Annotated in this window: 23 protein-coding genes, 1 pseudogene and 1 riboswitch (1 of these 25 running past the window's edge); of the genes and pseudogenes, 15 read left to right on the forward strand and 9 right to left on the reverse strand. The window is 61.5% G+C overall.

Annotation, left to right across the window (positions count from 1 at the left end):
* Positions 1-117, forward strand: a pseudogene (locus tag FIV38_RS12740) (IS110 family transposase); the annotation flags it as partial.
* A 42-nt stretch (positions 118-159) separates the two neighbouring features.
* On the opposite strand, the gene cobF reads toward FIV38_RS12740, so the two are convergent.
* Positions 160-918: a precorrin-6A synthase (deacetylating) gene (cobF, locus tag FIV38_RS12745; protein WP_092235504.1), complete on the reverse strand. Its 759-nt coding sequence runs from the start codon at positions 916-918 to the stop codon at positions 160-162.
* A gap of 47 nt (positions 919-965) precedes the next feature.
* Positions 966-1,517: a histidine phosphatase family protein gene (locus FIV38_RS12750; RefSeq protein ID WP_092237389.1), complete on the reverse strand. Its 552-nt coding sequence runs from the start codon at positions 1,515-1,517 to the stop codon at positions 966-968.
* Positions 1,518-1,619: 102 nt separating this feature from the next.
* Positions 1,620-1,824: riboswitch (cobalamin riboswitch) on the forward strand.
* A gap of 92 nt (positions 1,825-1,916) precedes the next feature.
* Here FIV38_RS12750 and FIV38_RS12755 point away from each other — a divergent pair.
* The 4 genes from FIV38_RS12755 to dkgB all read left to right on the forward strand — a co-directional run bounded on the left by FIV38_RS12755 (position 1,917) and on the right by dkgB (position 6,241).
* Positions 1,917-3,857 carry a TonB-dependent receptor plug domain-containing protein gene (locus FIV38_RS12755; protein WP_092235501.1) on the forward strand — a complete coding sequence of 647 codons (1,941 nt, stop codon included), beginning with the start codon at positions 1,917-1,919 and terminating at the stop codon, positions 3,855-3,857.
* A complete protein-coding gene (locus tag FIV38_RS12760) occupies positions 3,857-4,216 on the forward strand; it encodes a (2Fe-2S) ferredoxin domain-containing protein (RefSeq protein WP_029293105.1) in 360 nt (119 codons plus the stop codon). The genes FIV38_RS12755 and FIV38_RS12760 overlap by 1 nt, the downstream gene beginning before the upstream one ends.
* Positions 4,213-5,127, forward strand: a complete 915-nt coding sequence (locus tag FIV38_RS12765) for an ABC transporter substrate-binding protein (protein WP_092235497.1) — start codon at positions 4,213-4,215, stop codon at positions 5,125-5,127. Before FIV38_RS12760 ends, FIV38_RS12765 begins: the two co-directional genes overlap by 4 nt.
* Before the next feature lie 310 nt (positions 5,128-5,437).
* Entirely contained in the window at positions 5,438-6,241 is an 804-nt protein-coding gene (gene dkgB, locus FIV38_RS12770) for a 2,5-didehydrogluconate reductase DkgB (RefSeq protein WP_029293109.1), read from the forward strand.
* A 1-nt stretch (position 6,242) separates the two neighbouring features.
* On the opposite strand, the gene FIV38_RS12775 is transcribed toward dkgB, so the two are convergent.
* The 5 genes from FIV38_RS12775 to FIV38_RS12795 form a co-directional block, all read right to left on the reverse strand.
* Positions 6,243-6,677, reverse strand: a complete 435-nt coding sequence (locus tag FIV38_RS12775) for an ANTAR domain-containing protein (RefSeq protein WP_092235494.1) — start codon at positions 6,675-6,677, stop codon at positions 6,243-6,245.
* A 115-nt stretch (positions 6,678-6,792) separates the two neighbouring features.
* A complete protein-coding gene (locus FIV38_RS12780; protein ID WP_092235491.1) occupies positions 6,793-10,437 on the reverse strand; it encodes a transporter substrate-binding domain-containing protein in 3,645 nt (1,214 codons plus the stop codon).
* A 1-nt stretch (position 10,438) separates the two neighbouring features.
* Positions 10,439-11,065, reverse strand: a complete 627-nt coding sequence (locus FIV38_RS12785) for a response regulator transcription factor (RefSeq protein ID WP_092235488.1) — start codon at positions 11,063-11,065, stop codon at positions 10,439-10,441.
* Between the two features lie 517 nt (positions 11,066-11,582).
* Entirely contained in the window at positions 11,583-12,299 is a 717-nt protein-coding gene (locus FIV38_RS12790; RefSeq protein ID WP_029293117.1) for an MgtC/SapB family protein, read from the reverse strand.
* 323 nt (positions 12,300-12,622) lie between these two features.
* Positions 12,623-13,960: a lysine N(6)-hydroxylase/L-ornithine N(5)-oxygenase family protein gene (locus tag FIV38_RS12795; protein WP_029293121.1), complete on the reverse strand. Its 1,338-nt coding sequence runs from the start codon at positions 13,958-13,960 to the stop codon at positions 12,623-12,625.
* Positions 13,961-14,346: 386 nt separating this feature from the next.
* Between FIV38_RS12795 and FIV38_RS12800 the strand changes: the two genes are divergently transcribed.
* From FIV38_RS12800 to FIV38_RS12810, 3 genes are read left to right on the forward strand one after another with little or no spacing between them, the layout of a single operon-like run.
* Entirely contained in the window at positions 14,347-15,519 is a 1,173-nt protein-coding gene (locus tag FIV38_RS12800; RefSeq protein ID WP_092235484.1) for an efflux RND transporter periplasmic adaptor subunit, read from the forward strand.
* The gene (locus tag FIV38_RS12805; protein WP_092235481.1) at positions 15,520-17,493 is read left to right on the forward strand and encodes a MacB family efflux pump subunit; all 1,974 of its coding nucleotides are present in this window, start codon (positions 15,520-15,522) and stop codon (positions 17,491-17,493) included.
* Positions 17,494-17,500: 7 nt separating this feature from the next.
* Positions 17,501-18,901, forward strand: coding sequence for an efflux transporter outer membrane subunit (locus tag FIV38_RS12810; protein WP_092235479.1), 1,401 nt, complete (start codon positions 17,501-17,503; stop codon positions 18,899-18,901).
* 263 nt (positions 18,902-19,164) lie between these two features.
* On the opposite strand, the gene pvdP is transcribed toward FIV38_RS12810, so the two are convergent.
* Positions 19,165-20,793 (reverse strand): pyoverdine maturation tyrosinase PvdP, encoded by a 1,629-nt coding sequence (gene pvdP / locus FIV38_RS12815; protein WP_092235476.1) that lies wholly within the window; start codon positions 20,791-20,793, stop codon positions 19,165-19,167.
* 194 nt (positions 20,794-20,987) lie between these two features.
* On the opposite strand from pvdP, the gene pvdM reads away from it, so the two are divergent.
* The 7 genes from pvdM (at position 20,988) to FIV38_RS12850 (ending at position 57,559) form a co-directional block, all read left to right on the forward strand.
* Positions 20,988-22,349, forward strand: a complete 1,362-nt coding sequence (gene pvdM / locus FIV38_RS12820) for a pyoverdine-tailoring dipeptidase-like protein PvdM (protein ID WP_092235473.1) — start codon at positions 20,988-20,990, stop codon at positions 22,347-22,349.
* Positions 22,346-23,605, forward strand: coding sequence for a pyoverdine-tailoring periplasmic protein PvdN (gene pvdN / locus FIV38_RS12825; protein ID WP_092235470.1), 1,260 nt, complete (start codon positions 22,346-22,348; stop codon positions 23,603-23,605). Before pvdM ends, pvdN begins: the two co-directional genes overlap by 4 nt.
* Before the next feature lie 28 nt (positions 23,606-23,633).
* Positions 23,634-24,512, forward strand: coding sequence for a dihydropyoverdine dehydrogenase (gene pvdO, locus FIV38_RS12830; RefSeq protein WP_092235467.1), 879 nt, complete (start codon positions 23,634-23,636; stop codon positions 24,510-24,512).
* A 138-nt stretch (positions 24,513-24,650) separates the two neighbouring features.
* Positions 24,651-26,300, forward strand: coding sequence for a cyclic peptide export ABC transporter (locus FIV38_RS12835; protein WP_070995218.1), 1,650 nt, complete (start codon positions 24,651-24,653; stop codon positions 26,298-26,300).
* 372 nt (positions 26,301-26,672) lie between these two features.
* Positions 26,673-39,002, forward strand: coding sequence for a non-ribosomal peptide synthetase (locus FIV38_RS12840; protein WP_092235464.1), 12,330 nt, complete (start codon positions 26,673-26,675; stop codon positions 39,000-39,002).
* Entirely contained in the window at positions 39,002-56,539 is a 17,538-nt protein-coding gene (locus tag FIV38_RS12845) for a non-ribosomal peptide synthetase (protein WP_092235462.1), read from the forward strand. The genes FIV38_RS12840 and FIV38_RS12845 overlap by 1 nt, the downstream gene beginning before the upstream one ends.
* A 57-nt stretch (positions 56,540-56,596) precedes the next feature.
* Positions 56,597-57,559, forward strand: a complete 963-nt coding sequence (locus FIV38_RS12850; protein WP_092235459.1) for an alpha/beta hydrolase — start codon at positions 56,597-56,599, stop codon at positions 57,557-57,559.
* 70 nt (positions 57,560-57,629) lie between these two features.
* Here FIV38_RS12850 and FIV38_RS12855 read toward each other — a convergent pair whose 3' ends face one another.
* Positions 57,630-57,671, reverse strand: the final stretch of a protein-coding gene (locus tag FIV38_RS12855; protein ID WP_092235455.1) for a TonB-dependent siderophore receptor. Its footprint extends 2,511 nt past the window's final position; 42 of the gene's 2,553 nt are visible here — the last part of the coding sequence; its start codon lies beyond the right edge, outside the window — the gene reads right to left on this strand; the stop codon is at positions 57,630-57,632.

The raw sequence follows: 57,671 nt of genomic DNA on the forward strand, positions 1-57,671 counted from the left end.
AAGACCCAAGCCCTGGTAATCCTCGCCCGCAAGCTCTGCCGGGTGGCATTCGCGCTGATGAAAAACCAGAGCGAATACCAACCGAACTTAAGGTTGCAGGGTTTACCTGCAACATAGAATCTCCCACATTTTTTGATTGCATTCCAACAGCCAGAACGCCTACGGCTTGCGCAGCAGGTAGGTATCCATGATCCAGCCATTGGCCTGGCGCGCCGCCTTGCGCACGCGCTCGATTTCGTCGGCCACTTCGGCCACCTTGCCGCTGATCAGGATTTCATCCGGGGTGCCCAGGTACGCGCCCCAGTAGATGTCCATCTGCTGATCCGCGACGCTACGGTAAGAGTCCTCGGCGTCCAGCATCACCACCAGCGTATCGGCATCACCGACCTGCCCCGCCGCAAGCCGGCGCCCGGTGGTGATCTCGATGGAGCGGCCGATGCGGTTCAGCGGCACTTTATGCTGGGCCGCCAGGGCCTGGACGCTGGTGATCCCGGGGATGACCTCGAACTCAAACGTACAGCTGCCACTGGCCAGAATCGCCTGCAGGATGCGGATGGTGCTGTCGTACAACGCCGGGTCGCCCCAGGCCAGGAAGGCCCCCACTTCGCCGTCGGCCATTTGTTCGTTGATCATCCGCTCGAAAGTCTGTTGCTTGTCGCGGTTCAGATCCTGCACAGCCGCGGTGTAGTCGATCTCGCCACGCACACGCTCGGGGCAGTCGGCTTCGACAAAGCGGTAGGCATGCCCGGCGTCGATGTAGGTCTGGCAGATCTCCCGGCGCAGGTCGATCAGTTTGTCCTTGCTCTGGCCCTTGTCCATCAGGAAAAACACGTCGGTACGGTTAAGCGCCTTCACCGCCTGCATCGTGATGTAGTCGGGGTTGCCGGCGCCAATGCCGATGATCAGGATCTTTTTCATGAAGGTGTTCTCAGTGCGGGGCCGGGATTTTGCCATGTTCGCGCCACTCAGGTCTCGTGCGTTTCCAGGCGCAGACGCCAGACGTTGTTGAAACGCAGCTCGGTAGAAGACAGCGGCTCCACATCAATCAGGTAAAACATAGCGATGGGTGCCTGCATGACATGAAGCAAAGCGGCACGAACCACCGCCGGATGCGTCACCGCCAGCACATGGCCGGGCTGCTCTGCGACGCGTTGCAGCCACTGGCTGACGCGCTCGCACAACTGCGTCACTGACTCACCACGGTGAGGCGCGCTGGTGCTGTCGGTCAGCCAGGTCGTCAGTTCGTCGCGGTCGATGTCATTGATATCCCGACCGCGCCAATGGCCCACGTCCATATCGCGCAACCCGTCATCAATCGTGGCGTGCTGACCGAACAGCGTCGCCGTTTGCCGGGCCCTGGTCTCAGGCCCGCATAACAGGCGTGGCGCTTTTTTGAAACGTGCGGCCAGCCTCAAGGGCGACGGCGGCGTTTCCAGGGCTTCATCAAGGGCGAAATGCCCACGCTTTTGCGCGCGGGTCGCACCATGGCAAATCAGCGTCAATCGGGTGCTCTGCATGGGCGTGCGGCTCTGGTGATCAAGCGAAGCAAACATATTACAACGATCCAGACCCACCGGTTCGACCACTGGATAAGTTGACCAACGGTCGCGGGAATGTTCAGATGCCGGCCTGTTTCAGGTGCCTCATGCCGCCGTGCATGGGGTGAAACGGGAAACCGGTACGCTCGATCGAGCAAGTCCGGTGCTGCCCCCGCAACGGTATACGCGTGACCCCTTCGACACACCACTGTGGCCAGAACGCCATGGGAAGGTGAAGGGTTCGATACGCGTGAGCCCGGAGACCGGCCTGGAATTTCTGTTTGGCAAAATCCTGCGGTGGGCGGGCATGGGCCGGTATTGGCGTGTGCTCGATACCTTCTCCTGCGTGCTTCTGCGAAGATACTTTTCGAGAAGACTATGATTTTTCAACGCGGCGTCACTTCTGGCCCAACCTTGCTGTTGGGTTGTCTGTTCAGTCCCCTGCTACTCGCTGACAATAGTGCCCTGGAACTCAAGGTACAGACCGTTTCCGCGCCGTCGGTGGAGTCCACCACCGTGGCCGACATGGCCCAGTACGGCAGCAAGGTCGAAATTGTCACCCGCCAACAGATCGAACGCGCCGGCCCCAGCGCAGATATCACGCGGGCGATGCAGATGTTCATCCCCGGTTTCTACGTCGCGCCAAAAAACGGCCCGTTCGACTACGGCACCTATTCCCTGTTGGGCGGGCGCAATGACGACACCCTGATCCTGCTCGACGGCGTACGCCTGAACAACCGCCTGTACGGTGGCCTGTACCTGGATACCTTGCCGGCCAACGCCGTGGAACGCATCGAAGTGCTCAAGGGCGGCCAGAGCCTGCTGTTCGGCACCCAGGCCGTGGCGGGGGTCATCAACATCGTCACCCGCAGCCCGCAGACCCGTGACGTATCCGGCGAAACCAACCTGGGCGTCGATACCTTTGGCGGCACCACCGGCGATGCCCGGGCCGAGCGGATTTTCAGCAATGGCCTGGGCGACCTGGGTTTGCTGGCCTATGTCAGCCATAACGTGTCCGAGGGCTACCAGCCCTTTCGTAACCGCGACATGAGCAACGTCACCGACAAGAAACGCTCCTACGAAGTCACCACACTCGGCGCCAAGGCCATCCAGTCTTTTGGCGATGACTCGCGCCTGGAGCTGTTTTACCAGTACACCGACGCCAACCTGGACTTCGCCGGCGCCACCAACAACCGCAAGACCACCAACGACCGGGTGCAGCAGATTGCCACGGCGACTTTCGAACAGAGCATCAACGAGCGGCTGAGCTACTTCGTCAAGGGCCATATCAACGACTGGGATACCCGCTACTCACGGATCAACAACACCGCCAACGGCGGCACCGTGGTGCGCAATCACAACGACTACTGGGGCTTTACCGACTGGGGCGTGCAGGCCGAAGGCAAGGCTGAGCTTGCGGGCGGCCATGTGCTGGTGTTCGGTTCCGACAACCAGTGGTTCAAGGGCCAGGACGACGTGCTGGTCATCGACAATAACAAGGCCGAAGCCCACGCCGTGTACACCCAGTTGCGCCCGCAGATCGACGCCCTGCCCGACTGGCATCCGAGCCTCGGCGTGCGCCACGAAACCATGAGCGGCGGCGACAGCGCCACGGTCGGCATGCTCACCTCGCTCTACGACCTCAACGCCAACTGGGCCCTGCGCGGCCAGTACGGTACGGCCTACAAGCTGCCGAATGCCGAGCAACTGTTCGTCAACGAACCCGGCGACGAGATCGGCAACCGCAACCTCAAGCCGGAGAAAAGCCGCAACGCCGAGCTGGGCCTGGACTACAAGGGCCTGCTGGCCGACCGCGAGTTCAGCGCCAGCGTGACCCTGTTCAAGCGCAAGATCACCGACCTGATCACCCTCGACGACATCCAGTGGGTCAACGGCCAGGGCCAGATCCAGGTGCGCGGCTTCGAAGCCGATGCCAAGTTGGCGCTCAACGATCAGTGGAGCCTGCAGGCGGACATGACCCGCAACCTGACCGAGTCGCGCACCGGGGTCACCATCAACGATGTGCCGAGCTTCTTCGCCCGCTCGCGGGTGGGGTTCGAATCGCAGAATCGCCTGTGGGGCGCCGGCGCGGCCATCCGCTATATCCACGATGTGACCAGCTCGAAAAGAGTCGAATACGGCCACTATTCGGTGGTGGACGCCGACGCCTATCGCTACCTCGACAATGCCCACCAGCACCGCGTGAGCCTGCTGGTAGAAAACCTGTTCGACCGCGACTACGTCACCAGCCGCTCCAGCAATGTCGACAACCTGGGCCGGCCATTCACCTCTGAGGTGCGTTACACGTATCGCTTCTGATGACTGAGATCACCCAAATCGACGGGGTGGACACCCACCCCGACTGGTCCCGCATCCCCGAGCATGCCCGCCATGTGCTGCTGTGCACCGGCCCGCGCTGCACCCAGCGGGGCGCCTTGCAACTATGGAAAACCCTGCGCCGGCGCCTCTTGGAACACCAGCGCATCGAAGTGCCCGGTGGTGTGCTGCTCACGCGGACCCATTGCCAGTTCCCGTGCAACCTGGGGCCGGTGCTCACGGTATACCCGGAGCGCTGCTGGTATGGGATACACAGCAAGGCCGACGCCGTGCGCCTGGTGGATATGCACCTGGTGGGCGGTGAAGTGGTCGAAGAGCTGTTGATCCGGGAGCGCCCATGAAGCGCCTGGGAGGGTTGGCCATCGCCCTGTTGTGCAGTGCGTCGGCCCTGGCGGACGGCTATCGCAATTGCCAGCAGGATTGGCAACTGCCCCATGCGCCGCCGTCGCGCATCGTCGCCCTGAACCAGCACGCCGCCGATATGCTGCTGGCCCTGGGCGCCGGCCCGGCGCTGGTAGGCGTGGCGTACCTGGATGACAACGGTGCCGCGCATAAACAGGGCAGGTACTTCGGTGTGCCGGTGATTGCCCCGCGCTATCCGGCCAGCGAGGTGTTATATGGGCAACGGCCGGACCTGGTGGTGGGCGGTTTTGCCACGGCCTTTGGCAACGGCATCACCTCGCGTACCGGGCTGGCAGGTAATGGCGTGGGCTCGTATCTGCTGGAGTCGGCGTGTGCCGGGCGCTCCCTGGATTACTTCGGCCACATTCGCACTGACCTGCAGACCCTGGGCAACCTGCTGCACAAACCGCAGCGGGCCCGCGACCTGATCGAGGCCCTGGACGCTGACCTGGCCAGCGCCCAGGCACTGGCCAAGCCGGCAAAACCCTTGTCGGTGTTTTATCTCGACAGTGAAGTCAACGGCCTGGACAGCGAGGGCCGGCAAGGTTTCGTCAGCGCCCTGCTGGCCGCGGCCGGGGCGCGCAACCTGTTGGCCGGAATCAATCAATACCGGGTCACGGTCAGCAGTGAGACGTTATTGATGAGCGACCCGGACGTGATTCTGCTGGCCGATGCCGTATGGTCCCCGGCCAGCCGTAAACGCCAGCTGCTGACCCGCGACCCGGTGCTGTCGCGCCTGCGGGCCGTGCGGGAAAACCGCATGATCGATATCCCGTTTACCCACCTGGTGCCCAATGTCGGCAGCGGCAAAGTGGTGCTGGACCTGGCCCGCCAACTCAAAGCTCTGTAGAAACCGACAGTTGTGGCGAGGGGGCTTGTGCCCCGCTGGGCTGCGCAGCAGCCCCAAAACCAGCCACCTCGGTGTATCTGGTAGAACGTGGTGAGGCTGTTGGGGCGGCTTTGCCGCCCAGCGCGGGGCAAGCCCGCTCGCCACAAGAAAGGCCAGTGGTGGGTAGCCCTCTGTCCCTGCAAGCTCGTCTTATCACCGCAATGGGACTCATGACTTCTGGTCAAGAGTGATTTGAACAATCGTGGGTGTTTGCGCTGGCGCGTGCGGCTGATACTCAACGCCATTGTTCATGCCACAACAGGAGTCACTCATGTCTATTCCCGCATTCGGTCTTGGCACTTTCCGCCTGCAAGGCCAGGTGGTCATCGATTCGGTCAGTACCGGCCTGGACTTGGGCTACCGGGCCATCGATACCGCACAGATCTATGAGAACGAGGCCGATGTCGGCCAAGCGATCGCCGACAAGGGTATCCCCCGCGATGAATTGTTCATTACCAGCAAGATCTGGATCGCCAATTTTGCCGAAGGCCAACTGATACCCAGCCTCAAGGAAAGCCTGCGCAAGCTCAAGACCGACTATCTGGACCTGACCCTGATCCATTGGCCATCACCGCAAAACCAGGTGCCCGTCGCCGAGTTCATGGGGCAGTTGCTGGAAGCCAAGCGCCTGGGCCTGACCCGGCAGATCGGTGTTTCCAACTTCACCGTGGCGCTGATGAAAGAAGCCATCGCCGCCGTCGGTGCCGAGAACATCGCCACCAACCAGATCGAACTGCACCCGTACTTGCAAAACCGCACCGTGGTGGATTTCGCCACGCGCCACGGTATCCAGATTACGTCGTACATGACCCTGGCCTACGGCGAAGTGCTCAAAGACCCGCTGATCCAGGCGATTGCCCAGCGCAACCAGGCCACGCCCGCACAGGTCACCCTGGCCTGGGCCATGCAGTCGGGGTATGCGGTGATTCCGTCCTCGACCCAACGCGCCAACCTGCAGAGCAACCTCAAGGCCGTGCAACTGACCTTGAGCGAAGCCGATATGGCGCAGATCAACGGCCTTGAGCGTGGCCATCGCCTGACCAGCCCCAAGGGCATTGCGCCGCAATGGGACTGAGCTAAACCGCCGGGCTGCGCGCCAGTTCCCGCAGCCATGGCAAGACCCGCAAGCCGCTGACCGGTGACGGCGGGTCGATGATGCCCATGAAGTGTTCCAGGGCGACACTGTCGAGCGCGCCTGGCAATCGCATCAGGACCAGGGGCGCAAGAGAGACCGCTGGCTCCAGGTCCTGGTCGGCATAGACCAGCACATGGCGCACCTGCGGATGTTGCTGGCGCAGCACCCACTCCCCGCCGGCGCTGGCGGCCAGGCCCGCATGGATGACCAGCACATCGAAGGGCTCGGCCGGGATGTCGGTGAGGATCAGTACTTCCTCGACAGTCTGCACCGGGACGATCCGGTAATAGCCCAACTGGTTAAGCATTTTTTCGATGTGCAGCCGTTGCAGGTGCTGTTCATCAGCGATCAGGATGGTCAGTGCTTTGGTGGGCATGGCAAGTCCCTGAGCAGGTCGCGCTCGTGGCCGGAAGGAGCGCGCTACTGTTCCAGACATAAATGGTCTACAAAATCAGCGGAGTTCCCCCAGAGCGTAGGATTTCTCCCAAATCCTACCTTTGAGCATGATCGCAGTAGTCCGTCAGGACCTGATGCAACTGGTCAATGGCTTGCTGCACGCCCGCCACCGCAGCGGCCAATGCCTGAGGGTCGCGCTGTTCACAGGCGGCTTCCAGCGCCTCACAGTGGCTGACCAATACCTGGGCCGAGACCAGGCGCGCCCCGCCCTTGGTGCGATGAGCCAGGTCATGCAACTGGGCATAGTCGTGTTTATTGGCCAACGCCTGCAGTAGCGTACGGTCGGTGGCAAGGCTGTCGAGCAGGGGGGCCAGCAACTCCTTGACGGCGTCCACGTCGGAGCCGGTCAACGCCAGCAACCGACTCAAGTCCATATCCGGCGTGACATCAGCCTGCACTTCGGCCTGGACCGACGGCTTGGCGGTACGTGACGCAAGCGCGGCATGCAAGTCCTCCAGCCCCGTGGGTTTGAACAGGCAACCATCCATCCCTGCCGCCAGGCAACGCTCGGTTTCTTCGGGCTGGGCGTTGGCGGTAAACCCCAGCAACAGGCAAGGCGCCAATCCCCGGGCTCGCTCATCGGCACGGATTTCCCGCGCCAGGTCATAGCCATTTTTCAGCGGCATATTGCAGTCCGTGATCACCCCGTCGAAACGCTCGGCCTGCCAGCGCTCCAGGCCTTGTACACCATCGTTGGCGGTGGTGATGCGGTGCCCCAGGAAGCTCAGTTGCCGGGTCAGCAATTGGCGGTTGGCGGGGTAATCATCCACCACCAGGATGTTCAACATGTGCGCTGGCGACGCGTCCAGTGCAACCGACTCATGCTCGGCGCTGGTGCTGGACGCCACCGCCAGGGACAGCGTGACTTCTACGCGGGTCCCCTGCCCCAGCCGGCTGCTCAATTTCAGTTGGCCGCCCATCATTTCACACAGGCTGCGGCTAATCACCAGGCCCAGGCCGGAGCCACTGCGCGCCGACTGGTCGGTGTTGCGCCCCTGGACAAACGGATTGAACAGCCGCGCCTGGTCCTCGACGCTGATACCCACCCCGCTGTCTTCCACCACCAGCCGCAGGCTCACGTAGCCATTGGCGACTGCCGGCGAGCCTCTGGCGCACAGATGCACATGGCCCTTGGCAGTAAACTTGATGGCATTGCTCAACAAATTGGAGACCACCTGCTTGAAGCGCAACGGGTCGATCATCACGTAACGGTCCACCAGCGGGTCCAAATCAACCTTGAGCATCAGGCCCTTGGTCCGTGCCAGCCCTTCGAAGATGCGGGCCACCGAGGCCAGCAGTTCGCGCGGGTTCGACGGTTCCAGGGTCAGGGACAAGTGGCCGGACTCGATCCGGGCAATGTCGAGAATGTCGCCGATCAACTCCAGCATGCCCCGCGAAGCATCGGAGGCCACCGCCAGGGCATCGTGGTCGATACGGCCCTGCTCGGCGTTTTTCAGCGCCAACTCGATCATGCCGATCACCGCATTCATCGGCGTGCGGATCTCGTGGCTCATGGTCGCCAAGAACGTGGTCTTGGCCCGATTGGCGGCGTCTGCCCCCTCCTTGGCCTCCTGCAGTTGCCCCAGCAAACGCTGGCGCTCACTGACGTCCACCCAGCCGGCAATCATGCCCACGACCTTTTCGTCACCGTCGCGGTAAGGCAGCATCCAGTGATAAATGGTCAGGGTCGCCCCGCCCGGCACCTTGAGCACACGGTCGTGGATCTGCGGCTCTCCGCGCTCCATCAGGCGCAAGTAGTCTTCGTGGTAGGACTGGGCCTGGGGGTGGTTGCCGGTGTCAGTCTCGACCACGGTCTTGCCGATCACATCTTCGAGCCGGAAGCCGAACACATTGAGGTAGGCACTGTTGCACGCCATCAACCGGCCCAGGCGATCACGCACATAAATCGGGTGCGGCGTGCCGTCGATCAGCACGCTCATGAAACGCATCTGGTCGCTCAGCGCGCGCTCGGCCTGGCCGCGCTTGCGAATCAGGCTGCGCAGGTAAATCGCCCAACCCAGGGTGATCGTCAACAGCAGCGCGGCCACTGCGAACCCCTGGATAATCGTGTTGCGGTGACGTAGCCAGTAACTGTCATCAATCACCACTTCGCTACGCCAATGATTGGTCAGCTCATCCATCTCCTGGGGCGTGATACTCAAGAGCGCCTTGTCCAGGATCGAGTACAACTCCAACTGGCCGCGCCCCACACCAAAGGCCACTCGCGCGGGCTGCGAGCCGACCGTGCTGGTGATGCGCAGGCGATCACGGTAGTGCTGGGCGATGATGTAGCGCGCAATGATCAGCGCGTTGACCGTCGCGTCCGCCGTGCCACTGACGACCAACTCCATGGCCTGCGCGGAATCCTCGGCGTCCACCAAGTGGATATCGGGATATTCGCGGCTGATGATCTCGCGCTGGACGCTGCCGCGGATGACCGCCAGGCGCTTGCCCGCCATGTCCTCGATGGTGATCGGACGGCTGCCATCGTCGCGCGAGATCAGCACAAACGGGTTGCTCAGGTACGGGCGAGTAAAGCGGATCAGGTCCTCACGGGCCATGCTCGGGGTGATGAACGCGATCATGTCCGCGCTGCCCTCGCTGACTTGGCTGACTTGACGGGGCAGTGAATCACCACGCACCACATCGAACTTCAGGCCGGTGCGCAAGCTGATCTGGGCCAGCACTTCGGCGCTCAAGCCTTGCAGTTGCCCGTGTTCATTGAAAAAAGACAACGGCTGGAACTTGTCGAGCGCCGTCACCTTGACCCGTGGGTGCTTGTCCAACCAACGCTGCTCACTGGCGCTCAGGCGCAGGCGCTCGCGGCCAACCACCCCCAGGTTGCCAGAGCTCCAGCGCCGCAGGATTTCCATCTGCTCACTGACCGGAATCATCTCCAGCGCCGCATTGACGATGCGCAGCAGACGCAGATTGTCGCCGTCGACCGCGAACGCGAAGGGGTTGACCTCCAGGCTGGAAAAATCAGCCATGCGCACGTTATTGAGATGGTTTTTGTTGATCAGATAATTGGTGCTGATGGCATCGCCCAGATAAACGTCCGCCTGGCCGAAGGCGACGGCACCAATGGCCTCGAAGGTCGAGGGGTAAAGCTGCAGGGAGGCGTTGGCGTAATAGGCGGCCACTACCTCAGGCTGCATGTAGTGATAGAGCATGGCCAGGCGCTTGCCCTCAAGCTCGGCGCTCAGGGCCTGGCTGTCACCGACACGCGTCACCAGGGTCGGCTGGTCGTTGGCGTACGAGCGCGAAAGCTTCAATTGCCGATCCGCCGCCTCGTAGCCATTGGCTGTGCCCAGGAAGTCCACCTCACCACGCTTGAGAGCCGCGATGACGTCGTCCCGCTGCTCGTAGCGCTGGACCTGGATGGTCACGTTCAACATCTGCGCGATCAATGCCGCGTAATCGGCGGTGATCCCCTCCAGTTCGTCGTTGTTGTTCGTCAGATCGAAAGGCGCATAGTCCGGGGCGGACACCCCCATGACCAGCGTGCGGCGCTCGCGCAGCCAACGCCAGTCCGGCTCTTTGAGGTGCACCTGCGGGGCGTCGAAACTCGAGTGCCCCAACAGGTGCAGTTGCTGTGGCGCGCCCAGCGCCACGTTGATAATGAGTGACAGGCTCGCCAGCCAGAGTACCGCGAGCCACTTGCCAAGAGACGTCGACATGTCAGATCAGGTGGTTACGCTGAGCGAACTTGGACAGATGAACCACCGAAGACATGCGCAACTTCTCCTTCAACCGTGTTTTGTAAGTGCTGATGGTCTTGTGGCTCAACAGCATGTCTTCGGCGATATCCTTGTTGCCCAGGCCCAACGCCAGTTTCTGCAGGACCGTTAGCTCCCGGTCAGAAAGCGCTTCGACCAGTTCCCGCTCCGTGGTCTGCAAGTCGTCCTTGCGCACGGAACTGGTCGGCAGGCTGGGGAAACAGCTGTAGTTGGACATGACTGCCTTTATGGCCTTTTGCAATTCATCCAACTCACCGGTTTTCGCGACAAACCCCATCGCTCCGGCGCGCATGCAACGCGCCGAGAAAAAAACCGCCAGATACGAGGTCAGCACCAGAATCTTGCAGGGCAGGCCCAAGGTCTTGACCCGGCTTATCACCTCCAGCCCGCCCAACTTGGGCATCGCCAAGTCCAGAATGAGCAGGTCAGGCCGCTGCTCCCTGGCAATCTGTAAGGCATCAGCGCCGTTGCCCGCCTCAAAAATCTTGTCAAAGCCTTCCTGGCGCAACAGGTACTTGACGGTTGCACGAATGAACGGATGATCATCCACGATTAATGCTTTGCTCATGCGACTCCCTGGAAAGACACCACCGATTAGTTGCGTTACTGGCGCCTTGCCATTCTTGCGGCGCCAATACCCTTACACATCACACGAAACCCCTGTACCTGTGAAAAGTACCAGTTCCGACCAGCGGCACTGTCTACACAGAACGTTTCAACGGAACCTGGCTAGGTGCAACGGCGCAACATTAACAACGCAACGATGCGTTAACCGAAGGGAAAATCCGACCATCGTGTAGGACTAATCCTCACTAAAGCGTAGTCAAATATACGCAAAAAGCCGCCTCCCCCCTCTAAGGAGCATCCCTTTCAAGGTGTTTGAGAAACCGGTTTTGACTAGTTCCGATCAGTTGGGGGCAACCGCCGAGTTGTGGGGAGCGGGCTTGTTGTGGAGGACGGGCTTGTTGTGGAAGGCGGGCTTGTTGTGGCGAGCGGGCTTGCCCCGCGCTGGGCTGCGCAGCAGCCCCAATAAGGTCCGCCCATTTTTTCAGGGACACCGAGGTGGCTGGTGTGAGCCTTTGCCGTCAGTCCGTGGTGCTGGGGCTCCAGAACGCTTGCACCACCAGGGTCGACTGTGAGATCCGCGTGACCAGGGCATCCAGTTCGTCGCCATCCACCGAGTTGGCCGCCAGGGTGGCCTCGATCTCGACCTCATCACTGCCAAAGGGCCTTACGTCGACATCACTGGCCGGGTAGTTACAGCGCGCCAGTTCCGACTCCAGCAACGCCATCACCGCTTGCTGCTGGGTACGCCGGGCGATCACATAGAGGATGTTGGTGACCTCGGCAGACACCACGTCCAGCGGCTGGCGGTTGATGTTATTGACGATCGGGCGCAGCAGCGTGTTGGCCGCCAGCACAAACATCGTGCCCAGGAACGCCTCGAGGATCAGGTCTGCACCGGCGCAGGCGCCCACGGCGGCGGAGGTCCACAGCGTGGCTGCGGTATTGAGCCCGCGCACGTTGCCCTCCTCGCGCATGATCACCCCGGCGCCGAGAAAGCCAATACCCGACACTACATACGCCACCACTCGTACGGCGCCTTCGGCCCCGGCCAGGCGGTTGGCCATGTCGACAAAGATCGCCGCCCCCACCGCCACCAGTACGTTGGTGCGCAGCCCCGCCGTGCGCTGGCGGAACTGGCGCTCAAAGCCGATCAGACCGCCCAGAATAAAGGCGGCACTAAGGCTGACCACGGTGTCGATCAGGGAATCCAGATTGATGTTGTTGAGGGCTTGCATGATGAATCTCCCTTTGATTGCCCGCAGAATCAGCGTCGAAAAAAGGGGGATAAGGCAGGAACCAGGGAGGTTCGCCACCGAAATACCGCTTCTCGCTTTAACGGCGAGGCAACGGCACGAAGATGCGCGTCAGCTGGCCAAGCCTGGTCGACAACTGTCACTCGAAAGTCTGTTCACGAAAGTCTGCGCTATGGTTGAAAACCGGCGCAGCTTACGCCCGCAGTCTGCGCGAGCAAAGTGACAGTGCGGCGAATCGGCGGGTTCTTCAGCAAGGGTTCAGGCAAGGGTCGCTCCCGCGGGCACGGGAACGACCCTCCAGGCTGTCAGCTCGCGGTGGCCAGCAGCACGTCACGCACCGAACGCCCCTGGCCCAGGTGCCGATCATGTTGATGCAGCGACGCGGCAATCTCATCGGCACGAATCGGCAGGATCGACAGCAAGGTATCGCTCAAGCCATGGCTGGCCTGGCTGAAACCCTGCATGTAGATACCGGCCTTGCAGCGCTCGTCGGTGACCACGCGGTAGTCGCGGCTCACTTCAAACTCACCCATGTAGGCTTCGAGCGGCGCCAGCAACTGGCGATGCATCTGCCGCTCATAACCTGTGGCCAGGACCACCGCATCGTAGTGATTGATCACGGTCTCGCCGGTAGCGTTGTGACGCACCACCAACTCGATGCCCAGTGGCCCGGCACTGGCTTTTTCCACGGTGGTCAGGGTGCGGAAGGCGTGACGGGCGATGCCCGAGACTTTCTGCCGGTAGAAAATCCCGTAGATGCGCTCGATCAGGTCCAGGTCCACCACCGAATAGTTGGTGTTGTGGTACTCGTTGACCAGGCGTTCGCGCTCGCTGCTGGGCTGCTGGAACACCAGGTCGGTGAACTCCGGGGAGAACACTTCGTTGACGAACGGGCTGTCATCGGCAGGCTTGAGGGCCGAGCCGCGCAGGATGATATCCACCTGCACCGAAGGGAAGCTGTCGTTCAGATCGATAAACGCCTCCGCCGCGCTCTGCCCGCCGCCGATGATCGCAATGCGCATTGGCTTGCCCTCGACACAGGGCTGCTGGGCCATGCGCGCCAGGTACTGGGAATGGTGGAACACCCGCCCGTCATCCTTGAGCGCCTTGAACGCCTCGGGGATACGTGGCGTGCCACCGGCACTGACCACCACCGAGCGCGCGGTGCGCACCAGTTGCTCGCCGTGGGCATCGCGGGAGATCACCCGCAGCGCCTCGACCTGCTGCTGATGCAGGATCGGCTCGATGGCCAGCACTTCTTCGCCATAGCGGCTCTGCTCGGTAAATTGCCCGGCGACCCAGCGCAGATAGTCGTTGTACTCCATGCGGCACGGGTAGAACGTGCCCAGGTTGATAAAGTCCACCAGGCGCCCGTGGGCCTTGAGGTAATTGACGAAGGAATAGGGGCTGGTGGGGTTGCGCAGGGTCACCAGGTCCTTGAGGAAGGAAATCTGCAACTCGCTCTGGCTCACCAGGGTGTTGCCGTGCCAGCGGTAGTCGGCCTGCTTGTCGAGAAACAGTACATCGAGCTTGCCCTGGGCTTTCTCGCGCTCTTGCAGGGCGATGGCCAGCGCCAGGTTCGAAGGACCGAAACCAATACCGATCAGGTCGTGAACCGCGGGCGATGCAATTGCCTGTGTCATTCCAGTGTCCTCTGGATAAGCCCCGTGGCGGTGGGGCGGAAAGCCTGGGCGACCTGCTGAACAACAGGCCATGTGTTGATAGGAAACGAGGACAATGAAAAAAAATTTAAGGCCCGCACCTGATTCACTCCAGCAGCCACGAAGGTAGCTGCCGTGGCCGCACAGTGATGGCAGTTTGGGCTCTTCTAATTTATAGTAATTCTCATCTAGATTTGAATTGCCTCACCCTCGCCGTCCAATACTGGCGTTTCGCCCAGCTGTAACGGCGTATGTAAGCAGTTAAATTTCAGAGCAAATACCTCGTTTACCTGACAGCTTCCCGCGCCTGTCTCTGCCCTTGCGGGCGATTGAGTTGCGGTCCGAACTTTCCTGGCTGGAACCCGTGCATGAACCGTCCCCGACACACCCGGCGCGCTCTGCTGGCAGCACTTTGCCTGATCCCCGTGGCCGCCTTCGCCGCCTGGCAACTGATCCCGCCTGGCCGGGATAAATTTGCCACCCTGCAAGTACACCGGGGCGATATCGAAAGCAGCGTGACCGCCCTCGGCACCCTGCAGCCGCGGCGCTACGTCGATGTCGGCGCGCAGGCGTCGGGGCAGATCCGCCGGATTCACGTCGAAGCCGGCGCCCAGGTCAAGGAAGGCGACCTGCTGGTCGAGATCGATCCCGCCACCCAACAAGCCAAGCTCGACGCCACTCGCTACTCCATCGCCAATCTGCAGGCCCAACTGCAGGAGCAGCACGCGCAAAACCGCCTGGCGCAGCAGAAATTCCAGCGCCAGCAACGTCTGGCCGCAGGTGGCGCCACCCGCGATGAAGACGTGCAGACTGCCCAGGCCGAACTGGACGCCACCCAGGCACGCATCAACATGTTCAAGGCCCAGATCAGCCAGGCCCAGGCCACGCTGCGGGTCGACCAGGCCGAGTTGGGCTACACGCGCATCTATGCGCCGATCTCCGGCACGGTAGTCGCCGTGGATGCCCGCGAAGGCCAGACCCTCAACAGCCAGCAGCAGACGCCGCTGATCCTGCGGATCGCCAACCTGTCGCCCATGACCGTCTGGGCGGAAGTCTCGGAAGCCGATATCGGCCATGTCAAACCTGGCATGCAGGCGTATTTCACAACCCTGAGCGGTGGCAACCGGCGCTGGACCAGCACCGTGCGCCAGATCCTGCCGGTCCCCCCCAAGCCCCTGAACGAAACCAGCCAGGGCGGTGGCAGCCCCAGCAGTTCGAGCAAAAGTGGCAGCGGCCGCGTGGTGCTCTATACCGTGCTGCTGGATGTCGACAACGCCGATAACGCTTTGATGGCGGAAATGACCGCCCAGGTGTTTTTCGTCGCCAGTCGCGTCACCAATGCGCTGACTGCGCCGGTTGCAGCCCTGCAAGGCGGCACCCGCCCCGACATGCAATTGGCCCGCGTGGTGGCCAAGGACGGCAGCATCGAAGACCGCGAGGTGCGGGTCGGTATCAGTGATCGCCTGCGCATCCAGATCCTCGATGGCCTCAACGAAGGCGATCACCTGCTGATCGGCCCCGCCCAAAGCAGCGGAGGCTGAATGTTGACGCCGCTGATCGAACTTCGGGACATCCGCAAATCCTACGGTGGCGGTGATGCGCCTCAGGTCGACGTGCTGCGCGGGATCGACCTGTCGATCCATGCCGGGGAATTCGTGGCGATTGTCGGTGCCTCGGGCTCCGGCAAGTCCACCTTGATGAATATCCTCGGCTGCCTCGACCGCCCCACCGTCGGCCAGTACCTGTTCGCCGGGGAAAACGTTGCCCAGTTGGACACCGACGAACTGGCCTGGCTGCGCCGCGAGGCCTTTGGCTTTGTATTCCAGGGCTACCACCTGATCCCCTCCGGTTCAGCCCAGGAAAACGTCGAGATGCCGGCGATCTATGCCGGCACGCCCGCCGCCGAGCGCCACGCCCGCGCCGCCGCCCTGCTGACCCGCCTGGGGCTGGCCGGGCGCACCGGCAACCGCCCGCACCAACTGTCCGGCGGCCAGCAGCAACGGGTGTCGATTGCCCGGGCCTTGATGAACGGCGGCCATATCATCCTCGCCGACGAACCCACCGGGGCCCTCGACAGTCATAGTGGCGCCGAGGTCATGACCCTGCTCGACGAGCTGGCCAGCCAGGGTCACGTGGTGATCCTGATTACCCATGACCGTGAAGTGGCGGCCCGGGCCAAGCGCATCATCGAAATCCGCGACGGCCTGATCATCAGCGACACCCCCAACACCCACGACCAACCTGCCGCCGAGCCCAAACCCAAGGCTCTGCAAGCGGTGGACCTGCGCCAACGCCTGGCCGATGGCGCCGAGCACAACGGTGCGTGGAAAGCCGAACTGCTGGACGCGGTGCAGGCGGCCTGGCGGGTGATGTGGATCAACCGCTTCCGCACGGCCCTGACCCTATTGGGGATTATTATCGGCGTAGCCTCGGTGGTGGTGATGCTCGCGGTGGGTGAAGGCAGCAAACGCCAGGTCATGGCGCAGATGGGCGCCTTTGGCTCCAATATCCTTTATGTCAGCGGCTCGGCGCCCAACCCGCGCACACCGCCCGGCATCATCACCATGAACGACGTCGCCGCGATGGCCGCGCTGCCACAGGTCAAGCGCATCATGCCGGTCAATGGCGCGGAGGCCGGAGTGCGTTTCGGCAACGTCGACCACATGGCCTACGTGGGTGGCAACGACACCAACTTCCCGGCGATCTTCAACTGGCCGGTGGTCGAGGGCAGCTACTTCACCGAGGCTGACGAACGCGCCGCCGCGACCGTCGCGGTCATTGGCAAGCGGGTGCGCGACAAGCTGTTCAAGGACCTCCCCAGCCCTATCGGCCAATACATCCTGATCGAAAACGTGCCGTTCCAGGTGATCGGTGTGCTCGCCGAAAAAGGTGCCAGTTCCGGCGACAAGGACAGCGACGACCGTATCGCCATCCCCTACTCCGCCGCGAGTATCCGCCTGTTCGGCAGCTACAACCCGGAATACGTGGTGATTGCCGCCGCCGACGCGCGCAAAGTGCATGAGGCGGAAAAAGCCATCGAGCAACTGCTGCTGCGCCTGCACAACGGCAAGCGTGATTTCGAACTGACCAACAACGCCGCGATGATCCAGGCCGAGGCCCGGACCCAGAACACCCTGTCGCTGATGCTCGGCTCGATTGCCGCCATCTCATTGCTGGTGGGCGGCATCGGGGTGATGAACATCATGCTGATGACCGTCCGCGAACGCACCCGGGAAATCGGTATCCGCATGGCCACCGGCGCCCGTCAGCGGGACATCCTGCGCCAGTTCCTCACCGAAGCGGTGATGCTCACGGTGGTTGGCGGGGTGGCCGGGATCGGCCTGGCCCTGCTGGTGGGTGGCGCGCTGATCCTCAGCAGCGTGGCTGTCGCCTTCTCGCTGCCTGCCGCCTTGGGCGCCTTCGCCTGCGCCCTGGTCACCGGCGTCATCTTCGGCTTTATGCCCGCCCGCAAAGCAGCCCGGCTCGACCCGGTCACGGCCCTTACCAGTGAATGATCGCCCTATGAAAGCGCACTTGACCCTTGTCGCCGCCAGCGTGCTGCTGGCCGCCTGCAGCAGCCCGGTGCAGCGCCCGGACAGCGGCCTGCAGCCCCCCCCTGCCTGGGCCACCGCAAACCAGGCCAGCGCCCTGCACGCCAACCAGCAATGGTGGACAGCCTTCGCCAGCCCGCAGCTCGACCAACTGATCGAACAGGCCCGCAGGGGCAGCTACGACTTGGCCAGCGCCGTGGCGCGAGTGCGTCAGGCCCAGGCCGGCGCCGTGGTGGCCGGCGCGCCGTTGCTGCCCGAACTCAAGGGCGGACTCAACGCCAACCGCCAGAAACTGCTGCGCGGCAAGGGCTACAGCGAACTGGACGCCGACAACAACAACGACGCGGTGGACTACTTCAATGCCAGCCTGACGGCCACCTACGAAATCGATTTCTGGGGTGGCAAGCGCGCCGCGCGCGACAGTGCTGAACTGGCGGTGCGCGCCAGTGAATTCGAGCGTGCCACGGTGGAGTTGACCCTGCTCAGCGGCGTGGCCACCACCTACACCCAGCTCCTGGCCCTGCACGAGCAACAACGCATCGCCGAACTGAACCTGGCCAATGCGCAGAACGTCCTTAAGCTGGTGCAGACCCGTTATGAAGCCGGCTCTGCCACCCAGCTTGAGCTGGCCCAGCAAAAGAGCCTGGTCGCCGCACAGCAACGCCAGTTGCCAGAAGTACGCCAGCGCGCCGAGGCTGCCCGAATCAGCCTCGCCGCCCTGCTCGGCCAACCGGTGCAGGCGCTGCAATTGACGCCACAGGCCTTTGATCAACTGCGCTGGCCGAGCATCGCTGCCGGCGTGCCCAGCGACCTGCTCAGCCGCCGCCCGGACATCGCCAGTGCCGAAGCACAACTGGCGGCCGCCCAGGCCGACATCATTGTCGCCCGCGCCGCCATGCTACCCAGCATCACCCTTACCGCCAACCTGGGCTCCGGCGCCAACCGCGCCGCGGATATGCTGCGCAACCCGTTCTACAACCTCACGGGCGGGCTGATCGCACCGATTTTCAACAACGGCCGCCTCAGCGCCGAACGTGACAAGGCCACGGCACGCCAGGATGAACTGCTGCAAACCTATCGCGCCGCGATCATCAATGGCTTTGCCGATGTGGAGAAGGCCCTGGGCAGCATTCGCCGGCTGGACGAACAGCGCCAGTGGCAGCGCGAGGAACTGGATCAGGCGCAGACCGCGTTCCGCATCGCCCAAAGCCGCTACGAGGCTGGCGCGGAGGACTTGCTTACCGTACTGGAAACCCAGCGCACGCTGTATGCCGCCCAGGATTTGAACGTGCAACTGCGCCAGGCGCGACTGGGGGCGAGCATTGCGCTGTACAAGGCGCTGGGCGGCGGGTGGCAGGCGTCCGATATCTAACAGGTAGCGAGCTTGCTGTGGAGAGCGGGCTTGTTGTGGCGAGCGGGCTTGCCCCGCGCTGGGCTGCGAAGCAGCCCCCCCCTAAACCCCCCGCGTTTATTCAGACAAACCGAGGCGCCAGGTTTTAGGGCTGCTTCGCAGCCCAGCGCGGGGCAAGCCCGCTCGCCACAACAAGCCCGCTCGCCACAGCAAGCCCGCTCGCCACAGCAAGCCCGCGCCCCACAAAAAGCCAGCTAGCCACAAAAAGCCCACACACGCGGCGGTCAAATCGTGCGTTCCTTGACCTTCAAATGTCGCGCATACCACGGCCGCTTGGGCACCTTGCGGAACAAGTCCTGCAGTTTGTCGTCATCGGCACCGAAGGTGATGCGCAATGCCAGTTTCATGGTTTCCGGGTCCATTTCCACGGTGCGGCCCATCTGCAGTCCCGGGGTGGTGCTGCAACCATGGGTATCCGGCCCCAGCCAAGGATCACCCACCTCAACCCAGCGCCCAGGCGCAAACCATGGCACACCATTGACCTCCAGGCGGCTCAGCTCACCCGGATGAAAGCGCTGATGGGCGCGAAACCAATCCTCAAGGCGATCATCGATCCAACCGTGAAAATGCCAGAACACCGGGTTTACATGGGAGGAAAACGGGTCGCCCAAAAAGTCATTCTCAGGCTCATACCAACGCGCCGCAAAATCCGCCGGATCCCGGGCAAAGGGCACCGGCGCGCCATTGGACGGGTCGCGCGGTACCGACGCCCAGCGCATATGCAACCAATCGTGCAGCCCCAGCTCAACCTCAGAGCCAAACTGGCCCAGGGTCAACTTGGCCAGGTAACGCGGGTCGCGGTACTGCGACTCCCACACCTGGAAGTTGCTGTGATAGGTCTCGGCCGCCTTGATATCACTGACCCACTGGCTGTACTGCTCGTCGCCACTGGCCGTCCAGGTCGGCGGCAGTGCGAAGCCATCGTGATTGTCGAAGTAGCGCGCAAAGCCCTGGCGATCACGCTCAAGCTCTGGCTGGGGCTGCGGGAAGCGCGGCCAGGACGGCAAGTCCTGCAGGGAACGCGCGGTGCCGAGCATGTGCCGGTGCATGAAGAAAAAGTCGATACCCGAGCCATTGCGATCCTTGCGCGGGCCACGGGCGTCGCGCTCGTTATCCCGTGGCCCGGGCTGCCAACCGATACCGCGCAGGGCATTGCGCTTGTCTTCGGGCAGCTTGTGCCACTGGTCCCGCGAGGCGTGCCAGAGCTGGTGGAACAGGCGGTGTTCGGGGGCAATCAACCAGGCCAGGAGCGCAGGGTTCAGGCCGATTCGTTCGCGGGCTTCGGGGAACAACTGCTTGGTGGCGACAAACCGGTTATCCAGCTCCAACGCTGCCAGGGGCCGGTCGAGGCTGAGGATCTGCCCGCTGAGGGTGCCGCTGCCAGCATTGCCGAAACTGTCCCAGACCTCGTCCAGGCTCATCTTGAATTCATAGGCCGGCATGCCATCTGGCGAGTCGCGGTCGATCAGGCGCCAGTACAGCAGCGCTGCATTGCCCGGAACCAGATCACCCAGGACCTGATAGCGCGGCTCATCCGGCCCCCGCAGGTGCCCAGCGGTGTCCAGGTAGCCGCGCACGCCACGGCCACGCGGTGCGATATCAATAAACAGTTGCAGATCATCGAGGGGCAAGCCGTGCAACCCGGCATCACGCCCCTCCAGGCGCAGGCTCCAGATCCCGCGCAGGCTGTTCGCCAACTGCTGGCCGGCGGCGTCCGCCAGGTCCACCGTGGCTTCCTCGGGCGTGATGGGGAACTCCTCACGCGTCAACTCGCGATGGGCATAAAAGGCTGCAGGTACGGCGGCGCCGGTCAGCGCCAGGCCTGCGATAAACCCTCGTCGAGAAATCGTCATGTTCCTACCTGTGTCAGCCTTGGAGCAGGCTTTATCCAAGCTAGAACGTTTTGCCGGACAGCAAATTTACTGTGGGAGCCGGCTCCCACCATTGATGGTGGGGATACTTAAATTTTCCGGGCCTGCGCTCGTTCTTCCCAGATAGCAAAGGCCCCTTGCGCCTGCACCTCAAAGGCGAACCGACTGAGATGGCAATGACAAAACCACGTTCGAAAAAGGCTCTATACATCGGCCTGCCCTTGGCCCTGGCCATCGCTGCCGGCGCAGGCTTTGCCTGGGACCACTGGTTTCGCGGCAACGCCGGCTATTCGCTGGAAGTGATCAAGCAGGCCAATGAACTGCAGGACCGCCTGCTTTCGTTCGACAGCCATATCACCGTGCCCCTGGACTTCGGCACCGCCGGGCATGAAGCAGACAAGGACGGCAGCGGCCAGTTCGACCTGGCCAAGGCCAGTCGCGGGCGCCTGTCGGGGGCGGCGCTGACGGTGTTCGGCTGGCCCGAACTGTGGAATGGCCCCAACGCGCCGCACAAACCCACCGCAGGCTTTGTCGACGAGGCCCGAAACCAGCAAGAGGTGCGCTACAAGATCATTACCGGCATGGTTCGTGACTTTCCCAACCAGGTGGGCATTGCCTACACCCCGGCCGATTTGCGCCGCCTGCATGGCGAGGGCAAGTTTGCGGTCTTTATCAGCATGCTCAACGCCTACCCCCTGGGCAATGACCTGAACCTGCTGGACATGTGGACGGCGCGAGGCATGCGCATGTTCGGCTTCAGCTACATCGGCAATAACAGCTGGGCCGACTCTTCGCGCCCGCTGCCGTTTTTCAATGACTCGCCGGACGCCCTCGGCGGCCTCTCACCCATCGGCAAGCAAGCGGTGCAGCGCCTGAACGACCTGGGCGTGATCATCGACGTGTCGCAAATGTCCACCACCGCCCTCGAGCAAGTGGCGCAGTTGAGCCGCACGCCCATGGTCGCGTCCCACTCCGCGCCCCGCGCCTCGGTGGATATCCCGCGCAACCTCAGCGACAAAGAACTGCAACTGATCAAGAACAGCGGCGGCGTGGTGCAAGTGGTGGCGTTCGGCGGGTACCTGCGCCCGCTGAGCCAACCGATCCAGGACAAGCTCAACGCACTGCGCGCGCGTTTCGACCTGCCGCCCCTGCCCAACCTGGCGATGGCCCTGATGCCCGGCGACCCGATCATTGCCGCCTGGCCGGAACAGAAGTTCGGCGAATACGCCAGCGAGCTCTATGCCATTCTCGAAGAGGAGCCCAAGGCCAGCCTCAAGGACCTGGGAGATGCCATCGACTACACCGTACGCAAGATCGGTATCGACCACGTCGGTATCGCCTCGGACTTCAACGAAGGCGGCGGCGTCAAGGGCTGGAACGATGTGAGTGAGGTGCGCAACGTGACCGCCGAACTACTCACCCGTGGCTACTCCGAAGCCGATATCGCCAAGTTGTGGGGCGGCAACTTCCTGCGGGTGTGGGAGCAGGTGCAACAGTCCGCCAAGCCCGGCGTGCCGCCAAGCGAGCAGATGCCATGAGCGACCGCCGCACCTTTCTCAAACAGGCTGGCATCCTCGCCGCCAGCCTGCCGTTGGGGGTAAACCTGCAGGTGCAGGCAGCGCCCACCGACAAATGGGCCAGCCTGCGCCAACTGTTCGACCAGGACCCGAATTACATCCACTTCTCCAACTTCCTGATCACCTCCCACCCAAGGCCGGTACGCGAGGCCATCGAGCGCCACCGCGCCGCCATTGACCGCAACCCCGGCCTGACCATGGATTGGGACCTGCAGGAACCCTGGAAACGCGAAGGCCAGGTGCGTGAATGGGCCGCGCGTTATCTGCAGGCCAAGCCCGGCCAGATCGCCCTCACCGGCAGCACCACCGAAGGGCTGGCGATGATCTACGGCGGCCTGCGCGTGCGCCCCGACCAGGAAATCCTGACCACCGAGCACGAACACTTTTCCACCGACAGCATCCTCGCGTTCCGCACCCAGCGTGACGCCACCCAAGTGCGCAAGATCAAGCTGTTCGCCAACGCCCACCACGTGTCGGCCGATGAAGTGCTGACGAGCATCGAGCGCAGTATCCGCCCCAATACCCGGGTGCTGGGCATGACCTGGGTCCAGTCGGGCAGTGGCGTGAAACTGCCGATCGGCGAAATCGGCCAACTGGTCAAGCGCCACAACCAGGAGCGTGACGAAAAGGACCGCATTCTCTACGTGGTGGATGGCGTGCATGGCTTTGGCGTCGAAGACCTGGCCTTCCCGGACATGCACTGTGACTTCTTTATTGCCGGCACCCATAAGTGGATGTTCGGGCCACGGGGCACCGGCCTGGTATGCGCCGCCTCGGAGCAAGTGACCAACCTCACCCCGAGCCTGCCGACGTTCTCCGAAGACACCGATTTTGCTACCTCCTTCTCCCCCGGCGGCTATCACGCCTTTGAGCATCGCTGGGCGCTGGATGAGGCCTTCAAGCTGCACCTGCAATTGGGCAAGGCCGAGGTCCAGCAGCGCATCCACAGCCTCAATACCTACCTCAAGGACCGCTTGCAGGCACGCCCGAACATCGAGCTGGTCACCCCCGCCAGCCCGCAACTGTCGGCCGGTTTCAGCTTCTTCCGGGTCAAGGGCCAGGACAGCGACAAGGTGGCCGCCTACCTGATGCGCAACCGGGTCATCAGCGACGCGGTGAACCGCGATGTCGGCCCGGTGGTGCGCACTGCGCCGGGCCTGCTCAATACCGAAGATGAAGTCGACCGCTTCCTGGCGCTGCTCGACAAAACCCTTTGACGCCTTTTTCTTGTTATCGAGACGACTCATGAACGATGAACCGCTCACCCCAACGCTGCTCAAGTTCCTGGCCCTGACGGCATTGATGGCCTGCCTGGCGCCAGCCGCCCAGGCCGCAACACCGCCCAAGCCCGGCACCGTGTTCAAGGACTGCAAGCACTGCCCGGAAATGGTGGTGCTGCCCACCGGCACCTTCAAGATGGGCACCCCGGACGATGAAGTCGGCCGCCAGCCCGATGAGGGGCCGATCCATGACGTGACCTTCGCTAAACCCGTAGCCATCAGCCGCTTCCAGGTACTGGCCGGCGAGTGGGACCGTTTTATACGGGAGACCGGCTATAAAATGCCCGACGGCGACGACCGACCAGGGCGCAAATGCACGGCTGGCAAGCCCAGCTACCCCATCACCGCCAAGCATCCGGCCGTGTGCATGGACTTTGCCGAAGCCAATGCATATGTCGCCTGGCTGTCGAAGAAAACCGGCAAGCACTACCGCCTGGTCAGCGAGTCCCTGCGCGAGTACGCCGCCCGTGGCGGCACCTCCGGGCCCTTCCCGTTCCCGTTCGACGAGGGTGAGAAATACGGCATCGCCAAGCACGCCAATACCTACGGGCCGGCGGATGGCTACAGCTACACCTCGCCCGCCGGCAGCTATGCGCCCAATGCGTTCGGTGTGTATGACATGCACGGCAACGTTTATGAATGGGTCGAAGACTGTGAACACGACAGCTATGTGGGCGCGCCCAGCGATGGCAGCGCCTGGCTGACCGGGCAATGCGAGGTGCGGCAGATTCGCGGCAACGACTGGGGCGAAGCGCCGATTTTTTCCCGTTCCGGCAACCGCAACAGCCTCTACTCCAATGTGCGCGGCGACTGGCTGGGCTTGCGGGTGGCACGGGACCTGTGAGCCTGCGCAACTCGGCGCGAGGCTAAATCGCGCCCCACCCGACTCGTCCTCCTACTATCGGCCTGCCAGCGGTAAACCTGCGCACGCAGGCCTTCACTTGCCCACAGCACGTAGCCACGTCGCGATCGAGGTAGTTTCATGACCGCAGCACCGCGCAGCGCCATTCGCGAACTCTTGAGCCTGCTCAAGCCCTATCGACGGATTGTCATTTCTTCCATCACCCTGGGCATCATCGGCGGCCTCAGCGTCACCGCGCTGCTGGCCACGGTCAACCGCGGCCTGCACAGCGCCGACGGCATGGGTACCGGCGTGGTCCTGGCCTTCGCCGGGCTGTGCCTGCTGGCCTTGCTCAGCAGTATCGGCGCCGATATCGGCACCAACTTCGTCGGGCAGAAGGTGATTGCCAAACTGCGCAAGGACCTCGGCGCCAAGGTGCTCGCCGCGCCCATCGAGCAGATCGAGCGCTATCGCACCCACCGCCTGATCCCGGTGCTGACCCACGACGTCGACACCATCAGCGACTTCGCCTTCGCTTTCGCCCCGCTGGCGATTTCCACCACAGTGATCCTTGGCTGCCTGGGCTACCTGGCGGTGCTGTCCTGGCCGATCTTCCTGATGACCCTGCTGGCCATCGGGATCGGTTCGGCGGTGCAGTTCGTGGCCCAAAGCAAAGGCATCAAGGGCTTCTACGCGGCACGCGACGCCGAAGACAACCTGCAAAAACACTACTCGGCGATTGCCGAGGGCGCCAAGGAACTGCGTATCCACCGCCCGCGCCGGCACGCCATGCACACCCGCAATATCCAGGGCACTGCCGACCATATCTGCGATACCCATATCCGCTCGATCAATATTTTCGTGATCGCCAAGAGCCTGGGCTCGATGCTGTTTTTTGTGGTGATTGGCCTGGCGCTGACCCTGCAACAGTTCTGGCCCAGCTCGGACCCGGCGGTGATGAGCGGCTTTGTCCTGGTGCTGCTGTACATGAAAGGCCCGCTGGAAAACCTGATCGGCAACCTGCCGATCATCAGCCGCGCGCAAATTGCCTTCCGCCGCATTGCCGACCTGTCGGAGCGCTTCTCCTCGCCGGAACCGCACCTGCTGCTCGATGACGCCGACAAAAGCGTTCCGGTGATGAAGCACTTGGAACTGCGCAACGTGCAGTACGCCTTCCCGCCCGTGGAGGGCAGCGAGCCGTTCAAGCTGGGCCCGGTCAATTTGAGCATCGAGCCTGGGGAAATCCTGTTTATCGTCGGCGAAAACGGCTGCGGCAAGACCACCCTGATCAAACTGCTGCTGGGCCTGTACACCCCGCAGCAAGGCGAAATCCGCCTCAACGGCCTACCCGTGGACGCACTGGGCCTGGACGACTACCGCCAGATGTTCACCACGATCTTTGCCGACTACTTCCTGTTCGACGACCTGGTGCAGAACGACAAGGCCCTGCCCGACGACGCCACCCAATACCTGGAGCGCCTGGAGATCGCGCACAAGGTCAGCGTGCGCGACGGTGCTTTCACCACCACCGACCTGTCCACCGGGCAACGCAAGCGCCTGGCCCTGGTCAACGCCTGGCTCGATGAGCGCCCAGTGCTGGTGTTTGACGAGTGGGCGGCCGATCAGGACCCGACCTTCCGGCGGATTTTCTACACCGAGCTGCTGCCGGACCTCAAGCGCCTGGGCAAGACCATCATCGTCATCTCCCACGACGACCGTTACTTCGATGTGGCTGACCAACTGGTGCGCATGCAGGCCGGCCGCGTCATCAGCGAAAAAGCCTTTGCCTGATACCTGAGGCAGGCCCTCTGTGGCAATGAGCTTGCCTGTGGCGAGCGGGCTTGCCTGTGGCGAGCGGGCTTGCCCCGCGCTGGGCTGCGAAGCAGCCCCCCCTAAACGCCCCGCGTTTATTCAGACAAACCGAGGCGCCTGGTTTTAGGGCCGCTTCGCAGCCCAGCGCGGGGCAAGCCCGCTCGCCACGGACAAGCTCCCACCACCACAGACAATCTCCAGCCACCACAGACAATCTCCAGCCACCACGGACAAGCTCCAGCCACCACAAACCAGCTCCCTAGCCACAGGCCATTGCGCCTAAATCTCATCGATCGATCTTCGTCTTCCTGACACAGCTTATTTCCTCTGCCGACGGCGACGAGATCGATCATGAACCAATTGAACCAACTTCCCGACGACGACCTGCTGGCCCTGTTGCTGGCCGATGAAGCCGGCGCCGGGCAGTCCATCCAGAGCCTCGCCGGGCATGACCCGGTACCGCTGTCGTTCGCCCAGCAGCGCCTGTGGTTCCTGCAACAATTCGATCCCCAGAGCCATGCCTACAACCTGCCACGGGCGATTGCCCTCAAGGGCCCGGTGGACGCACGCGCGCTGGAAGCGGCCCTGAATCGGGTGATCGATCGCCACGACATCCTGCGCACGGCCTTTCGCGACACCGACGGCACACCCCTGCAAGTCATCGAACCCGGCGCGCGCCTGACCCTGCTGGAAGAGGACCTGAGCACCCTGGATAACCAGCAGCGCGACCTGCAACTGCAACAGCGCATCCGCCAGCACGCCACCCAACCTTTCGACCTGCGCCAGGCGCCGCTGATTCGCAGCACCCTGCTCAAACAGGCCGAGCAGGACTACGTGCTGCTGCTCAACATGCATCACATCGTCTCGGACGCGTGGTCCAATCCGATCCTGATCCACGACCTGGCCAGCGCCCTGCGCGAACCGGGCCAGGCCCTGCCGCGCCCGGCCATCCAGTACGCCGACTACGCCCAGTGGCAGCGCCAGGACTACCCGCTGACGCCGCAACACAGCGCAGCCGCACAGTATTGGAAAGCCTGCCTGGGCGACGAGATCCCCACCCTGGAGCTGCCCCGCGAGCGCCTGGAACAACACGCAGGCGCCGGCCATCATGGGCACGCGCTGCCCGCCCTGTTGAGCGAGCGTCTGCAGACTTTTTGCCAGCAACAGGGCCTGACACCCTTCGTGGTGCTCCTGGGTGCCTGGCAGCTGCTGCTGGGGCGCTACAGCGGCCAAGTCGACTTCACCGTCGGCGTGCCCAACGCCACCCGCAACCAGGCGCAGATCCAGGACCTGGTGGGCTTTTTTGTCAGCAGCCAGGTGTATCGCGCGCGACTGGCGCCCGAACAAACCTGCAGCGCGTTCCTCCAGGGCCTGCGCCAGCAATCCCTCGCTGCCCTGGAACATGCCGACTACCCCATCGAGCTGATCCTCGAAGACCTGCACCTGCAACGCAGCCCCCAGGCCAACCCGCTGTTCCAGACCCTGTTCAACTGGCGTGTCGGCGCCGTGCAGGAGGCGGCCCTGCACCTGGGCCCGCTGCAATTGAGTTTTATGGACAGCCACCCGCTGCAGGCCAAGTTCGACCTGTCGCTGGATGTGGAATACAGCCAGCAGCAGATCACTGCGCATTTTGAATACGACGCCGCTTGCTTCGCCCCAGCGACCATCGCCACCCTGGCCGGGCACTTCCAGAACCTGGTGCAGGCGATGCTCGAGCAGCCCCAGGCACGGATCGGCGAACTGCCGATGCTCAGCGCCGAGGAGCGTGGCCAGCAGTTGGCGCAGTGGAACGCCACGGCGGTCCATTACGCCAACGCCGCACCGGTGCATGTCTTGTTCGCGGAACAAGCCGAACGCCTGCCCCATGCCGTTGCCGTGGAGTTCGGCAACCAGCAACTGACCCTGGACCAGCTCAACCGCCGCGCCAACCAACTGGCCCATAAGCTGCTGGAACTGGGCGTCGGCCCCAATACCTGCGTGGGCCTTGGCCTGGAACGCAGCCTGGAAATGGTGATCGCCCTGCTGGCCGTGCTCAAGGCCGGTGGCGCCTATGTCCCGCTGGACCCGGCCTACCCCGCCGACCGCCTGGCCTACATGATCAATGACAGCGGCATCGGCCTGCTGCTGACCCAAAGCAGCCTGGCATTGCCCGTCCCGGACCGCCTGCCGTCCCTGAGCCTGGACCAGGACAGCGACTGGCTGGAAGGTTATGACAGCGCCAACCCACCGGTCACGGTCAGCGCCGATCACCTGGCGTACATGATCTACACCTCCGGCTCCACCGGGCAGCCCAAGGGCGTGCAAGTGCGCCATGGCGCCCTGACCAATCATATGCTGTGGATGCAGGGCGAATTGGGCCTGAGCGCTGCGGACCGGGTCTTGCAAAAAACCGCCTTCAGCTTCGACGCCTCGGTGTGGGAATTCTGGCTGCCATTGCTCAACGGTGCGCAGTTGGTCCTCGCGTCCAGCGAGCTGTCCGCAGACCTGTCGATGCTGTGGTCGCAAGTGGCCGCCCAGCGCATCAGCGTGTTGCAAATGGCCCCTTCGCTGCTGCAAGCCTTGCTCGCCGATGAACAGGGCGCGCAGATGCAATCCTTGCGTTTGCTGCTGCTCGGCGGCGAAGCCCTGGGCACCGCGTTGGTGACACAGTTGCGCGAGCGCTGGAACGGCCGCCTGTGCAACCTCTACGGCCCAACCGAAGCCACCATCGACACCACGTTGTTTGATGTCGACCGCCTGCCAGAGGGCGCCATCGCCCCTATCGGCCGCCCCATCGCCAACGTGCGCACCTACCTGCTCGATCATGACCTGCAGTTGTGCCCGGTGGGCACCCACGCCGAGCTGCTGATCGGCGGCGACTCCCTGGCGCAGGGCTACCACCAGCGCCCGGGCCTGACCGCCGAACGCTTTATTCCCGACCCGTTTGCCGGCAATGGCGCGCGCCTGTATCGCAGCGGCGACCTGACCCGCTACCGCGCCGATGGGGTCATCGACTACATCGGGCGCATCGACCATCAGGTCAAAATCCGCGGTTTGCGCATCGAACTGGGGGAAATTGAAGCGCAACTGCTGCAACACCAGACGGTGCGCGAAGCCGTGGTCATCGCCCACCCAGCCCCGGGCGGCGCGCAGTTGGTGGGCTATGTAGTGCCAACAGAACCGGCAACGGACATCACCCGCCAGGACGCCTTGCGCGACACCCTCAAGGCCCACCTCGGCGAACACCTGCCGGACTACATGGTCCCCGGCCACCTGCTGATCCTGGCGCAATTACCCCTGACTCCCAACGGCAAGCTCGACCGCAAGGCCCTGCCGGCCCCCGATGCCAACCAGGCCCTGCACGCCTACGTGGCCCCGCAAAACGAAGTGCAACAGCGCATCGCAGGCATCTGGCAAGACGTGCTCAAACTGGAAAAAATCGGCCTGAACGACAACTTCTTCGAACTGGGCGGCGACTCCATCATCTCCATCCAGGTCGTCAGCCGCGCACGCCAGGCCGGCATCCACTTCACCCCCAAGGACCTGTTCCAACACCAGACCATCCAGGGCCTGGCCAGCGTGGCGAAAAACCAGGGCCAGGGCCTGGCGATCGACCAGGGCCCGGTCACGGGTTTGGCACCGCTGCTACCGATCCAACACCTGTTCTTCGACACCGACATCCCCGAGCGCCACCACTGGAACCAGTCCGTGCTGCTCAAACCCGCCACAACCCTGGACCCGCACCTGCTGGAACAGGCCCTCAACGCCCTGATCCAACACCACGACGCCCTGCGCCTGCGCTTCACCCAGACCGACTCTGGCTGGAACGCTGAATACCGCCCGCAGACCGCGTCGGTGCTGTGGCAAACCCGCATCGACGACGCCACACAGTTGCAATCTTTGGGCGACGAAGCCCAACGCAGCCTCGACCTGCAACAGGGGCCGCTACTGCGGGCGGTACTGGTGGGTTTGAAGGACGGCAGCCAGCGGTTGCTGTTGGCTATTCACCACCTAGTGGTGGATGGGGTGTCGTGGCGGATTTTGTTTGATGATTTGCAGATGGCTTATCGGCAGGTGCAAGCGGGTCAAGGTTTCTCCTTACCGGAGAAAACCAGCGCCTATAAAGCCTGGGGCCAGCGGTTGCTGGACTACGGTCAAAGTGCCGAACTACAAGGACAGATCGCCTATTGGCAACAACTGGCCGACGGCTGCGCCGAACTGCCGGTGATACGCGCTGACGCCAGCCTGAGGAAAGCAGACAGTCAGACCGTCAATACCCATCTCAATCAGGATCTGACCCGACGTCTGCTGCAAGATGCCCCGAGCGCCTACCGCACACAGATCAACGATCTGTTGCTCGCTGCACTGGCACGGGTCATCAGCCGCTGGACCGCCCAGCCACAGGTGCTGATCCAACTCGAAGGCCATGGCCGCGAAACCTTGTTCGACGACATCGACCTGACCCGCACCGTGGGCTGGTTTACCACGGTGTACCCGGTGCGTTTGACACCCCAGTCCGACCACGGCACCACGATCAAACAGATCAAGGAGCAATTGCGCAGCATCCCGAACAAGGGCCTGGACTTCGGTGTCCTGCGCTACCTGGGCACCCCCGAGACGCGGCAAGTGTTACAGGCGCTGCCAGTGCCGCGCATCACCTTCAATTACCTGGGCCAGTTCGACACCAGCTTCAACGCCAACGACGATGCCCTCTTTGCTCCAGCCCCTGAAAGCAGCGGTGCTGAACACGGCCCAGAGGCACCGCTGAGTAACTGGTTGACCCTCAACGGCCAGGTGTACGACGGCGAACTGAGCCTGGGTTGGACCTTTAGTGCGCAGATGTTCGAACCTGCACGCATGCAAGCCCTGGCCGATGACTACGCCGAGGAACTGGCACAACTGATCGAGCATTGCTGCGCTCCACATAACCGTGGTGTAACGCCTTCAGACTTCCCCCTCGCCAACCTCGACCAAGCGCAATTGGACGCGCTGCCAGTAGCCGTCACACAGATCGACGACATCTACCCGCTGGCGCCAATGCAGCAGGGCATGCTGTTCCATTCGCTCTACGAGCAAAACGTGGGCGCCTACGTCAACCAGATGCGCCTGAACGTTACCGGCCTCGACCCGCAAGGCTTGCGTGACGCCTGGCAACAGGCGATGGACGCCCACGATATCCTGCGTACCTCGTTTGTCTGGCAAGGTGAGCTGCAACAACCGGTACAAGTGGTCCATAAGCAATTGACACTGCCCATGGTCTGCCACGACTGGCAGCAACGCGCAGACCTGCAACCGGCACTGGATAAGCTGGCCCGGGAGCGTTTGCAACAGCGTTTCGACCTGGCTCGTGCGCCGCTATTGGACGTGCAGGTGATTCAGACCGGGGAAGCCCAGCATCATCTGATCTACACCGTACACCACATCCTGATGGACGGCTGGAGCAACTCCCAACTCATGGGCGAGATCCTCCAACGCTATGCCGGCCAGACCTTGCCGGCCAGAATGGGGCGCTACCGCGACTACATCGCCTGGCTGCAACGCCAGGACAGCAGCGCCAGCCAAACCTGGTGGGCAGCTCAACTGGCGACACTGCAAGAGCCCACCCGCCTTGCCAGCAGCCTGGTCAGCGTACCTACCACCGCCACCGGCCACGGTAACCATTACCAGCACTTCGGTATCGTCGAGACCCGTTACTTCAACGAGTTTGCCCGTCGTCAGAAAGTCACCCTTAACACTCTGCTGCAAGGCGCCTGGCTGCTCCTGTTGCATCACTACACTGGACAGGACAGCCTGTGCTTCGGCGCCACCGTCGCCGGGCGCCCGACAGAAATCGCCGGTATCGAGCAGCAAGTCGGACTGTTCATCAATACCCTGCCGGTGATTGCCACGGTCAACCCGCAAACCCGGGTCGATCAATGGCTACAGGCCGTGCAAACGCAGAACCTGTCGTTGCGCGAACACGAACATACCTCGCTGGCTGATATTCAACGCTGGGCCGGGCACAACGGCGAAGCGTTATTCGACACGCTGTTGGTGTTCGAAAACTACCCGATCGCCGACGCTCTTGAACAACAGGCCCCCAAAGGTCTGGAGTTTGGCCACGTCGACACCTACGAGCAGACCAACTACCCGCTGACTCTGGCCGTGAATGCCGGGGAAACCCTGTCACTGCACTACAGCTTTGCCCACGACGCCTTCACCGAAGTCGTGATCGAACGGATGGCGCAGCACCTGCACAACCTGCTATTGCGCCTCACCGAACGGCCGGACCGAGCCATCGGCGAGCTGAACTTGCTGGACGACAGCGAACGCGCGCAGGTTGTGCATCGCTGGAACGATACCGCCAGGCACTACCCGCTGGAACGGCCGGTACAGGCGCTGATCGAACACCAGGTCGAGCAGACTCCCGACGCGCCGGCCCTGATATACGCAGATGTTCGTCTCAGCTACGCCCAACTCAACGCCCGGGCCAACCAACTGGCCCATCATCTGATCGCCCTGGGCGTGGGCCCGGACCGGCTGGTGGGGATTGCGCTCGAGCGCAGCGTGGAAATGGTCGTTGGCTTGCTCGCCATCCTCAAGGCGGGCGGGGCCTATGTGCCGCTGGATCCTGAGTATCCGACTGATCGCCTGGCCTACATGATCGACGACAGTGGTATCGACCTGCTGCTGACCCAACAATCGCTGCTCAGCACCCTGCCATTGCCAGCAACGCTCCATACCTTGTGCCTGGATACCCTGGCACTGGATGCCTTGCCGGACACCAACCCAGGTATCAGCGTGGCAGCGGAAAACCTCGCCTACGTGATCTACACCTCGGGCTCTACCGGCAAGCCCAAAGGTGCCGGCAACCGCCACAGTGCCCTGACCAACCGACTGTGCTGGATGCAACAAGCCTATGGGTTGAGCGGCGACGACACCGTGCTGCAAAAAACCCCGTTTAGCTTTGATGTATCGGTGTGGGAGTTTTTCTGGCCCTTGATGACCGGTGCCCGCCTTGCCGTGGCCGGTCCTGGGGATCATCGTGACCCGCAAAAACTGGTGCAATTGATCACCGAGCATCAGGTGACGACCCTGCATTTCGTACCGTCGATGCTGCAAGCCTTCCTGCAGGACGATAGCAGTGAGCGCTGCACCGGCCTGACCCGGATTATCTGCAGCGGCGAGGCCTTGCAGGTGGATACGCAACAACAGGTGTTCGCCCGCCTGCCGGGTGCCCGCCTATACAACTTGTATGGCCCCACTGAAGCTGCCATCGACGTCACGCACTGGACCTGCCGCGAGGAACAGGCTCACACCGTACCGATCGGTCAGCCCATCGCCAACCTCAGCACGTTTGTTCTCAACAGCGATCTGGCCCCATTACCGGTGGGATTGGTGGGCGAGTTATACCTGGGCGGTGAAGGCTTGGCCCGTGGTTACCACCGCCGTGCGGGCATGACTGCCGAGCGCTTTGTTGCCAGCCCCTTTACCAAAGGCCAGCGCCTGTATCGCACCGGCGACCTGGCGCGGCAGCGAGCCGATGGCGTGATCGAGTACATCGGCCGTGTCGACCATCAGGTGAAGATTCGTGGTCTGCGCATTGAGCTGGGAGAAATCGAGGCACGCCTGCTGGAGCAGGACGAGGTTCGTGAGGCCGCCGTGCTGGCGGTGGACAGCGGTCGCGGCCTGCAACTGGTCGGCTACGTGGTGCCAAGCGCCAACGCCAACGAAGCACTGCGCGACACCCTCAGGCACACCCTCAAGGAGCACCTGCCGGACTATATGGTCCCGGCACTCTGGGTGTTCCTCGATGCCCTGCCGCTGAGCCCCAACGGCAAGCTGGACCGCAAGGCCCTGCCGGCACCCGATGCCAGCCAGGTGCAGGTCCGGTACGTTGCCCCGCAGAGCGAGTTGGAACAGCAAATCGCCAATATCTGGCAAGACGTGCTGAAGGTACAGAATGTCGGCCTGACCGATAACTTCTTCGAACTGGGTGGCGATTCGATCATCTCCATTCAGGTGGTCAGTCGAGCGCGGCAGGCCGGCATTCAGTTCAGCCCCAAGGAACTGTTCGAAGCCCAGACCGTGCAACAACTGGCCACCCTGGCCCGCACCGGCACGCCCGCGCAGGAAATCGATCAACAACCGCTCACCGGGCCGACACCGCTGCTGCCGGTACAGCAGGCATTTTTCCAGCGGGCGATTCCCGAGCGTCACCACTGGAATCAGGCGGTACTGCTATCGGCCCACGCACCATTGCAGGCCGATGCGCTTGAACAGGCGCTGCAGGCCCTCCTCCTCCATCATGACGGCTTGCGCCTGAGCTTCAGCGCACACACCGCAGGTTGGCAGGCCAACTATCGTTCAGTGGCGCAACAACAGCAGGACTGGCAACAGGCTCCTGCCCTGCAACAAGCCAGCACCCGCACCACCACAGAACTGGAAGAACTGTGCAACCAGGTCCAGGCCAGTCTCGATCTGAGCCAAGGCCCCTTGCTGCAGGCAGTACTGGTGACCCTGGCCGATAACAGCCAGCGCCTGCTCCTGGTAGCCCACCATTTGGTGATCGATGGCGTGTCGTGGCGCATCCTGTTGGAAGACTTGCAGACCGCTTACCAGCAAGCCTGCGCAGGGCAGATCATCAGCCTGCCGGTAAAAACCCACTCAAGCAAAACCTGGGCCGAGCATCTGCAACGCCATGCCACCCAGGGTAGCCTGGCGGGAGAGCTCGCTTACTGGCAGGCCCAGTTGAAAGATGCCCAGGGCACGCTGCCCGGTGCTCGTTGCGACGCCAGCCTGGAAAACCGTCATGGACATAGCGTCAATACCCGGCTGGACAAGGCCCTTACCCGGCAGTTGCTGCAAGAAGCTCCCGCCGCCTACCGCACCCAGATCAATGACCTGCTGCTGACGGCGCTGGCACGGGTGATCAGTCGCTGGACCCACCACCCACAGTGCTTGATCCAGCTTGAAGGCCATGGCCGTGAAGAGCTGTTCGAACCCGTGGACCTGACGCGCACCGTAGGCTGGTTCACCAGCCTGTTCCCGGTGGCGCTGGCGCCTGTTGCCGATGACCTGGGGGCGTCGATCAAGCAGATCAAGGAACAACTGCGGGCCATCCCCAACAAAGGAATCGGCTTTGGCGCCTTGCGCTATCTGGGGGACGCCCAGGCCCGCGAACGCTTGACCGCCCTGCCAGAGCCGCGCGTTACCTTCAACTACCTGGGCCAGTTCGATGGCAGCTTCAGCGCCGATGAACAGGCGCTGTTCAGCCCGGCCGGCGAAGGCACTGGTGCCGAGCAAAGCCCCGAGGCGCCGCTGGGCAATTGGTTGACGCTCAACGGCCAGATTTACGCCGGCGAGTTGAGCCTGAACTGGCTGTTCAGCCGTGAGATGTTCGACGATGCCACCATCCAGCACCTGGCTGATGACTACGCTGCAGAGCTGCGCGCCCTCGTCGCCCATTGCATTGATCCGGCCCACCGCGGCCTGACGCCCTCGGATGTGCCTCTGGCGACAATTGGCCAGGCACAGCTGGATCGCTTGCCCGTACCTGCCGCGCAGATCGCTGACCTCTATCCGTTGTCGCCGATGCAGCAGGGTATGTTGTTTCATAGCTTGTATGAGCAAGGGACCGGGACCGGGACCGGCAACTACATCAACCAACTGCGCGTGGATATCGATGGGCTCGACCCGCAACGCTTCCAGCAAGCCTGGCAAGCGGCGATGGATAACCACGACATCCTGCGCACCGGTTTTGTCTGGCAAGGGCTTGAGCACCCATTGCAATGGGTGCTCAAGCAAGCGCAGGTACCGTTCACCGTATACGCCTTGGGCAGCCACGATGCACCGCAACTCGACGCGCTGGCCCTGGCCGAATTGCAGCGGCCGTTCGAACTGGATCAAGCGCCGTTATTGCGCCTGGTTCTGGTACAGACCGGCGCCGAGCGCTATCACCTGATCTACACCGTTCATCACATCCTGATGGACGGCTGGAGTAACTCTCAGCTCATGGGCCAGGTGTTGCAGCATTACAGCGGGCAAGTCGTAACCGCCAATACCGGGCGCTATCGCGACTACATTGCCTGGCTGCAACAGCAAGACAGCGCCGCCAGCCAGCGCTTCTGGCAAGAGCAGCTGCGCGACCTGGAGTCGCCGACCCTGCTCGGTCAAAGCGTGGCGCAAGTACCTGGAGAAGGCCATGGCGAATACCGCAAGGTCATTGACCCTGCCACTACCGAGCGCCTCAACACCTTTGCCCGCCAACAGAAAGTGACCACCAACACCCTGGTGCAAGCGGCGTGGCTACTCCTGTTGCAGCGTTACACCGGCCAAGCCACGGTGTGCTTCGGGGCCACCGTGGCCGGGCGCCCGGCACAGCTCAACGACGTAGAGCAACAGATCGGTCTGTTCATCAACACCCTGCCCGTGGCGGCCAGCCCGCGCCCCGAGCAAAGCGTTGCGCAGTGGCTGCAGCAGGTCCAGGCACAGAATCTGTCCTTGCGTGAGCACGAACACACACCCCTGTTCGAAACCCAACGCCAGGCAGGTGTGGGCGGCGAAAGCCTGTTCGACAACATCCTGGTGTTCGAAAACTACCCAATCTCCGAAGCGCTGGAGCAAGGCGCACCGCAGGGTCTGCGTTTTGGTCCGGTGCATAGCCACGAACAAACCAACTACCCATTGACCTTGAGTGTGGGCCTGGGCGCCAGCCTGACTCTGCAATACAGCTATGTGCGGGCGAATTTCAGCGATGCGCTGATCGAGCAGATCGCCTGCCATATGGATCAACTGTTGAACGGTTTGATGAACAATGCCGAGCGCACACTGGGCTCGTTGAACCTGCTGGACAAGGCCGAACAAACCCTGATCCTCAATACATGGAACAGCGCCCCACTGTCGGTTGCCGATGAACAGTGTATTCACCACCTGATCGACCGGCAGACCCAGGCAACCCCAGGGCAATTGGCGCTGATTGACGGTGATCAACACCTGAGCTATCAGCAACTGGACCAGCGCGCCAACCGCCTGGCCCACAAGCTGATTGAGCTGGGGGTAGGCCCGGAAGTGCGAGTCGGCGTGGCCATGCCACGTACCAGCGACCTGCTGGTAGCGTTGCTGGCGGTACTCAAGGCCGGCGGCACTTATGTGCCGCTGGACCCCGACTACCCGGCCGACCGCGTGGCCTACATGCTCGAAGACAGTTGCGCGCGCCTGCTGCTGGTTGGCCAACAGCTACCGGATGAATTGCGTGCCAACGCCACCACTCAAGTGCTGACCATCGAGCCCGGTGATGCCTGGCTGGCCGGTTACAGCGGGCAGCAGCCTGTCACTACGGTAACCCCCGAGAACCTGGCCTACGTGATCTACACCTCGGGTTCCACTGGCCTGCCCAAAGGCGTGGCCATTGCCCATCGCAACGTTTCAGCCCTGGTTCGCTGGTCTGCACAGGTGTACTCACGCGACGACCTGCAAGGGGTGCTGGCCTCGACCTCGATCTGTTTCGACCTGTCGGTGTGGGAGCTGTTCGTGACCCTGGCCTGCGGTGGCTCTATCGTCCTGGCGCGTAATGCGCTGGAACTGCCAACCCTGCCAGCACACGATCAGGTGCGCCTGATCAATACCGTGCCGTCGGCGATCAATGCCTTGCAGCGCGCCGGGCAAATCCCCGACAGCGTGCGCATCATCAACCTCGCCGGTGAACCACTGAAGCAGGCACTGGTGGATACGCTCTACGCACAGACCAGCGTTGCCCACATCTACGACCTCTACGGCCCTTCAGAGGACACCACCTACTCCACCTGGACCCGCCGCGAAGTCGCAGGCTCGGCCAACATCGGCCGCCCGGTCGGCAATACCGCCAGCTATCTGCTCACCCAGGATCTGCAACCCGCTCCCCTAGGCGTTGCGGCCGAGCTGTATCTGGCCGGTGCCGGCATCACCCGGGGCTACCTGGGCCGTGCAGCGCTGACTGCTGAAAAGTTCGTGCCCAACCCGTTCTCAGGGAGTGGCGAGCGCCTCTACCGCACCAGCGACCTGACCCGCTACCGCCAGGATGGGGTGATTGAATACATCGGCCGCATCGACCACCAGGTGAAAATCCGCGGGTTCCGTATCGAGCTGGGCGAAATCGAAAGCCGCCTGCTGCAACATCCTGAGGTGCGCGAAGCCGTGGTACTGGCCCAGGAGCATCTGGACGGCCAGCAACTGGTGGCGTATGTCGTCACTCGGCAGTCGCTCCCAGACGCAGCATCCCAGGATCGACTGCGCACGCTGATCAAGGCCCGGCTCCAGGAAAACCTGCCGGCCTACATGGTTCCTGCGCACCTGCTGTTCCTCGATCAAATACCCCTAACGCCCAACGGCAAACTGGATCGCAAAGCCTTGCCAACGGCTGAGGCCGTCCAGTCGCAACGCGCCTTTGTCGCCCCCCAGACCCCGTTGCAACAACAGATGGCGGATATCTGGCAACAAGTTCTGGAACTGGAGCGCGTGGGCCTGGACGACAACTTCTTTGAACTGGGCGGGCATTCCCTGCTGGTCGTGCGCGTGGTCTCACGCGCCCAACTGGAGCTGGGCATGCAACTGACCCCACAACAACTCTTTCAATTCCCCACCCTGGGCGCTTTCGTCAGTGAACTGCAAAGCAGCGGTGGGCAATTCGATACCGAAAAATTGAGCAAGCTCGAAGCGCTGCTTGACGATATGGAGCAACTGTAATGGACAAGAGCGTCGCCACCCGAATCGCCAAGCGTTTCATCACCCTGCCCCTGGACAAGCGCAAGCTGTACCTGGAAAAGATGCTGGCCGAAGGCGTCTCGCCCGCCAACCTGCCGATCCCCGAAGTGCGCAGCGAATTCGAGGTGATCCCGCTATCGTTTGCCCAGGAGCGCCAATGGTTCCTCTGGCAACTGGACCCCACCAGCGCCGCCTACCACATCCCCACCGCCCTGCGCCTGCGCGGCGAGCTGGACGTGCCCGCACTGGAACACGCCTTCAACGCCCTGGTGGCGCGTCATGAAAGCCTGCGCACCACCTTCCAGCAAATCGATGAGCGCGCGGTGCAAGTCATTGCCCCTCACATGCCCCTCGCGGTGGAATTAGTCCGCCTAGACACACACCTGAGTGAAAGCGAACAGCAGCAGCAGATCAAAGACTTCGTCGAACACGAAACCCAGCAACCCTTCGACCTGCACAACGGCCCACTGCTGCGAGTCAAGTTGCTACACCTGGCCAACGATGACCACGTACTGGTACTGACTCAACACCACATCGTCTCCGATGGCGCCTCCATGCAAGTCATGGTCAGCGAACTGGTGCAGGTTTACGGCGCCTTCGTCCGGGGACAGGACATCACCCTGGCGCCGCTGCAGATCCAGTACGCCGACTACGCCATCTGGCAACGACACTGGATGGAAGCGGGCGAGCGCGAGCGGCAACTGGCGTACTGGAACCAGCAGTTGGGCGGGGAACAGCCGGTACTGGAATTACCGACGGACTATCCGCGGCCGGCGGTGCAGAGTTTTCGTGGGGCACGCCTGAGCATCGCATTGGAACCTGCGCTGGACTCGGCGCTCAAGGAGTTGGGCAAACAGTACAGCGTCACCCCTTTCATGTTACTGCTGGCCTCGTTCCAGACCCTGTTGCATCGCTACAGCCACCAGCCGGATATCCGTATCGGCGTGCCCATCGCCAACCGTAACCGAGTCGAAACCGAAGCGTTGATCGGTTTTTTCGTCAACACCCAAGTGCTCAAGGCAACGTTCAATGATCAGACCCGGTTCAGCGACTTGCTGCTACAGGTCAAGCAAACAGCCCTGGATGCACAGACCTATCAAGACCTGCCTTTCGGCTATCTGGTGGAAGCCTTGCAGCCAGAACGCAGCTTGAGCCACAGCCCGCTGTTCCAAGTGATGTACAACCACCACAGCGACAGCCAGCAGGGTTCTGAAGCAGCGGCGAGCACCAATTCACAGCTGCTGGCCGTAGAAAGCCTGGTGTGGGAGGACCGTAGTGCACAATTTGACCTCACACTGACCACGCTCGAGTCCAGCGATGGATTGTCGGCGACCCTCACATACGCGACCGACTTGTTCGATGCCTTGACTATTGAACGCATGGCACGTCACTGGCTGCATCTGCTGCAAGGCATTGTTGCCAACCCCCAACAACGCATAGCGGCGCTACCGTTGCTGGACACCGCTGATTATCAACAGCAAATCCGTGATTGGAACACGACGGTATCGGAGTACCCGCAACAGCGCAGTATTCATCGACTGATCGCCGAGCAAGTGGAGCGCCAGCCCGACGCCCTGGCCCTGACCTATGGCGCCAAGACCCTGAGCTATCGCCAGTTGGACCGCCAGGCCAATCAACTGGCCCACAAACTGATCGAACTGGGCGTGGGCCCCGAAGTGCGAGTCGGCGTGGCCATGCAGCGTTCCGACGCCTTGATCATCGCCTTGCTTGGCGTGCTCAAGGCCGGTGGCGCCTATGTGCCGCTAGACCCGGATTACCCCGCCGACCGTGTCGCCTACATGCTCGAAGACAGCCGCGCCCAGGTGCTGCTGACCGAGGCCGAGCTGCTCGCAGACTTGCCCGAGACCCAGGCCCAGGTGCTGTTGATGGATAACCTGGCCGACTACCCGCTGACGGCACCCGTCACGCAGGTCGAGCCCGACAACCTGGCCTACGTGATCTACACCTCCGGGTCCACCGGCAAGCCCAAGGGCGTGGCGATTGCCCATGGCAACGTACTGGCGCTGATCCACTGGTCGCAGCAGGTCTACAGCCGTGAAGATATCCAGGGTGTGCTGGCCTCGACCTCAGTGTGTTTCGACCTGTCAGTGTGGGAAATTTTCGTCACCCTGGCCAACGGCGGCTCGCTGATTCTCGCGCGCAATGCCCTGGAACTGCCGGACTTGCCGGCCCGCGACCAGGTGCGCCTGATCAACACCGTGCCGTCGGCGATAAACGCCTTGCAGCGTGCCGGGCAGATCCCCGAGAGCGTGCGCATCATCAACCTCGCGGGTGAGCCACTGAAGCAGTCGCTGGTCGATAGCCTCTATCAGCAGGCTACGGTTGAGCATGTCTACGACCTTTACGGGCCGTCCGAAGACACCACTTACTCCACCTGGACTCGCCGTGAAGTAGCAGGCCAGGCCAACATTGGCCGACCGCTGCACAATACTCAGAGCTACCTGCTCGATGCCGACCTGCAGCCAGTACCTACCGGGGTTGCCGCCGAGCTGCACCTGGCCGGTGCCGGGATCACCCGGGGCTATCTCGGCCAGCCAGCCTTGACCGCCGAAAAGTATGTACCCAACCCATTTTCCACCACCGGCGAGCGCCTGTACCGCACCGCCGACCTGACCCGTTATCGCGCCGATGGCGTGATCGAGTACGTCGGGCGCATTGACCATCAAGTGAAGATTCGTGGTTTCCGTATAGAACTCGGTGAAATCGAAGCTCGCCTGCTGGCAATGGACAACCTCCGAGAGGTCGCCGTCCTGGCACTAGAAGGTGCCGGTGGATTGCAGTTGGTGGCATATATCGCACCCTCTCACTGCGAAGAGGTGCTGGCGGACCAAGCAGCTCAGTCACGCCTGCGCGAGTCGATCAAAGCTCGCCTCAAGACACATCTGCCGGAATACATGGTGCCGGCGCAACTGATTTTCCTTGCACAGCTACCATTGACCCCCAATGGCAAGCTTGACCGCAAAGCCTTGCCAGCTCCCGACTCTGTGCAGCCACAGGCCGCATTTATCGCGCCACAAAGTGCCCTGGAGCAACAGATCGCCTCGATCTGGCAAGACGTGCTCAAACGTGAAAATGTGGGGCTCACTGACAACTTCTTCGAGTTGGGCGGTGACTCGATCATTTCGATCCAAGTGGTCAGTCGCGCCCGCCAGGGCGGGATCCACTTCACTCCCAAGGAGCTGTTCCAGCACCAAACCGTACAGGGCCTCGCGTCAGTGGCCCGTACTGGCGAGGCCGGCCAGATCATTGATCAAAGCCCTGCTCAGGGTATCCTGCCATTGCTGCCTATCCAGCAAGTGTTCTTTGAGCAAGACATCCCGCAGCAGCACCACTGGAACCAGGCAGTCATGCTGCGGCCCGCCCAGACGCTGCAATCCGGGCACCTTGAACAAGCGCTACAAGCACTGGTGCTGCACCACGATGCCCTGCGTGTATCCTTCAGCAAACAAGCGGGCAACTGGAGCGCCCATTATCGGTCGGTCGCCAGCCAGCGACAGGCCTGGGAGAAGGCCGCGCTGCTGCAACAGGTCAGTGCCGATCACAGCGAGCTGTCCACCATTGCCAACGCCACCCAACGTAGCCTCGATCTGCACGATGGTCCCCTGTTACGGGCGATACTGATTGACCTGCCTGGCGGCGAACAACGCCTGCTGCTGGTGGTTCATCACCTGGCCGTCGATGGTGTCTCGTGGCGCATCCTGTTTGAAGACCTGCAAACAGCCTACCGCCAATTACAAGCCGGGCAAGCCTTGAAACTGCCGCTCAAGACCAGCTCTGCCAAGGCCTGGGCCGAGCAACTACAAACCTACGCAGCCAGCGAAGCCCTGCAACACGAGTTGGCGTACTGGCAGCAGCAACTGCAAGACGTCACCTGCGACCTGCCGTGCAAAAACCCGGCGGGTAACCGTCAGAACGCCGATGCCGTCAGTGTGCAGACTCATCTTGACCAAACGCTGACTCGCCGACTGCTGCAAGACGCGCCTGCCGCCTATCGCACCCAAGTCAACGACCTACTGCTCAGCGCATTGGCCCGCGTCATCACACGCTGGACACAACAGTCGTCAGTGTTGGTGCAAATGGAAGGCCATGGCCGCGAAGATCTATTCGACAGCATCGACCTGACACGCACCGTCGGCTGGTTTACCAGCCTGTTCCCGGTAAAACTGACCCCTGCCGCCGCTCCTGGGCAATCCATCAAGCAGATCAAGGAACAACTGCGGGCAATCCCGAACAAAGGCATTGGCTTTGGCGCCCTGCGTTACCTGGGCGACGACCAGGCACGCGCCTCCTTGTGTGAGCTGCCCGAGCCACGCATTACCTTCAACTACCTCGGCCAGTTCGACGGTAGTTTCGATAGCGAGGACCACGCGCTGTTCGCCCCATCCGGAGAAAGCACTGGAGATGAGCAAAGCCCCCAAGCACCGCTGGCGAACTGGCTGAGTATCAATGGCCGAGTCTATGGCGGCGAGTTGAGCCTGAACTGGACCTTCAGCCGCGACATGTTCGATGAGGCGACCCTACAGCGACTTGCAGACGAGTATGCACAGGAGCTGGCAACGCTGATTGATCATTGCTGCCAACCACAAAACAGCGCAATCACCCCCTCGGACGTGCCATTGGCGCAGTTGTCACAAGCGCAGCTGGATGCGCTGCCAGTGCCGGCTCATCTGATCGAAAACCTGTATCCCTTGTCGCCAATGCAGCAAGGCATGTTGTTCCACGCCCTCTATGAACACGACTCTGGTAGTTACATCAATCAGATGCGCTTGGACATTGACGGACTGGTGCCAGAGCGCTTTCATCAGGCATGGCAGGCGGCGGTCGAAGCCAACGATATCCTGCGCACCAACTTCCTTTGGCAGGGCGAAATCGATGCCCCACTGCAACTGGTACATAAACAGGCAACCCTGCCCTTCACCCTGCACGACTGGCGCAGTGAGCAGCAACAAACTGCGGCTCTCGACGAACTGGCCCACCGCGAACGCTTGGGCTTTGACCTGAGCCAGGGGCCCCTACTACGCCTGCAATTGGTGCGCACCGGCGACACTTGCTATCACCTGATTTATACCCACCACCACATCCTGATGGACGGCTGGAGCAACTCGCAACTGCTGGGCGAAGTTCTACAGCGCTACAACGGGCAGTTCCAGGCCAAAACCCATGGCAGCTACCGCGACTACATTGGCTGGTTGCAACGCCAGGACAAAGCCGTCAGCCGGGACTTCTGGCGCAAACAGCTAGCGGCCTTGCAGGAACCGACACGTCTGGCCCAGGCCGCGGCTCATCGCCCTGAGACCGAAGGTTACGCCGAGCACTTCCAGCAATTGGACCCGGCTCGTACCCTCGTATTGAGCGAATTCGCGCGCCAGCAGAAAGTTACCGTCAACACCTTGCTACAAGCTGCCTGGCTGCTTTTGCTGCAACGCTACACTGGTCACGATACCGTTTGCTTCGGTGCCACCGTGTCGGGACGCCCTGCGGAACTCAAGGGTATCGAGCAACAGATCGGATTGTTCATCAATACCTTGCCGGTCATCGCCAGCCCCCGTCAGGAGCAGTCGGTCGCACAGTGGCTGCAACAGATCCAGAACCAGAACCTGGCATTGCGCGAGCAGGAACACACACCACTCTACGAGGTACAGCGTTGGTCCGATCTGGCCGGTGAAGCGCTCTTCGACAACCTGCTGGTATTTGAAAACTACCCGATTTCAGAAGCACTGGAGCAAGGCGCCTGCGACTCCCTGAGTTTCGGCGAACTGAGTAACCATGAGCAAACCAACTATCCGTTGACACTCGCTGTAGGTCTGAACGACAAGCTGTCGTTGCGCTACAGCTACGACCTCAAGCACTTCACTCCAAGCCTCATTGAGCAAATCAGTGCTCATCTGGCGCAGTTGCTCGACAGTATTTGCCACTCAGCACAACTGTCGCTGGGCGATCTCAACCTATTACTTGAACCTGAACAGCACCTGCTACGCACTTGGAACGACACAGCGGGGGCTTATCAAGACCACGATACTGTCGGCCAACGTATTCAAGATCAAGCCGACCGCGCACCGGACACCCTGGCGCTGATCGATGGCGAGCGCACGTTGAGCCGTAGCCAATTGAACGAACGGGCCAACCAACTGGCCCACAAGTTGATCGCCATGGGCGTTGGCCCAGAAGTCCGGATTGGCGTAGCCATGCAGCGTTCGGACGCCTTGATAGTCGCCTTGCTGGGCGTGCTCAAGGCCGGCGGCGCCTATGTACCATTGGACCCGGACTACCCCGTCGACCGTGTCGCCTACATGCTTGAAGACAGTGGTGCCGCGGTTCTACTGACCGAAAGTGAGCTGCTCGCCGACCTGCCGCGCACCCAGGCACAGGTATTGCTGATAGATCAATTGGCCGGAGAACTGGCCGGCTACCCACTGACCGCACCGATCATCTCGGTCTCGTCCAATAACCTTGCCTATGTGATCTATACCTCCGGTTCGACCGGAAAACCCAAAGGCGTGGCTATCGACCATCGCAACGTGCTGGCGCTGATCCATTGGTCGCAACAGGTCTACAGCCAAGAAGATATCCAGGGCGTACTGGCTTCCACGTCGGTGTGCTTCGACCTGTCGGTATGGGAAATCTTCGTTACCCTGGCCAACGGAGGCTCACTCATCCTCGCCCGCAATGCCCTGGAGCTACCAGATCTGCCAGCGCGCGATCAGGTGCGCCTGATCAACACCGTACCGTCGGCGATCAATGCCTTGCAGCGTGCGGGGCAAATCCCCGATAGCGTGCGGATCATCAACCTCGCCGGTGAACCGCTGAAGCAGTCGCTGGTGGACAGTCTTTACCAGCAGGCGACCATCAATCACATCTACGACCTCTACGGCCCATCCGAAGACACCACCTACTCCACCTGGACCCGCCGTGAGGCGGGTGGCCAGGCCAATATCGGCCGACCGCTGCACAACACCCAAAGTTATCTGCTGGATGCTCAACTACAACCCGTCGCACCAGGCATCACTGCTGAGCTTTACCTGGCCGGTGCAGGGATTACCCGGGGCTACTTGCTCCGCCCAGGCATGAGCGCCGAGAAGTTCGTTCCAAATCCATTTGCGGCCCCCGGCGAACGTATGTATCGCACGGGCGACCTGGCTCGTCATCGGTCCGATGGCACGCTTGAATACATCGGTCGTATCGATCACCAAGTAAAGATCCGCGGGTTCCGTATTGAGTTGGGTGAAATCGAATCGCGGCTGCTGGCTCAGGAAAGCGTACAAGAAGCAGCGCTAATGGCAGTGGACGGGGCGAGCGGTCAGCAGTTGGTGGCTTACATGGTTCCAACCCAACTCCCGGCAGATAGTGATGCTCAGGCGTCATTGCGCGAAACAATCAGGACGGCGCTGCGGGAACACCTGCCGGAATATATGGTGCCAACCCATCTGATATTCCTGGCCGAGCTGCCCCTGACGCCCAACGGAAAGCTTGACCGCAAGGCCTTGCCCGCTCCTGAACTTGGCGCACTGACCGACCAATTCGTAGCCCCGCAAAGCGCACTTGAGCAACAGATTGCCGCTATCTGGCAAGACGTACTCAAACTGGAGCACGTTGGACTGACTGATAACTTCTTTGAGCTAGGGGGCGACTCGATCATCTCGATCCAGGTAGTCAGCCGGGCGCGTCAAGCAGGGATTCACTTCACCCCCAAAGAACTGTTCCAGCACCAGACCGTGCAAGGCTTGGCCTCTATCACCCAATTGACCAGCGACCGGGCGGGAGTCGATCAAGGTCCGGTCTCTGGAGAGGTGGCGCTGCTACCGATTCATCAGTGGTTCTTCCAGCAGGACATCCCTGAACGTCACCACTGGAATCAATCGGTAGCGCTCCAACCCCATGAAGTCCTGGATGCCCGGGCACTGGAAGATGCACTGCAAGGGCTAATCGAGCACCACGACGCGTTGCGATTGAACTTCAAACCGCAAGGCACCGGCTGGGCTGGACACGTTGTCGCCCCAACCCTGCGCACCGTACTCTGGCAGCAGGATGTCGCCGACGTGGCAGCACTGGTCCCTCTTTACGATAAGGCCCAGCGCAGCCTGGACCTGCAAGAAGGTCCGCTGCTCAGGGCAGTTCTGAGCAATCTGCCAAACGGCGAGCAACGCTTGTTGATCGTCATCCATCACTTGGTGGTTGACGGTGTGTCCTGGCGCATCCTGTTCGAGGACCTGCAAACACTTTATCGCCAACAGAATTCCGGGCAAACACATCAACTGCCACACAAAACCAGTTCGGTGAAAGCTTGGGGCGAGCGCTTGCGGGAATACGCGCAGAGTGATGCCTTGCAGGAGGAAATCGAATACTGGCAACAACAATTGAACGGCGTTGCCACCGACCTGCCGTGTGAGCATCCAGACGCCAGCCTGCACAATCGCCATAGCCGTAACTTGCAGGTCAGACTGGGGCAGGCCCAGACGCGCCAGTTGCTTCAACAGGCCCCGGCGGCTTACCGCACGCAAATCAACGATCTGCTGCTCACCGCCCTGGCGCGGGTAGTAGGGCGCTGGACCCGGCGTGACGATACCCTGATCCAGCTCGAAGGCCATGGCCGCGAAGAATTGTTTGACGACATAGACCTGACCCGTACGGTCGGCTGGTTCACCAGTATCTTCCCGATCAAGCTTTCGGCGGCCGCTACACTTGAGCAATCGATCAAGCACATCAAGGAGCAACTGCGAGCCATCCCGGAAAAAGGCCTGGGATTTGGTGTCTTGCGTGAAATGGGCGACGAAGCGGTGCAAAAGCTCCTGCGCGACTTGCCCCAACCACGCATCACCTTCAACTATCTTGGGCAATTCGACGCCAGCTTCGATGCTGCCCAAGGCGCACTGTTCTCTCCTTGCGGAGAAAGCGCCGGTGCCGAACAACACACCGAAGCCCCCCTGGCCAACTGGTTGAGTATCAACAGCCAGGTGTATGGCGGCGAGTTGAGCGTGAACTGGCTATACAGCAGTCAAATGTTCGACGAACAGACCATCGAACGCTTGGCCGATGACTACATCGTCGAACTCACCGCGCTGATCGAGCATTGCTGTCAGCCCCACAACCAGGGCACAACCCCTTCCGACTTCCCTCTGGCGGGTTTGAACCAGCGGCAGTTGGATGCGCTTACGGTGAAGGCTGCGCAAATCGAAGATATCTATCCGCTGTCACCGATGCAGCAGGGGATGTTGTTTCACTCCCTGTATGAGCACGACTCAGGCAACTACTTCAACCAGATGCGCCTTGACGTCGAAGGTTTGGACCCCGAGCGCTTCCAGCAAGCCTGGCAAGCGGCGATGGATGCCCGGGACATCTTGCGCACTCAGTTCCTCTGGCAAGGCGATTTGCCGGCCCCGGTGCAACTGGTGCGCAAGCACCTGAAATTGCCATTCGCCTTGCATGACTGGCGCGCGCAACCCCATCTGGAAGAAGCGCTAGATACATTGGCCGCAGCAGAGCAGGAAGGCTTCGAACTCAGTGAGTCCGTACTGCTGCGCCTGCAACTGGTACGCACAGGTGAATCGCGGCATCACTTGATTTATACCCATCACCACATCCTGATGGACGGCTGGAGCAACTCACAATTGCTGGGCGAGGTGCTACAACGCTACAACGGCCAACACGACGCCAAGCCTGCCGGACTCTATCGGGACTACATTGCCTGGCTACAACACCAAGACCAGGCCCTGAGCGAAAACTTCTGGCGTGGACAATTGGTTGGGCTGACCGAACCTACCCGATTGGCACAAGCTATCCCGACGCCAGCCAAATCTGGCAAAGGCTACGGCCACTGCCCTCGATACCTTGAAGTGGCCCAGACCAAGCGCCTAAGCGAGTTTGCTCGCCAACAGAAGGTCACGGTCAATACCCTCCTGCAATCAGCCTGGCTGTTGCTGCTACAACGCTATACCGGACAAGACTGTGTGTGCTTTGGCGCAACCGTATCGGGCCGCCCGGCTGAACTCAAAGGCATCGAACAGCAGATTGGCCTCTTCATCAATACCCTGCCGGTCATTGCCAGCCCATACGCAGAGCAATCCGTCGGACAATGGCTACAAACGGTGCAGGCGCAGAACCTGGCCTTGCGCGAACATGAACACACTCCTCTTTTCGAGGTGCAACGTTGGTCGCAACTGTCCGGTGAAGGGCTGTTCGACAGCCTACTGGTGTTTGAAAACTACCCGGTCTCCGAGGCGCTGGAGCAAGGTAGTTCTTCACAGTTGCGCTTTGATGGCATCCGCCTTCAGGAGCAAACCAATTATCCGCTGACATTGATGGTGGGGCTGAGCGATGCCCTGTCCCTGCATTACCACTATGCCAACAGTGATTTTTCTGAAGAGGCTATCGATCAACTCAACCGTCACCTGACTGGCTTGCTGTTGAGCATGCTCGACCATCCTGATTGCGCATTGGGCGAACTCTCGATGCTTGATGCCGCTGAACAACAGGTCATGGCGCAATGGAACCCACCCGTAACCGACTACCTGCTCCAGCACAGTGTCACCCAACGGATTGAAACTCAGGCTGAACGCACGCCGGAAGCTGTTGCTCTGATAGTGGGTCATCAATCGCTGACCTACCGCCAACTCAACGAGCAAGCCAACCAGCTGGCCCACAAGCTGAGTGCTTCAGGCATTGGCCCCGATCGCCTTGTAGGGATAGCCCTTGAGCGTGGCATACCAATGATTGTCAGCCTGCTGGCAACACTCAAGGCCGGGGGCGCCTATGTGCCGCTGGACCCGGACTACCCCGCCGACCGCCTGGCGTACATGATGCAAGACAGCGGCCTGGAAGTGCTGATCACACAGTCCGATGTACTCGACTCACTGTCAGTCCCGATCGGCGTGCAACCGCTGGTATATGAGCCAGCGAAAGGGTGGCTCGACCACTACCCACGCCTCAACCCGGCGACGCAACCGAGCCCGGACAACCTGGCCTATGTGATCTACACCTCCGGCTCGACCGGAAAACCCAAAGGCGTGGCTATCGCCCATCGCAACGTGCTGGCGCTGATCCATTGGTCGCAGCAAGTCTACAGCCGCGAAGAAATCCAAGGCGTACTGGCCTCCACGTCGGTGTGCTTCGACCTGTCGGTGTGGGAAATCTTCGTTACCCTAGCCAACGGCGGCTCGCTCATCCTCGCCCGCAATGCGCTGGAACTGCCAGACCTGCCGGCGCGCGACCAGGTTCGCCTGATCAACACCGTGCCTTCGGCAATCAATGCCTTGCAGCGTGCTGGGCAAATCCCTGATAGCGTAAAAATTATCAACCTGGCCGGTGAGCCACTGAAGCAATCGCTGGTGGATAGCCTTTACCAGCAAGCCACAATCAAGCATGTTTACGACCTCTACGGCCCTTCCGAAGACACCACCTATTCCACTTGGACCCGCCGCGAAGCTGGTGGTCAGGCCAATATTGGCCGGCCGCTAAACAATACCCAGGGCTATATGCTCGACGCCAACCTGAATGCGGTGCCTGTCGGGGTTGGCGCCGAGCTACACCTAGCCGGCGCCGGAATCACACGGGGCTATCTCGGCAACGCAGCATTGACTGCTGAAAAATACATACCCAATCCGTTCTCCTCCAGCGGCGATCGCCTGTACCGCACCGGTGACCTGACCCGTTATCGCGCCGATGGCGCGATCGAATACGTCGGGCGTATCGATCATCAAGTCAAAATTCGTGGATTCCGTATCGAACTGGGTGAGATCGAAGCGCGCCTGCTGGCACAGGACAGCGTACGAGAAGCGGCTGTACTGGCCGTAGATGGTATGAGCGGCCTGCAATTGGTGGCATACATCGCTCCAGTCCAACCCGATGGAACCCTCGCCAGCCTTGAAACACAGGTCCAACTGCGCGAGTCGATCAAGATTCAGCTTAAATCCCAGTTACCGGAATACATGGTACCGGCACAACTGATATTCCTTGCGGAGCTGCCGTTGACCCCCAACGGAAAACTGGATCGCAAGGCCTTGCCGGCGCCAGACGCGGTTCTGTCACAAGCCACCTTCGTTGCACCGCAAAGCGCCTTGGAACAACAGATCGCTACAATCTGGCAGGACGTTCTCAAGCGTGAGCAGGTGGGCATTACCGACAACTTCTTCGAACTGGGTGGGGATTCGATTATCTCTATCCAAGTGGTCAGCCGAGCCCGCCAAGCAGGTATTCACTTCACCCCCAAAGCATTGTTCGAACACCAGACCGTACAAGGCTTGGCATCCGTCGCACAACTTGACCAGGCTGATGTAGGCGCTGACCAGGCACCGGTTAGCGGAAAAATGCCATTGTTGCCAATCCACCGCCAGCAATTGGGTGCGCCAAATGGTGCAACTCTAATGTTGCTCGAGCCGCATACCCCGTTGGTGGCCGAGACCCTTGAGGCGGCGTTGCAGGTCCTCGTCCACCATCACGACGGCTTGCGCCTGAGCTTTAACGATCAGGAGGGGTATTTCGCGACACATGACGGACCTTTGCTACAACAGCAGGCAATCAGTGACCTCAGCGGACTGGAAGCGCTTTACCAAGTACTGCAACAACAGTCCACGCTGATGGATGGCCCGCTACTGCAAGGGATGCTAGCTACGCTGCCTTCAGGCGAACAGCGCCTGGTACTGGCTGCCCTGCCACTAGCTGTCGACGAATACTCCTGGTCAATTTTGCTTGAAGACCTGCAAGCTGCCTACGCGAACTTGGCCGCCAACCAGGCGGTCATGTTGCCGGCGAAAACTACTAGTGTGAAAGCCTGGGCCGAACACTTGCACACCGTTGCCGCCAATCCTCACCAGGCATATTGGAGCCAGGCACCCGTTACCCATGACCTACCATGGGAGCAATCTGAGACTGCGGCTCATCAAGTCCTGACGCTACGCACAATCTTGGACAAAAATCTGACGGAGCAACTATTACAACAAGCACCACTGGCCTACCGGTGCGACGTTGATACCTTGCTGCTCACAACCCTGGCCCGCGTGCTCCGTCGCTGGACTGCGCAGCACACCTGCCTGATCGAGTTGCAACTGCACACTCGTCCTGTGGCGCCCAATGGGCTGAACATGGCGCGCACTGTTGTTGGCGCCACACCGGGAATCCCGGTGCAACTGTCGATGACAAATACTCTGGATCAATCGATCAAGCAGACCAAGGAACAACTGCGAGCAATTCCTGATGCGGGCATTGGTTTCGGCATTTCCCGTTATCTGGAAAATGGAGCGCTCGCACACGTTGCAAGACCATTGATTAGTTTCAATGCGCTGCCAGCTATCAGCAACTACCCATTGTTCCGCGCGCGCAGAGTGTCGCCGATGGCGACCAACCTGCCAGAGAAAGGTCTGAGCATTGTCAGTCAACTGGAGGAAGGCCAACTGGTCCTAAGCTGGAGCTTTGATACCCTCTGGTTCAACAGCACCAGCGTTGAGCAATTGACTCAGGAGTATCTCGACGAATTGCAGGCGCTGATTGTTCATTGCACCCGTCCAGAAAACGCAGGCCTAAGCCCGTCGGACTTCCCACTGTGTAGCCTGACCCAGGCCCAGCTGGACAGCTTGCCCATAGCAGCCCGTCTGGTCGAAGATATTTACCCCCTGTCGCCAATGCAGCAGGGCATGCTCTTCCACACCCTGGAGGACGCTGAAGCTGCGGTCTACATCAACCAAATGGATGTTGAAGTAGACGGTCTGCACGTCGAGCGATTCATCGCAGCATGGGACAGTGTTATCAAGCGCCACCCAACCCTGCGAACCGGGTTCTGGAACTCAAACCTGCTCGCCGAACCTTTGCAAGTGGTCTATACCCGCGCACTTCTGGCGACACAGGTACTCGACTGGCAAGACGCGCCTGTCACGCCTGAACGCATAAAAGCACTGGTTGCAGCGGACTATGCTCAAGGCTTTGATTTACTTCAGGCACCGTTGATGCGCGTAACGCTGGTCAAGCTTGCGGGCAACAAGGTTCATCTGATCTGGAACAGCCACCACATTCTGATGGATGGCTGGTCCAGTTCACGGCTGCTGGGTGAAGTACTGCAAACCTACCTGGGTCAAGCGCCGAGCACCCCACCTGAAAGCTATCGGGACTACATCCTCTGGCTTAAAAACCAGTCGAAGACTAAGGTTGAACAGTTCTGGAAAGACAAGCTGCAAGGGTTCAGCGGCGCAACAACCTTGGCCACCAGCATTGCGCCACGCCCGGAGCCACAACTCGAAGGGCATGAAGCGCTATACCTCGACTGGACCAAAGAACCGACACAGCGCTTGCGTGAACAGGCCCAACGCTGGCGCGTCACCCCTAACACGTTGATCCAGGCCGCGTGGCTGTTGCTGCTGCAACGCTTTACCGGTCACGCAACCGTATGCTTCGGTGCCACAGTGGCCGGACGCCCGGCGACCCTGCCGGGTTCGGATGCCATACTGGGGCTGTTTATCAATACCTTGCCAATCATCCAGACGCCTGAGCCGGAAATGCTCCTGGGTCAATGGCTACAAGCGCTACAGACCTACAACATTGAGGTGCGCGACTATGAGCATGCCTCATTGGCAGATGTGCAGCGCTGGTCTGGCCAGGGTGGGCAATCATTGTTCGACAGTATCATCGTCTTTGAAAACTTCCCCCTGGACGAGCGTCTCCATAATGCTGAACAGCAGCAGCTAACCTTTGGCGAGGTGAAAGCGCGAGGAGTAACCAACTTTGCCATGGACCTGGAAGTCCGCCTGGGCAATACCCTGACCATCGAGTTCATGTACCTGCGCAACCGCTTCACCCCAGAAGCGACCGAGCAAATCCGCACAAGCTTCGAAACCTTGCTGTGCGCCATGCTCGACAACCCCGACGCAACCCTTGGCAACCTGGCCATGCTCAGCAACAACGAGCAGCAACGCCTCAACCAACGCAACATACTGGCCCCTTTGCAGGAAACGGCGCCGTTGCTGGCCGAGGTCATCCGAAGCCACGCAGCAGCCACACCCGGCGCCGTCGCAGTGGTATGTGCCGACGCTCAGTTGACCTATGGAGAACTGGAGTCCCGCGCCAACCGCCTGGCCCATTACCTGATTGCCCAAGGAATAGGGCCGGAAAGTTTTGTCGGGATTGCCTTGGAGCGCTCGGTTGACATCATCGTCGCGTTCTACGCGGTCATGAAAACCGGAGGCGCTTATGTGCCGCTGGACATCGACTATCCCCAGGAACGCGTGCAGTGGATCGTCGAAGACTCGGCCATGAGTTTGTTGATCACCCACGAGAGTTTGCATTCGCGCTTCAATCAACCATGGGCTCCGGCACTGATCGCGCTCGACGGCCTGAGCCTGGACAGTCAGCCCGACCACTGCCCTGCCAGCGCCGTACTGGATGACAACCTTGCCTACCTGATCTACACCTCAGGTTCCACCGGCAAGCCCAAAGGCGTGGCGGTCAGCCATGGGCAGATCCGCATGCATTGCCAGGCCATTGCCCGGCGCTACGACATGGACGCCAACACCCGCGAGTTACTGTTTATGTCGTTTGCCTTCGACGGTGCCCAGGAGCGTTGGCTCTCGACGTTGGCCAGCGGCGCTCGCCTGGTGGTGCGCGACAATCGCCTGTGGACCGCAGAAGAAACCTGGCACGCGCTGCACCAGCATGCCATCAGCATCGCTTGCTTCCCGCCCGCCTATCTGCAGCAACTCGCAGAGTTCGCCCAGACTCAGGAGCAGGCGCCGCCACCGGTACGCATCTACTGCTTTGGCGGTGATGCGGTGGCCGACGCCAACTTCGAACTGGTCAAGCGTGCCCTCAAGCCGCAGTACTTGACTAACGGTTACGGTCCGACTGAAACCGTGGTGACCCCACTGCTGTGGAAAGTCCCGGTAGACGCCGTGTGTGGCGCGGTTTATGCGCCGATCGGCGAGCGTGTCGGAGAACGTACTCTCTATGTGCTGGACGATGCCCTCAATGCCGTGCCGGATGGAGTGGCCGGTGAGTTGTATATCGGCGGCGAAGGTGTGGCGCGCGGCTATCACCAGCGCCCGGGATTGAGTGCAGAGCGTTTTGTCGCTGACCCCTTCTCCACTACCGGCGCACGCCTGTACCGCACCGGCGACTTGGTGCGCCAACGAGCCGACGGAGTGATTGATTACCTGGGGCGCCTGGATAATCAGGTGAAGATCCGAGGATTCCGTATTGAACTGGGAGAAATCGAAGCACGTTTACGCGACCTCTCAGGCGTTCAGGATGCTGTGGTGGTTGCCCGGGAAACTGCCGGAGGCAAACAGCTGATCGGTTATGTGGTCGCCAGCGAAGTCGCCGGCCTCGGTGAGCGCCTGCGTGGCGAACTGCAACAGGATCTGCCGGACTATATGGTGCCGGTGCAAATCCTCGTGCTAGAGAGCTTCCCGCTCAACCCGAACGGCAAGCTGGATCGCCAGGCCCTGCCCGACCCGGACTTCAAGGGACGCGAATTCATCGCCCCGCGCAACGCACTGGAAAAAGCCTTGGCAGTGATCTGGCAAGAGGTGTTGGAGGTAGAGCAAGTCGGGGTCACCGACAACTTCTTCGAACTGGGCGGCGACTCGCTTCGGGTGCTTAAAGTGCTGTCCAAAGTACGCAGTCAACCGGAGCTGGGGCTGAGCCTCAAGCTGCGCGACATGATGGGCAAACCGACCATTGCCGAACTGTCGGGCTACGCTGCGGGCGAACAGAACCTGGACCCACTGTTGCTGCTCAACAATCGGGTGGCCAATGCCGCGCCGCTGTTCTGCCTGCACGCCGGTTTCGGCACGGTGTTCGACTACGAGCCCTTGGCCCGGCGCCTGGACGGCCAGCGCAGTGTCTATGGCCTGCAATGCCGAATGCTGCTGGACCGTGATTGGGAGGATGAATCCTTGCAGGCCATGGCCATCGACTATGCACAGTACATCCGGCAGAAACAGGCCGATGGTCCGTACCACCTGCTGGGCTGGTCCCTCGGTGGTCCATTGGCGTTGCTGGTGGCACAGGAGCTGGAAAGCCAGGGCCAGGTCGTGGAATTTGTGGGGTTGGTCGATGCCTTCACCCCGACCAAGGGCCAAGCGCAGCCTGAACACGACTGGAGCGATGACTTACGCGGTTTCCTCGCGGTCATCTTCGATGTGGCTGGCGAGCGTTTGCCGGCGATTGAAATTCCGGCGGGCAGCGACATTGCACGCTTGGAACAGTTGATCGCATCGGTGCAGAGCAATGTCGCTGGCGACTCGGCATACAGCAGCATCAGCACCGAAGAATTGGCCCACACGTTTATCGTGGCGATGAAACTCAAGGCGTTGTCCGAACAATTGCAGGTACTACCAGATACCGGCTGCCGTCCTCATTGCTGGTGGGCCAGCACGCCGCAAGCCGGCTTCATTAGCCCGGTGCCTGGTGCTCTGAGCGACGAACTGATTACCGCCGGTCACTACGACATCCTGAAAAACCCGGACTGGCTCCATGACCTCCTACAACAATTGCCGCAAAACGAAGCCGTGACCCACTGAACCCAACGCCGCCCTTGCACAGGGGCGGCACTGTATTGAATCAATAAGGAACACGTAATGCCCCTGGACCCCGATCTCGAAGGTTTTCTGGAGTTGGCTGAAATGGGTCGCCTGAGTGGCAAGAGTCAGCCCATGCATGCCTTGAGTGTGAATCAGGCGCGGCAGGAGTTCGAGTTGAGCTCGCAGATCCTCGACCCATCGCCACCCGCAAGCCTGACGATTACAACCTTGCACATCCCGACACGCGACGGCGCAAAGATTGAAGCCCGGCTATACCGCTCGGCACATCACGTCCAACCTTCACAGCCAAGCATTCTGTATTTCCACGGCGGCGGCTACGTGGTCGGCAGCCTTGACTCCCATGACTCGATTTGCCGCCGCCTGGCATTAAGCGGACGCCAAGCGGTCCTGGCCCCGGCTTATCGACTGGCTCCGGAGCATCCCTTCCCCACGGCCGTCAACGACGCCCTGGATTGCGCCAACTGGCTGGCTCGCGAAGCGCATACCCTGAATCTGGACCCGGACAATGTCAGCGTCGCCGGTGATAGCGCCGGCGCCACCCTGGCTACGGTACTGGCCATCAGCGCCGTGCAGGCACCCGAGCACCTTGCGCTAAAACCCAAGACTCAGTTGCTGTTTTACCCGGTGGCCGACACTCAACGTACGCGCCCGTCCCACCTGCGGTATGCCGAAGGCTATCTGCTGGAAAGCGAGACCTTGCAGTGGTTCTACAGGCACTACACCCCCGACGTAGAGCAACGTGGCGACTGGCGTACATCACCGTTATTGGCAAACAACCTTGGTCCTCTAGCACCGGCCTACGTCAGCCTGGCCGAGTACGACCCGTTGTATGACGAAGGACTTGAATATGCCCAGTTGCTTCGCGATACCGGGACTGACGTTACTTTGTTGACTCAGCGTGGGTTGACCCATGACTTCCTGCGGATGTCGGGGATCAGTGCGGACATTGGCGGGATTTATGCGGCAGTCGAGGGGTGGTTGGAAGTGCATACCGCCTGAACAGGAGGACTGTTCTGTCAGACAAAGAAAAGGGACATCTCGTGATGTCCCTTTTCTTTTCAAACGGCGCTTACCAGAAGGTACCGCGCAGGGTCAGCATGTGGTTACGGGG

Origin of the sequence: Pseudomonas proteolytica (assembly GCF_007858275.1) — a bacterium.
Lineage (GTDB): Bacteria > Pseudomonadota > Gammaproteobacteria > Pseudomonadales > Pseudomonadaceae > Aquipseudomonas > Aquipseudomonas proteolytica.

Excerpts from the sequence above, each read along its gene's own strand:
- FIV38_RS12850 (WP_092235459.1), top strand. The coding sequence starts at position 56,597 with ATGCCCCTGGACCCCGATCTCGAAGGTTTTCTGGAGTTGGCTGAAATG.
- pvdN (WP_092235470.1), top strand. The coding sequence starts at position 22,346 with ATGAGCGACCGCCGCACCTTTCTCAAACAGGCTGGCATCCTCGCCGCC.
- pvdP (WP_092235476.1), bottom strand. The coding sequence starts at position 20,793 with ATGACGATTTCTCGACGAGGGTTTATCGCAGGCCTGGCGCTGACCGGC.
- FIV38_RS12835 (WP_070995218.1), top strand. The coding sequence starts at position 24,651 with ATGACCGCAGCACCGCGCAGCGCCATTCGCGAACTCTTGAGCCTGCTC.
- FIV38_RS12755 (WP_092235501.1), top strand. The coding sequence starts at position 1,917 with ATGATTTTTCAACGCGGCGTCACTTCTGGCCCAACCTTGCTGTTGGGT.
- FIV38_RS12810 (WP_092235479.1), top strand. The coding sequence starts at position 17,501 with ATGAAAGCGCACTTGACCCTTGTCGCCGCCAGCGTGCTGCTGGCCGCC.
- FIV38_RS12795 (WP_029293121.1), bottom strand. The coding sequence starts at position 13,960 with ATGACACAGGCAATTGCATCGCCCGCGGTTCACGACCTGATCGGTATT.
- FIV38_RS12845 (WP_092235462.1), top strand. The coding sequence starts at position 39,002 with ATGGACAAGAGCGTCGCCACCCGAATCGCCAAGCGTTTCATCACCCTG.
- pvdO (WP_092235467.1), top strand. The coding sequence starts at position 23,634 with ATGAACGATGAACCGCTCACCCCAACGCTGCTCAAGTTCCTGGCCCTG.
- FIV38_RS12790 (WP_029293117.1), bottom strand. The coding sequence starts at position 12,299 with ATGCAAGCCCTCAACAACATCAATCTGGATTCCCTGATCGACACCGTG.
- FIV38_RS12780 (WP_092235491.1), bottom strand. The coding sequence starts at position 10,437 with ATGTCGACGTCTCTTGGCAAGTGGCTCGCGGTACTCTGGCTGGCGAGC.
- dkgB (WP_029293109.1), top strand. The coding sequence starts at position 5,438 with ATGTCTATTCCCGCATTCGGTCTTGGCACTTTCCGCCTGCAAGGCCAG.
- FIV38_RS12805 (WP_092235481.1), top strand. The coding sequence starts at position 15,520 with ATGTTGACGCCGCTGATCGAACTTCGGGACATCCGCAAATCCTACGGT.
- FIV38_RS12760 (WP_029293105.1), top strand. The coding sequence starts at position 3,857 with ATGACTGAGATCACCCAAATCGACGGGGTGGACACCCACCCCGACTGG.
- FIV38_RS12750 (WP_092237389.1), bottom strand. The coding sequence starts at position 1,517 with ATGCAGAGCACCCGATTGACGCTGATTTGCCATGGTGCGACCCGCGCG.
- FIV38_RS12775 (WP_092235494.1), bottom strand. The coding sequence starts at position 6,677 with ATGCCCACCAAAGCACTGACCATCCTGATCGCTGATGAACAGCACCTG.
- FIV38_RS12800 (WP_092235484.1), top strand. The coding sequence starts at position 14,347 with ATGAACCGTCCCCGACACACCCGGCGCGCTCTGCTGGCAGCACTTTGC.
- FIV38_RS12765 (WP_092235497.1), top strand. The coding sequence starts at position 4,213 with ATGAAGCGCCTGGGAGGGTTGGCCATCGCCCTGTTGTGCAGTGCGTCG.
- cobF (WP_092235504.1), bottom strand. The coding sequence starts at position 918 with ATGAAAAAGATCCTGATCATCGGCATTGGCGCCGGCAACCCCGACTAC.
- FIV38_RS12785 (WP_092235488.1), bottom strand. The coding sequence starts at position 11,065 with ATGAGCAAAGCATTAATCGTGGATGATCATCCGTTCATTCGTGCAACC.
- pvdM (WP_092235473.1), top strand. The coding sequence starts at position 20,988 with ATGACAAAACCACGTTCGAAAAAGGCTCTATACATCGGCCTGCCCTTG.
- FIV38_RS12840 (WP_092235464.1), top strand. The coding sequence starts at position 26,673 with ATGAACCAATTGAACCAACTTCCCGACGACGACCTGCTGGCCCTGTTG.